General features: G+C 49.2%; 49 protein-coding genes and 3 tRNA genes. 28 read left to right on the top strand and 24 right to left on the bottom strand.

Features of this window, described 5'->3' with window-relative positions:
• Window positions 1-15: 15 nt before the first annotated feature.
• On the bottom strand, window positions 16-711 hold the full coding sequence (locus tag HMPREF9944_RS09675; protein WP_044113634.1) for a tRNA1(Val) (adenine(37)-N6)-methyltransferase: 696 nt from the start codon (window positions 709-711) through the stop codon (window positions 16-18).
• 154 nt (window positions 712-865) lie between these two features.
• Between HMPREF9944_RS09675 and lon the strand changes: the two genes are divergently transcribed.
• Genes lon through HMPREF9944_RS09655 form a run of 4 tightly spaced genes read left to right on the top strand, consistent with a single transcriptional unit; the run spans window position 866 to window position 7,315 of the window.
• A complete protein-coding gene (gene lon, locus HMPREF9944_RS09670) occupies window positions 866-3,328 on the top strand; it encodes an endopeptidase La (protein WP_008566043.1) in 2,463 nt (820 codons plus the stop codon).
• Window positions 3,325-4,452 (top strand): tRNA guanosine(34) transglycosylase Tgt, encoded by a 1,128-nt coding sequence (gene tgt, locus HMPREF9944_RS09665; protein ID WP_008566042.1) that lies wholly within the window; start codon window positions 3,325-3,327, stop codon window positions 4,450-4,452. Before lon ends, tgt begins: the two co-directional genes overlap by 4 nt.
• A 5-nt stretch (window positions 4,453-4,457) precedes the next feature.
• On the top strand, window positions 4,458-5,732 hold the full coding sequence (locus HMPREF9944_RS09660) for an LptF/LptG family permease (protein ID WP_044113620.1): 1,275 nt from the start codon (window positions 4,458-4,460) through the stop codon (window positions 5,730-5,732).
• A gap of 8 nt (window positions 5,733-5,740) precedes the next feature.
• Complete coding sequence (locus HMPREF9944_RS09655) at window positions 5,741-7,315, top strand: DEAD/DEAH box helicase (RefSeq protein WP_008566040.1); 1,575 nt, start codon at window positions 5,741-5,743, stop codon at window positions 7,313-7,315.
• Between the two features lie 530 nt (window positions 7,316-7,845).
• On the opposite strand, the gene HMPREF9944_RS09650 is transcribed toward HMPREF9944_RS09655, so the two are convergent.
• Window positions 7,846-7,920: transfer RNA gene (locus tag HMPREF9944_RS09650), tRNA-Arg, on the bottom strand.
• A 107-nt stretch (window positions 7,921-8,027) separates the two neighbouring features.
• Here HMPREF9944_RS09650 and mtaB point away from each other — a divergent pair.
• Window positions 8,028-9,368, top strand: coding sequence for a tRNA (N(6)-L-threonylcarbamoyladenosine(37)-C(2))-methylthiotransferase MtaB (gene mtaB / locus HMPREF9944_RS09645; RefSeq protein WP_008566039.1), 1,341 nt, complete (start codon window positions 8,028-8,030; stop codon window positions 9,366-9,368).
• An 11-nt stretch (window positions 9,369-9,379) separates the two neighbouring features.
• Window positions 9,380-10,414 (top strand): glycosyltransferase family 2 protein, encoded by a 1,035-nt coding sequence (locus tag HMPREF9944_RS09640; RefSeq protein ID WP_008566038.1) that lies wholly within the window; start codon window positions 9,380-9,382, stop codon window positions 10,412-10,414.
• Here HMPREF9944_RS09640 and HMPREF9944_RS09635 read toward each other — a convergent pair.
• Window positions 10,386-11,630 (bottom strand): DUF4861 domain-containing protein, encoded by a 1,245-nt coding sequence (locus HMPREF9944_RS09635; protein ID WP_008566037.1) that lies wholly within the window; start codon window positions 11,628-11,630, stop codon window positions 10,386-10,388. The genes HMPREF9944_RS09640 and HMPREF9944_RS09635 overlap by 29 nt on opposite strands.
• 190 nt (window positions 11,631-11,820) lie before the next feature.
• Here HMPREF9944_RS09635 and HMPREF9944_RS09630 point away from each other — a divergent pair, with 190 nt between their 5' ends.
• From HMPREF9944_RS09630 to HMPREF9944_RS09600, 7 genes are all read left to right on the top strand, one after another.
• Complete coding sequence (locus tag HMPREF9944_RS09630; RefSeq protein WP_155814666.1) at window positions 11,821-12,594, top strand: gliding motility protein GldB-related protein; 774 nt, start codon at window positions 11,821-11,823, stop codon at window positions 12,592-12,594.
• Between the two features lie 139 nt (window positions 12,595-12,733).
• A complete protein-coding gene (locus HMPREF9944_RS09625; protein ID WP_008566035.1) occupies window positions 12,734-13,657 on the top strand; it encodes a tRNA threonylcarbamoyladenosine dehydratase in 924 nt (307 codons plus the stop codon).
• A gap of 15 nt (window positions 13,658-13,672) precedes the next feature.
• Complete coding sequence (locus HMPREF9944_RS09620) at window positions 13,673-14,761, top strand: hypothetical protein (protein WP_008566034.1); 1,089 nt, start codon at window positions 13,673-13,675, stop codon at window positions 14,759-14,761.
• Window positions 14,762-15,302: 541 nt separating this feature from the next.
• Window positions 15,303-16,226, top strand: a complete 924-nt coding sequence (locus HMPREF9944_RS09615) for a FecR family protein (protein ID WP_155814665.1) — start codon at window positions 15,303-15,305, stop codon at window positions 16,224-16,226.
• A 56-nt stretch (window positions 16,227-16,282) separates the two neighbouring features.
• Window positions 16,283-19,711 carry a TonB-dependent receptor gene (locus HMPREF9944_RS09610; protein WP_081475827.1) on the top strand — a complete coding sequence of 1,143 codons (3,429 nt, stop codon included), beginning with the start codon at window positions 16,283-16,285 and terminating at the stop codon, window positions 19,709-19,711.
• 18 nt (window positions 19,712-19,729) lie between these two features.
• Window positions 19,730-21,502: a RagB/SusD family nutrient uptake outer membrane protein gene (locus HMPREF9944_RS09605; protein ID WP_008566029.1), complete on the top strand. Its 1,773-nt coding sequence runs from the start codon at window positions 19,730-19,732 to the stop codon at window positions 21,500-21,502.
• A gap of 9 nt (window positions 21,503-21,511) precedes the next feature.
• Window positions 21,512-22,942 (top strand): sulfatase, encoded by a 1,431-nt coding sequence (locus HMPREF9944_RS09600; RefSeq protein WP_008566028.1) that lies wholly within the window; start codon window positions 21,512-21,514, stop codon window positions 22,940-22,942.
• A gap of 90 nt (window positions 22,943-23,032) precedes the next feature.
• On the opposite strand, the gene HMPREF9944_RS13000 is transcribed toward HMPREF9944_RS09600, so the two are convergent.
• The 5 genes from HMPREF9944_RS13000 to nth all read right to left on the bottom strand — a co-directional run bounded on the left by HMPREF9944_RS13000 (window position 23,033) and on the right by nth (window position 28,886).
• The gene (locus HMPREF9944_RS13000; protein ID WP_155814664.1) at window positions 23,033-23,170 is read right to left on the bottom strand and encodes a hypothetical protein; all 138 of its coding nucleotides are present in this window, start codon (window positions 23,168-23,170) and stop codon (window positions 23,033-23,035) included.
• Between the two features lie 75 nt (window positions 23,171-23,245).
• A complete protein-coding gene (locus tag HMPREF9944_RS09595) occupies window positions 23,246-23,872 on the bottom strand; it encodes a TetR/AcrR family transcriptional regulator (RefSeq protein ID WP_008566026.1) in 627 nt (208 codons plus the stop codon).
• Window positions 23,873-23,896: 24 nt separating this feature from the next.
• Window positions 23,897-25,150 (bottom strand): hypothetical protein, encoded by a 1,254-nt coding sequence (locus HMPREF9944_RS09590; protein ID WP_008566025.1) that lies wholly within the window; start codon window positions 25,148-25,150, stop codon window positions 23,897-23,899.
• Window positions 25,151-25,180: 30 nt separating this feature from the next.
• Complete coding sequence (locus HMPREF9944_RS09585; protein WP_008566024.1) at window positions 25,181-27,568, bottom strand: TonB-dependent receptor; 2,388 nt, start codon at window positions 27,566-27,568, stop codon at window positions 25,181-25,183.
• 631 nt (window positions 27,569-28,199) lie between these two features.
• On the bottom strand, window positions 28,200-28,886 hold the full coding sequence (nth, locus tag HMPREF9944_RS09580; RefSeq protein WP_044113619.1) for an endonuclease III: 687 nt from the start codon (window positions 28,884-28,886) through the stop codon (window positions 28,200-28,202).
• A 54-nt stretch (window positions 28,887-28,940) separates the two neighbouring features.
• Here nth and HMPREF9944_RS09575 point away from each other — a divergent pair, with 54 nt between their 5' ends.
• A complete protein-coding gene (locus HMPREF9944_RS09575; protein WP_008566022.1) occupies window positions 28,941-29,645 on the top strand; it encodes a DUF2461 domain-containing protein in 705 nt (234 codons plus the stop codon).
• On the opposite strand, the gene kdsB is transcribed toward HMPREF9944_RS09575, so the two are convergent.
• Entirely contained in the window at window positions 29,626-30,369 is a 744-nt protein-coding gene (gene kdsB, locus HMPREF9944_RS09570) for a 3-deoxy-manno-octulosonate cytidylyltransferase (RefSeq protein ID WP_008566021.1), read from the bottom strand. The genes HMPREF9944_RS09575 and kdsB overlap by 20 nt on opposite strands.
• A gap of 367 nt (window positions 30,370-30,736) precedes the next feature.
• Window positions 30,737-31,210, bottom strand: a complete 474-nt coding sequence (locus HMPREF9944_RS09565) for a Dps family protein (protein ID WP_008566020.1) — start codon at window positions 31,208-31,210, stop codon at window positions 30,737-30,739.
• Between the two features lie 340 nt (window positions 31,211-31,550).
• On the opposite strand from HMPREF9944_RS09565, the gene HMPREF9944_RS09560 reads away from it, so the two are divergent.
• The 3 genes from HMPREF9944_RS09560 to HMPREF9944_RS09550 all read left to right on the top strand — a co-directional run bounded on the left by HMPREF9944_RS09560 (window position 31,551) and on the right by HMPREF9944_RS09550 (window position 36,010).
• Window positions 31,551-32,663, top strand: a complete 1,113-nt coding sequence (locus HMPREF9944_RS09560) for an MORN repeat-containing protein (protein ID WP_008566018.1) — start codon at window positions 31,551-31,553, stop codon at window positions 32,661-32,663.
• A 109-nt stretch (window positions 32,664-32,772) separates the two neighbouring features.
• Window positions 32,773-34,842, top strand: coding sequence for an alpha amylase C-terminal domain-containing protein (locus tag HMPREF9944_RS09555; protein ID WP_008566017.1), 2,070 nt, complete (start codon window positions 32,773-32,775; stop codon window positions 34,840-34,842).
• A gap of 10 nt (window positions 34,843-34,852) precedes the next feature.
• Window positions 34,853-36,010 (top strand): DUF6057 family protein, encoded by a 1,158-nt coding sequence (locus HMPREF9944_RS09550; protein ID WP_008566015.1) that lies wholly within the window; start codon window positions 34,853-34,855, stop codon window positions 36,008-36,010.
• A 665-nt stretch (window positions 36,011-36,675) separates the two neighbouring features.
• On the opposite strand, the gene HMPREF9944_RS09545 is transcribed toward HMPREF9944_RS09550, so the two are convergent.
• From HMPREF9944_RS09545 to trmB, 5 genes are all read right to left on the bottom strand, one after another.
• Window positions 36,676-37,524, bottom strand: a complete 849-nt coding sequence (locus HMPREF9944_RS09545) for a hypothetical protein (RefSeq protein WP_008566013.1) — start codon at window positions 37,522-37,524, stop codon at window positions 36,676-36,678.
• An 83-nt stretch (window positions 37,525-37,607) separates the two neighbouring features.
• Window positions 37,608-38,303 carry a hypothetical protein gene (locus HMPREF9944_RS09540; RefSeq protein WP_008566011.1) on the bottom strand — a complete coding sequence of 232 codons (696 nt, stop codon included), beginning with the start codon at window positions 38,301-38,303 and terminating at the stop codon, window positions 37,608-37,610.
• 121 nt (window positions 38,304-38,424) lie between these two features.
• A complete protein-coding gene (locus HMPREF9944_RS09535) occupies window positions 38,425-39,129 on the bottom strand; it encodes a hypothetical protein (protein WP_008566010.1) in 705 nt (234 codons plus the stop codon).
• Between the two features lie 666 nt (window positions 39,130-39,795).
• Complete coding sequence (locus HMPREF9944_RS09525; RefSeq protein WP_008566009.1) at window positions 39,796-40,902, bottom strand: Mrp/NBP35 family ATP-binding protein; 1,107 nt, start codon at window positions 40,900-40,902, stop codon at window positions 39,796-39,798.
• A 19-nt stretch (window positions 40,903-40,921) separates the two neighbouring features.
• A complete protein-coding gene (trmB, locus tag HMPREF9944_RS09520) occupies window positions 40,922-41,692 on the bottom strand; it encodes a tRNA (guanosine(46)-N7)-methyltransferase TrmB (protein WP_044113616.1) in 771 nt (256 codons plus the stop codon).
• Window positions 41,693-41,704: 12 nt separating this feature from the next.
• On the opposite strand from trmB, the gene HMPREF9944_RS09515 reads away from it, so the two are divergent.
• Entirely contained in the window at window positions 41,705-41,902 is a 198-nt protein-coding gene (locus tag HMPREF9944_RS09515) for a hypothetical protein (RefSeq protein ID WP_044113614.1), read from the top strand.
• On the opposite strand, the gene HMPREF9944_RS09510 is transcribed toward HMPREF9944_RS09515, so the two are convergent.
• From HMPREF9944_RS09510 to HMPREF9944_RS09490, 5 genes are all read right to left on the bottom strand, one after another.
• Window positions 41,896-42,519, bottom strand: coding sequence for a DUF975 family protein (locus HMPREF9944_RS09510; protein ID WP_044113613.1), 624 nt, complete (start codon window positions 42,517-42,519; stop codon window positions 41,896-41,898). The genes HMPREF9944_RS09515 and HMPREF9944_RS09510 overlap by 7 nt on opposite strands.
• 62 nt (window positions 42,520-42,581) lie before the next feature.
• On the bottom strand, window positions 42,582-43,598 hold the full coding sequence (locus tag HMPREF9944_RS09505) for a branched-chain amino acid aminotransferase (protein WP_008566006.1): 1,017 nt from the start codon (window positions 43,596-43,598) through the stop codon (window positions 42,582-42,584).
• Between the two features lie 823 nt (window positions 43,599-44,421).
• Window positions 44,422-45,129 carry a UMP kinase gene (gene pyrH, locus HMPREF9944_RS09500; protein ID WP_172633996.1) on the bottom strand — a complete coding sequence of 236 codons (708 nt, stop codon included), beginning with the start codon at window positions 45,127-45,129 and terminating at the stop codon, window positions 44,422-44,424.
• A 16-nt stretch (window positions 45,130-45,145) separates the two neighbouring features.
• A complete protein-coding gene (locus tag HMPREF9944_RS09495) occupies window positions 45,146-45,934 on the bottom strand; it encodes a biotin--[acetyl-CoA-carboxylase] ligase (protein ID WP_008566004.1) in 789 nt (262 codons plus the stop codon).
• A 30-nt stretch (window positions 45,935-45,964) separates the two neighbouring features.
• On the bottom strand, window positions 45,965-46,339 hold the full coding sequence (locus HMPREF9944_RS09490) for a YraN family protein (protein WP_008566002.1): 375 nt from the start codon (window positions 46,337-46,339) through the stop codon (window positions 45,965-45,967).
• Between the two features lie 100 nt (window positions 46,340-46,439).
• On the opposite strand from HMPREF9944_RS09490, the gene HMPREF9944_RS13360 reads away from it, so the two are divergent.
• From HMPREF9944_RS13360 to HMPREF9944_RS09455, 7 genes are read left to right on the top strand one after another with little or no spacing between them, the layout of a single operon-like run.
• Window positions 46,440-46,838 carry a DUF3791 domain-containing protein gene (locus tag HMPREF9944_RS13360; protein WP_008566000.1) on the top strand — a complete coding sequence of 133 codons (399 nt, stop codon included), beginning with the start codon at window positions 46,440-46,442 and terminating at the stop codon, window positions 46,836-46,838.
• On the top strand, window positions 46,835-47,320 hold the full coding sequence (locus tag HMPREF9944_RS09480) for a DUF3990 domain-containing protein (protein WP_008565999.1): 486 nt from the start codon (window positions 46,835-46,837) through the stop codon (window positions 47,318-47,320). Before HMPREF9944_RS13360 ends, HMPREF9944_RS09480 begins: the two co-directional genes overlap by 4 nt.
• The gene (locus HMPREF9944_RS09475; protein ID WP_008565998.1) at window positions 47,317-47,544 is read left to right on the top strand and encodes a hypothetical protein; all 228 of its coding nucleotides are present in this window, start codon (window positions 47,317-47,319) and stop codon (window positions 47,542-47,544) included. The genes HMPREF9944_RS09480 and HMPREF9944_RS09475 overlap by 4 nt, the downstream gene beginning before the upstream one ends.
• 59 nt (window positions 47,545-47,603) lie before the next feature.
• Window positions 47,604-48,305 (top strand): ABC transporter ATP-binding protein, encoded by a 702-nt coding sequence (locus tag HMPREF9944_RS09470; RefSeq protein WP_044113611.1) that lies wholly within the window; start codon window positions 47,604-47,606, stop codon window positions 48,303-48,305.
• The gene (locus HMPREF9944_RS09465; RefSeq protein ID WP_008565996.1) at window positions 48,298-49,065 is read left to right on the top strand and encodes a hypothetical protein; all 768 of its coding nucleotides are present in this window, start codon (window positions 48,298-48,300) and stop codon (window positions 49,063-49,065) included. The genes HMPREF9944_RS09470 and HMPREF9944_RS09465 overlap by 8 nt, the downstream gene beginning before the upstream one ends.
• A gap of 18 nt (window positions 49,066-49,083) precedes the next feature.
• Window positions 49,084-49,926 carry a hypothetical protein gene (locus tag HMPREF9944_RS09460; RefSeq protein ID WP_008565995.1) on the top strand — a complete coding sequence of 281 codons (843 nt, stop codon included), beginning with the start codon at window positions 49,084-49,086 and terminating at the stop codon, window positions 49,924-49,926.
• A gap of 6 nt (window positions 49,927-49,932) precedes the next feature.
• Window positions 49,933-50,379, top strand: coding sequence for a nucleoside deaminase (locus tag HMPREF9944_RS09455; protein WP_008565994.1), 447 nt, complete (start codon window positions 49,933-49,935; stop codon window positions 50,377-50,379).
• A 22-nt stretch (window positions 50,380-50,401) separates the two neighbouring features.
• Here HMPREF9944_RS09455 and HMPREF9944_RS09450 read toward each other — a convergent pair whose 3' ends face one another.
• Together HMPREF9944_RS09450 and HMPREF9944_RS09445 are read right to left on the bottom strand one after the other, a co-directional pair.
• On the bottom strand, window positions 50,402-51,388 hold the full coding sequence (locus HMPREF9944_RS09450) for an esterase-like activity of phytase family protein (protein WP_008565993.1): 987 nt from the start codon (window positions 51,386-51,388) through the stop codon (window positions 50,402-50,404).
• Between the two features lie 546 nt (window positions 51,389-51,934).
• A tRNA-Gln gene (locus tag HMPREF9944_RS09445) sits at window positions 51,935-52,005 on the bottom strand.
• A gap of 209 nt (window positions 52,006-52,214) precedes the next feature.
• On the opposite strand from HMPREF9944_RS09445, the gene rsfS reads away from it, so the two are divergent.
• From rsfS to HMPREF9944_RS09430, 3 genes are read left to right on the top strand one after another with little or no spacing between them, the layout of a single operon-like run.
• On the top strand, window positions 52,215-52,574 hold the full coding sequence (rsfS, locus tag HMPREF9944_RS09440; protein WP_008565992.1) for a ribosome silencing factor: 360 nt from the start codon (window positions 52,215-52,217) through the stop codon (window positions 52,572-52,574).
• Between the two features lie 60 nt (window positions 52,575-52,634).
• The gene (gene ftsH, locus HMPREF9944_RS09435; protein WP_008565990.1) at window positions 52,635-54,680 is read left to right on the top strand and encodes an ATP-dependent zinc metalloprotease FtsH; all 2,046 of its coding nucleotides are present in this window, start codon (window positions 52,635-52,637) and stop codon (window positions 54,678-54,680) included.
• A complete protein-coding gene (locus tag HMPREF9944_RS09430; RefSeq protein ID WP_008565989.1) occupies window positions 54,673-55,542 on the top strand; it encodes a phosphatidate cytidylyltransferase in 870 nt (289 codons plus the stop codon). The genes ftsH and HMPREF9944_RS09430 overlap by 8 nt, the downstream gene beginning before the upstream one ends.
• Before the next feature lie 880 nt (window positions 55,543-56,422).
• On the opposite strand, the gene HMPREF9944_RS09425 is transcribed toward HMPREF9944_RS09430, so the two are convergent.
• Both HMPREF9944_RS09425 and HMPREF9944_RS09420 read right to left on the bottom strand, forming a co-directional pair.
• A tRNA-Leu gene (locus HMPREF9944_RS09425) sits at window positions 56,423-56,504 on the bottom strand.
• Window positions 56,505-56,574: 70 nt separating this feature from the next.
• Window positions 56,575-57,384 (bottom strand): helix-turn-helix domain-containing protein, encoded by an 810-nt coding sequence (locus tag HMPREF9944_RS09420; protein WP_008565988.1) that lies wholly within the window; start codon window positions 57,382-57,384, stop codon window positions 56,575-56,577.
• Between the last annotated feature and the right edge of the window lie 287 nt (window positions 57,385-57,671).

Genomic DNA, 57,671 nt, shown 5'->3' with positions numbered 1-57,671 from the left:
TTTGGCAACCGAACCTCATAAATAAAAATCAGCTGTCAGGCCTTGATACCACGCCGAACGTTCACCATTAGCCATCAAATCCACGGTTTCTGCTTCGGGTTCTGGGCAAAATTCGGGTCGGAACTCCAGCAAATAACGCTTCACGGGCCTGTGTTCTACCGTTCTGATACCGCAGATACGCGACAAAGAAAAGCCGAAGAGCGTTGCTTCAGCCATGAAACGCGACCGGCAATCGGCCGGAATAATGGCCGAAAAGCGACCTTCCGGCGCCAGCAAACGCCCCACTCCGGCAAACAATTCGCGATAGGACAAGGTGGAAGTATGGCGGGCCATGCTACGCAGGGCATCAGGATTGTGCAGCGAATCGACGAAAAAAGGAGGATTACTGACGATACAATCGAAGCCTTCGGGGCCGACATACTGCTGCAATGCAGCCTGAACGACGCGCACTCGACGGGCAAAAACGCTGTTCGCAACATTCTCTTTTGCCTGCAGACAGGCCGCTTCGGCTATGTCTATGGCCTCGATTTCGGCCTTGGGAAAGCGTTGCGCCATCATCAACGCAATCAATCCCGTGCCCGTTCCGATGTCAAGTACGCGGCTTCCACCACGTGCCCACGCCCCCAACAAGACGCCATCGGTACCCACTTTCATGGCACATGCGTCCTGTTTGACAGCAAATTCCTTGAATATGAAAACATTGTTGCCCATCATTCTGTCCTCTTCATTAACGTCGGGAATGGCGGTTTATTTTATACATTTTGCGGATTTACACATCATTTATTGGAAAATGTGCCGCTGCATGCCGGATTTCTGATTTAAAAAGCGTATCTTTGCAGTCCAATAGGTTTCAAATAGCATACAAATGAACAACAAGAATACATCAATACAGATGATTGCCGACTATGACGGTGACATTTCGAGTCTGCTCAACACCGACATCAAGGGCGAGATTCCCATTCTTACGACCCGCAATCTGGTGATTTTTCCGGGCGTGGTTTCCCCTATTCTGATAGGAAGGGAGCCCAGCATAAAGCTGATTTCCTATCTCGAGAAACATCCCGAAGCCATGTTTGGCATCTTCTGTCAGCGAGATTCCAACGTAGACAACCCGTCGTTCAAAGACCTTTACGCCACGGGAGTTTATGCAAGAATGGTGAAAGTCATCGAAATGCCCGGTCCGGGTAATAATATCACTGCCATTGTGCAGGGACTCGGCCGTTGTACGCTGGACAATCTGACCAAAACAAAGCCCTATTTCGCTGGTATTGTCTCGCCAAATGCCGAATCGCTCCCCAAAGAAACGGACAAGGAGTTTACAACCGTATGCGAAACGGTGCTGAAAAGCGCAAAAGAATATATCTCGCTCAATGAAGATATGCCCGACGAGGCCCAATATGCCTTGGCAAGCGTACAGAACAAGGTGGTCACCATCAACTATGTGTGCAGCAATCTGCCTTTCAGTATCAAGGATAAAGTCAACCTGTTGGAGATAGATGACACGAAAAAGCGGGCTTACAGCCTGCTGAAAACACTTGACCGCGAGACCCAACTCCTGAAACTCAAGCAAGATATACGCCAAAAGACGCGTATGGACCTCGACGAACAGCAGCGGGAGTATTTCTTGCAACAGCAAATCAAGAACATCAAAGAAGAGTTGGGCCACGGAGACGGCTCTCCTGAACACCGCGAACTGCAGGAAAAGGCCAAAGGAAAGAAATGGAACGAGGAAGTTGCAGCGACTTTCTATAAAGAACTCGATAAGTTGGAACTCTATAATCCGCAAAGTCCGGAGTATAGTGTGCAGCTTAACTATCTTCAAAACATGGTCAACCTGCCTTGGGGCATCTATACAAAAGACGACCTTAACCTGAAGAAGGCCGAAAAGACGCTTGATCGCGACCATTATGGCATGGAGAAAGTGAAAGAAAGAATCTTGGAATACATCTCAGTATTGAAGCTGCGGGGTGACCTTAAGTCGCCGATTATCTGTCTTTATGGCCCTCCCGGCGTGGGAAAAACCTCGTTGGGCAAAAGTATCGCCGAGGCAATGCACCGCAAATATGTGCGTGTCTCATTGGGAGGTCTGCATGATGAGTCGGAAATTCGCGGGCATCGCAGGACCTATATCGGTGCCATGCCGGGCCGCATCATCAAGAACATTCAGAAAGCAGGCTCAAGTAATCCGGTATTTATCCTTGACGAGATAGATAAGATCACACAGAACACCATCAACGGTGACCCTTCATCAGCATTGCTTGAGGTGTTGGACCCCGAACAGAACAAAGCATTCCACGATAATTACCTTGATGTGGACTACGACTTATCGAAAGTATTGTTCATTGCTACGGCCAATGACCTCAATACCATACCGCGTCCGCTGCTCGACCGTATGGAAATCATCGAAGTGAGCGGCTATATCACCGAAGAAAAGATTGAGATTGCCAAACGACATCTTATTCCGAAGGAACTTGAAAACAATGGATTGAACACGATTGAACCAAAAGTGAAGTTCAATAAGGCTGCTTTAGAGAAGATCATTGAGCAATATACCCGTGAAAGTGGCGTCAGACAGCTGGAGAAACAAATCAACAAAGCCCTGCGAAAGCTGGCCTATCAGAAGGCCGTAAAGGGTGAGATTGAAAGCCCGGACATCACACCTGACAAGATAGAAGGGCTGCTCGGGAAGCCTCCTTTCTATCGTGATATCTATCAAGGTAACGGTTATGCCGGCGTTGTTACAGGTCTGGCGTGGACCAGTGTGGGCGGTGAGATTCTCTTCATCGAGACTTCTCTCAACCAAGCTAAGGGAGGCAAGCTCACATTGACGGGTAATTTGGGCGACGTGATGAAAGAGTCGGCCATGATAGCCCTGCAATATGTCAAGGCCCACGTGAGCGAATTGGGTGTTGATTATCGTATTTTCGACAACTGGAACATTCATATCCACGTGCCAGAAGGGGCCACACCGAAAGACGGTCCATCGGCCGGTATCACGATAGCCACGTCGATTGCCTCGGCTATCACGCAACGAAAAGTGCGCAAGAACACTGCCATGACAGGCGAAATCACACTGCGTGGCAAGGTGCTTCCCGTCGGTGGCATCAAAGAAAAGATATTAGCTGCCAAGCGAGCCGGCATCACCGACATCGTGATGTGCAAGGAAAACATGAAGGATATCGAGGAGATTCCCGAGAAATATCGCACGGGTGTCGAGTTCCACTATGTTGAAAATATCCGTCAGGTATGGGATTTTGCCCTCACTGATGAGCGTGTGGACAACGCCATTACGTTCACTATTCCCGAAGAAAAAGGAGAAGGGAAATGACATTTGAGGTTCAACACACCGACAACGCCAGCGATGCAAGGACCGGACTCATCACAACTGACCACGGAAAAATCAAGACTCCGATCTTCATGCCCGTGGGAACTGCGGGAACGGTAAAGGGAGTTCACTTCAGCGAACTGCGCGAACAAGTGAATGCCCAAATCATTCTTGGCAACACCTATCACCTATATCTGCGTCCCGGACTTGACATCTTGCGACGCGCCGGTGGCCTTCATGGCTTCAATGGTTGGGAACGTCCTATCCTGACGGACAGCGGTGGGTTTCAGGTTTTCTCGCTTACAGGCATCCGAAAGCTGACAGAAGAGGGGTGCACTTTCCAATCCCACATCGACGGAAGCAGACATATCTTCACGCCGGAGAACGTGATGGACACGGAAAGAGTCATCGGTGCAGACATCATGATGGCCCTTGACGAGTGTCCTCCGGGGCAAAGCGACTACCAATATGCCCAGAAAAGCCTCGCCTTGACGCAGCGTTGGCTCGACCGTTGCATCAAACGTTTCAACGAAACCGAACCGCTTTACGGCTATCATCAGAGCCTTTTCCCCATCGTACAAGGCTGCACTTACAAGGATTTACGGCGAGAAGCTGCCAAGTTCGTTGCCGATAAGGAAGCTGACGGGAACGCTATCGGTGGCTTGGCTGTGGGAGAACCGACCGAGGTGATGTATGAAATGATTGAGGTTGTGAATGAGATTCTACCAAAAGACAAGCCCCGCTACCTCATGGGTGTGGGCACCCCACAGAACATTCTGGAAGCCATTGAGCGCGGAGTGGACATGTTCGACTGCGTGATGCCGACCCGAAACGGGCGCAATGCATTGCTCTTCACCTATAATGGTACGATGAATATGCGCAATAAGAAATGGGAGAACGACTTCACGCCCATCGATTCCGAGGGCTGCGATGTGGATAAAGTCTATTCAAAGGCCTATCTTCATCATCTCTTCAAGGCCAAAGAACTGTTGGCCATGCAGATTGGCAGCATCCATAACTTGGCCTTTTACCTGCGTTTGGTGACCGATGCCCGGCAACATATCGAGCAGGGTGACTTCGTGACATGGAAGAAGTCGGTCATCGAAAGGCTCGGTCAACGATTATGACAACAATGACAGCATTCAGTAAGATAAGGAAACATACCAGATGGTATCGCATGCTGCGTTGGTTGAGCACTCATCCGGCGTGGCTGCATCGGCTGTTTCATTGGCTCATGTGCCACACACTGTGGTTGCAACGGGCAGTGAAATGGACGGCAGAGCGAATGAGTTGGCTTCGGATTGTCAATCCTTTCCGCTACATCAAACGGCTGGATTGGTATATCATCAAGAAGTTCATCGGCACCTATATCTATTCCATTGCACTGATCATCAGCATTTCAATCGTTATCGATGTCAATGAGAACTTGGCGAAATTCAGCGAATATCACGCACCATTGAAAGCCATCGTGTTTGACTATTACCTGAACTTCATTCCCTATTTTGCCAATCTTTTCAGTCCGCTCTTCGTCTTCATCGCCGTCATCTTCTTTACTTCAAAGCTTGCCGGAAACAGTGAAATCATCTCCATGTTGGCCGCCGGAGTCTCTTTCAAACGGTTGATGCGTCCCTATATGATCTCATGTATTCTGATATCCGCAACGTCGTTCTATCTCAGCGGCTATGTCATTCCCCACGGTAATGTCATACGTCAGAACTTCGAATCGCTGTATAAAAACAAGAAGAAGAGCACTGCAGCCGACAATGTCATGCTACAAGTGGGCAAAGGAACCATCGCCTATATCCAACACTATGACAATAATGCCAAGAAAGGTTATGGCTTCTCGTTGGACAAGTTCCAAGAGAAGAAGCTCGTCAGCCACATGACGGCCATGGAGATACAATACGACACGGTGAGCGACTCGAAGTATCATTGGACAACGACGAGTTATAAGATCAGAAAGTTCAACGGTTATCGTGAACAAATCGAAAGCGGAGCGAAGAAGGACACACTGATTATGATGGAACCTACCGACCTTGTCTACTCCAGAGGCCAACAAGAGACGTTCACGAATCCCGAACTTAGTGACTATATCTCAAAGCAGATTGACCGTGGTTCAAGCAATGTGGTGCAGTATCAGGTGGAATACCACAAGCGGATATCGGCCAGCTTCGCCTCGTTTATCCTGACTATCATCGGGCTTTCCCTCTCTGCCAAGAAGCGAAAAGGCGGAATGGGCATGTATCTGGGCATCGGTCTGGCCCTGAGCTTCATCTATATCATGCTGCAGACCGTTTCATCAACGTTTGCCATCAATGCCAATCTTCCACCCATCATCGCGGCATGGATTCCAAACCTCATCTTTGCCGTCGTGGCATACTTCTGCTACCGACAGGCACCAAACTAACTATCATTATGTATTTTGACGAATTAGAACTGAACAACAACGTGCTCGACGCACTCTACGACATGCACTTCGACAAGTGCACTCCTGTACAAGAGAACTGTATCCCCGAAATCCTGAAAGGCAACGACGTGCTCGGCGTGGCACAGACCGGAACGGGAAAGACCGCCGCCTACCTGCTGCCCGTATTGAGCAAGCTCGACGACGGAGGCTTCCCCGACAAGGCCATCAACTGCCTCATCATGAGTCCGACCCGCGAACTGGCCCAACAAATCGACCAAGCCATGCAAGGCTTCGGCTATTACCTCAACGGAGTGAGCAGCGTTGCCGTGTATGGCGGCAACGACGGCAACCGCTATGACCAAGAACTCAAAAGCCTGCAGCTCGGTGCCGACGTGGTGATTGCCACGCCGGGGCGCCTCATCTCGCACATCAGTCTGGGCAACGTAGACCTCAGCAAGGTCTCGTTCTTCATCTTAGACGAGGCCGACCGCATGCTCGACATGGGCTTCTCGGACGACATTCTCAAGATAGCCAAGGAACTGCCAAAGACTTGTCAGACCATCATGTTCTCGGCCACGATGCCCGACAAGATTGAAGAACTGGCAAAGACGCTGCTCAAGAACCCGAAAGTCATCAAGCTGGCCGTGAGCAAACCGGCCGAGAAGATACGGCAAAGCGCCTACGTCTGCCACGAGACCCAGAAGATGGGCATTATCAAAGATATCTTCAAGAACGGCGACCTCAAGCGCGTCATCATCTTCTGCGGCAGCAAGATGAAGGTGAAACAAGTGGCCGGAGCCCTGCAACGCAAGCACATCAACTGCGGAGAGATGCACTCCGACCTCGACCAAGCCATGCGCGACGACGTGATGTTCAAGTTCAAGAGCGGCCAACTCGACGTACTCGTGGCCACCGACATCGTGGCCCGCGGCATCGACATCGACGACATTGCCATGGTCATCAACTACGATGTGCCCCACGATGCCGAAGACTACGTGCACCGCATCGGACGTACGGCCCGCGCAGCCCGCACCGGCGCAGCCATCACCTTCGTCTCGGAAGAAGACATCTACTACTTCCAGCAGATAGAGAAGTTCCTCGGCAAGGAAGTAGAGAAGACCCCGCTGCCTGCAGGACTGGGCGAAGCACCCGAATACAAGTCGGCAGGAAAGCCCAAGCGTGGCACCTCGGCCAAGGCTCGCCGCCGCAACGACCGTGACCACACTGCCCACAAGGACAAGAAACAGCAGAACCGCCGCCAACGCAACAATGCCGAGGCTCCGTCTCGCAGCGAAGAAGCGACTAAGGAGCAACGCACCGGCAACCGCCGCAACAATAACAACAGGCCACGCAACGAGAAGCGCGACAGCAACCGACCGGGCGAGAAGAACAACGAGCCACGCACGGCATCTCCTACTCGCAACAAGCGGCGCGGAAACGTGGAAGGCAACTACAAGAAACGCAACCACCCGCAGGGCGAGAAGCGGGCACAGAACCGGCCGTCCAAACCCCTCACGGCACAACCGGCCAAGCAGGAAAGCGGCATCAAGAAGTTCTTCAAGAAGATATTCAGAATGAAATAGGAGGCTCTTACATCACAACCCTATAACAAAGGCCTTACCTTTCATATAAGGAAGCCTCTACCTTTCATATAAGGAAGCCTTGACCTTTCCTTATATAAACCCTCTACCTTTCATATAAGGAAGTCTCGACAGTTCCTTATAGGAAAGGTCGAGGACTACCAATAGTAATCCTCTTGCACTTCCAATAGAAGTCCTATCGTACCTCTATTGGAAGTCCTTTCATACCTCCAATAGGAGTCCTAACCGACCTCCAATAGGAGTCCAATCGTACAGATAGTATCTGTCCTCTCCTACAGATAGTATCTATCCTCTTGTATAGATAGTATCTGTCCAATCCTACACATACTATCTGTCCTAAAGGACACTAAGTATAAGTCCTCAAGGAGTCTAAGTATAAGTCCTCGACACCTTTAAGTATAACTCCTCAAGGAGTCTAAGTATAAGTCCTCGACGACCTTAAGTATAAGTCCTTAAGGACGCATACTTGAAAAAGGGAAGCATGATTGGTTGTGGATTGCTGACAGGAGAAGTGATTCCGTTGGGATTCGAACCCAAGACCCACAGCTTAGAAGGCTGTTGCTCTAATCCAACTGAGCTACGGAACCCCTATGGTGAAGCAGGTGCAAAAATAATCTTTTCTAATGAGATATGCAAACATTATCAAAAGTTTTTTCTAACTTTGCGACTTGATTGGGATAAATGACCGAACAATATGATTGACAGTTCCGCCTTTCAGGGTAAGAAAGCCATATACTATACGCTTGGTTGCAAGCTAAACTTCTCGGAGACGTCTACCTTCGGCAAAATGCTGGCCGACATGGGGGTGGTTACGGCCGAAAAGGGAGAACGGGCCGACATCTGCCTGATTAACACGTGCAGTGTGACCGAAGTTGCCGACCACAAATGCCGCCAAGCCATTCATAAGATGGCGCGCGAACACCCCGGGGCCTTTATCATCGTGACGGGCTGTTATGCACAATTGGAGACGGAGAAGGTGAGCAAGATTGCAGGGGTGGACCTTGTGCTCGGCTCCAATGAGAAAGCCGACCTCATACAATACCTGAACGACGCTTTTATCCATAGGGCCGAAGGAACGACGCTCCATGCGTTCCATGCCGTGAAGACCAAGGACATCAAGCGTTTCCAGCCTTCATGCTCGAAAGGAAACCGGACAAGATATTTCTTGAAGGTGCAAGACGGCTGCAATTACTTCTGCACGTATTGCACGATTCCCTATGCACGGGGCCTCTCCCGCAGTCCTTCCATCGCTTCATTGGTGGCTCAGGCAGAAGAAGCGGCCGCTGAAGGAGGTAAGGAAATCGTGCTGACGGGTGTGAACATCGGAGACTTCGGCACAACCACCCACGAACGCTTCATCGATCTGGTCAAGGCTTTAGACGGGGTCGAGGGCATCAAGCGGTTCCGCATCAGCAGTCTGGAACCCGATTTGATTGACGACGAGCTCATCGAATATTGTGCCGGCAGCAGAGCCTTCATGCCCCACTTCCATATTCCGCTACAAAGCGGGAGCGACATGGTCTTGAAACTGATGCACCGCCGGTATGACAGTGCGTTGTTTGCGCGTAAGATAGCGTTGATAAAAAGGTTGATGCCCGATGCTTTCATCGGTGTAGACGTCATGGTGGGCAGCCGTGGCGAACGACCGGAGTTCTTCGAGGCGTGTTATCGGTTTCTTGACGGGCTTCCCGTCACGCAGTTACACGTCTTCCCTTACAGCGAACGCCCCGGAACGAGTGCTTTGACCATTCCCTATGTGGTCGATGAGAAAGAGAAGAAGCTGCGTTCGAAACGCTTGCTGGCCATGAGCGAAGAGAAGACGCATGCATTCTATGAACAATATATCGGTACCGAGCGCCCCGTTTTGTTTGAGAAAGCACATCGGGGAAAGGCCATGCACGGGTTTACCGATAATTATATCCGCGTTGAACTGCCGCCTTCACTGGCTCGTGATGCTTATGACAACGAGATCATGAGCATCAGACTGGGCGGCTTCAACCATGACGGAACGGCGTTGAAAGCCGAATTGACTTGACATCAAAGCGTATGAAACTTTCAATTGTTATCTTGAATTGGAACGGTAGCGAGATGATGCGGCGCTATCTTCCCACGGTTATACGACATTCTTCGCATCAGGCACGGATCATCGTTGCCGACAATGCGTCGTCGGACGACTCGCTTTCAATGCTGAAAGAGGATTTCCCCGAAGTCGAGACCATACCGTTAAGCAAGAACCACGGCTTTGCCGAAGGGTATAATCGGGCGTTGAAACAGGTAGACAGCGAATATTATCTGCTGTTGAACTCCGATGTGGAAGTGACCGAAGGCTGGTTGACCCCGTTGTTGGCCTATATGGAACACTATCCCGACACGGCGGCATGCCAACCCAAACTATTGTCCGTTGCCAATCGCAATAAGTTTGAGTATGCCGGTGCCGCAGGCGGGTTCATAGACCGGTATGGTTACCCCTTCTGCCGAGGTAGAATATTCGATGTTGTCGAAGAAGATCACGGACAATACGACAGTATTGTCGATGTGATGTGGGCAACAGGGGCCTGCCTGATGATACGTTCGAAAGACTATTGGGACGCAGGTGCCTTGGATGGAAGACTCTTTGCGCACAACGAGGAAATCGATTTGTGCTGGCGACTTCGCCTGATGAACCGAAGAATCGTGTGTATCCCAAGCAGCAAGGTCTATCATGTGGGAGGCGGAACGCTGCCCAAGAGCAATCCGATGAAGACGTTCTTGAACTTCCGCAACAACCTGACGATGCTTTATAAGAACCTGCCCGACGACGAATTGAGGCACACCATGCGCGTGAGATACATGCTCGATTACCTCGCGGCATGGGAAACGCTGCTTATAAATCGTAACCTTGCCGACTTCAAAGCCATCTATAAGGCCCGACGGGCATTCAAAGCGTGGCGTCACGACTTTGAAGACGACCGGAAACGCTTGCAGTCTCGGCGCACCAACAAGCGGGTGGACGAACGCAAGGACTTCTCTTTGCTCTGGCAATTCTACAGACACGGCAGGAAAACATTCACTGCTATTTTGAATGCCTGCGCGAAATCTTGATCCGAGGTTGGGCAAGTAACAGTGCTTTCCACTGCTTTAAATAGGTAAACCAGTCGCATGCTTGATGATAGCCGTAGGTCTCTTTGTCGGCGGAATACGTAAGATAATATTTTAAATGCCCGTTTACGGGGGCCAAGACATAGGCATCGTCCAAACCATCGCAGGCAAGTTCCTTTTGTAAATAGGCTGCCGGAACATAGATTCCCATTCCCAAAGTCTCTTGTATGCACGTGGTTGTGTCCTTCGCCGGCCAATTTGTTCCCCAAAGCCCCCGCAATCCTTTATGGTCGGAAAGCTTGCTTGCACCGGCCATGTGCATGAGTCCCGTTGCAAACCTTAGGCCCTCGGCTACGGGAATGGCCCATGCTTCCACGCAGATATCCCTATGCCCGGCATACAAAGTATATCGTTCCGTGAGGTTGACACGCTGTCCTTGCTTCCAAAGCCAACCGCCGTCGCTCATCTCGACAATCGTGCGTACAGGGCCATGACAGACAATTCGCTGTCCACGATGGGCTACATCGTCGAGCATTTGCGTTTTTCCGTTGCTCCAACCACGGAGTGCACCCAAGCCCATGCTGTTTCCTGTCCACAGAATATCTTCTCCATACCCTTGCAATCTTTGTTCTTGCGTCGTGTAAAACTGCGTGTCGTGTAGCTCCAAGCCCATTCGTTTCTTTCCATATAAGTCGAGCGTTTGCCGCTTATCAAAGTAGATGCGCAATGCAATCAACTCGTTTTCAAAGGCTATCCCGTGATGATGGACCAAGTGATAACTGTCTTCGAGTTCGTTTGTGACAACGAGTTGACGGATATATAAATTCTGTTTGGTCTTATCTTTGACCTTCGGATTCGTCAATAGCAGCTCAGCATAGGTACGTAGTGGGTAATCCTTTTGTGTTTCTGTCTTGCCCAAGACGACCTTGCATGTATAAGTTCCACTGCGTTTCAGGTCAACAAGAAAGCACATCTCGTCGTTTATGCCGTCGCCTTCCAAATCATCAAGCTGCGAAGGCAGCTCTTTTCCCTCAAAATAAACCCTGGAGCTGGTTGTAAAAGGATAGTCCTTCAACGACACTACTACGGGATAGTTCAACCATGGCCTATCATACGAATAGTCAATGTTCACGATAATCGTGTCGGCTTCAGCCTCTCCGAAGGCCTTTAAAGAGAGCACAAAGAAGAGAAAAAAGCATAAAATGGTCTTTGTTTTCATTGGTCATGTCAATGTAAGAGTACGGATTCGCGAAAATAAATATTTTTTTTGATTATAGAATTCTATTTTGTTTTTTTTGAGTTAAAAGGGATATTGCGTCGCATTATTTTTAAGTTTTTTAGTAAAATGTTTGTTTATTAACAGATATTTTAGTACTTTTGCCGAAGTTCTTGATGAATAACCCCGTCGATTGAAGAAGATATACTACATATTTCTCGCAGTGATGGTGCTTTGTGTGGCTTGTGAAATCAAGTTAAGGCCCAACGATGAGGCGCAGAACAAGATAGAAGTTCTGCGCTATGACCGCTTGGAGAGTCGTTATCTGACAACCGGTGACTTCTCTGCGCTTCAAGAAATGAACACGGAATATGCCATTGAGACGCGGACACTGATAGAAAACGTTCTCAAATTAGGCGCCGTTTACGAACCGGATATCAACAGTAAGTTCTTAAACTTCTACCAAGACACCGTCCTGCAGACCATTATTGCCGATGTGGAAACGCAATATGCCGACATGGATGACGTCAACAAGGCGCTTACACAGGCTTTCGGAAGGGCAAAAGAAGCACTCCCGGAGTTTGTTATTCCCAAAGTCTACACCCAAATCGGGGCACTTGACCAAAGCATCATCGTGGGAGAGAACATCATCGGCGTGTCACTCGACAAGTATTTGGGCGAAGACTATCCGCTATATGCGAAATATTACGCCAAAGACCAGCGTGCCACGATGATGCGCGCATACATTGTCCCCGATTGTCTCAATTTTTATTTGTTGAGTTTATACCCACTTCACGATGCCGACCAACGGAGTCAGCAAGAAAAAGACATGCACATGGCACGCATCATGTATGCAGCAAATACATTCGTGGGCTATAAAGCCTTTTCAACTCCATATGTTGCCCAAGTAGAGCAATACATGAAGGCACATAAGGACCTTTCCTTAGCCGATTTACTGAAGCAATAACCACCCTTGATCTGGCCTTGTTTCAGCCGTAACCAACAAATGCGAAGCACGCAATTGCTTCCATAAAGCCCTGCTTTTGTTTTGAAATTACAATGGCAAGTATTACCTTTGCAGGCGAAAAAAGAGACAAATCGTTTTTATGCAAAATCAATTTTCACGCACACAACTGCTGATGGGAAAGCCGGCCATGGACACTTTGACCGGCTCACGCGTAGCCGTCTTCGGCATGGGTGGCGTGGGTAGCTATGTAACAGAGGTATTGGCGCGGAGCGGTGTAGGCGAGTTGGACATCTTTGATGACGACCGTGTCTGCCTGACCAATATCAACCGACAACTCTATGCCCTGCTTTCAACGGTTGGAAAGCACAAGGTTGACGTGGCCGAAGCACGCATTCACGATATCAACCGCCAGTGCATTGTCCACAAATATCAAATGTTTTATTTGCCCGAGAACGCCGATGCGGTCGATTTGTCACTGTTCGATTACGTGGTGGATTGCATCGATACCGTCAGTGCAAAGCTGGAACTCATCAGGCGTTGCCATCATCTTCAGGTCCCAATCATCTCTTCCATGGGTGCAGCCAACAAGCTTGATGCGACCGCTTTCCGCGTGACCGACATCAATAACACCAAGATGGACCCCCTTGCAAAGGTTATCCGAAAGAAGCTCCGCAAGTTGAATATCCCCCGACTCAAGGTGGTTTACAGCGAAGAAGAACCGCTCAAGCAAATCGATGACCCGAACATCAGCTGTCGTTTTCACTGCATTTGCCCCGATAAAGACATGCGGAAATGCACCGACCGCAGGGATATTCCGGCAAGCAATGCGTGGGTTCCGGCCGCAGCCGGGCTGATTATCGGCGGCGAAGTGGTGAAAGACCTCATCAAAAAGGCAAACACCATGCGCATACTTCCCGAAGCATTTGAGAACAACAAGGCTGTCACAATGGCCGAAACCAAGGCCGCACGCCACAAGGAAAGGTATGAGGCCATCGCATCGGCCAAGAAGAACGGCACATGGACAGATGACAAGGTCGTCATCAAGCTGCCCGAAGGTTTCTAAGTCGCAACCGAGAAGATGAAACTACACATATTCAACCCCGGACATGAGATTGCCTTGGCCGAGCACCGCAAGTATGTGACGCTACCACATGCCGCCCGCCAGCTGCAACATGACCTCTCTTTCCTGCCTGCTTTGTGGGCCGACGACGACGATTTCGTGCTCGTGGAAAGCAAAGCGCATCAGGATATCCCTTCCTATCTGAAGAAATATGCAGCCAAGGTTAGTCTTATTGACGACGAAGACTTGCCGTATCTTGACCTCGAGAACACAGAAATCATGCCTTGGGGCTGGAATCTTGCATTGCAAAACCGGCTCTTGGAACGGTCACGTGGCCGACTTTCCCAGCTGCTTCCCTCGCAAACGCAATTAGAAGCCTACAGAACGCTTTGCAGCCGGGGCTGGTGTGCCACGTATCTTTTACCCCATTTGGTTACAAGCCTCGCCGATGCGGTGGGCATTGCCCATGCTTTCAGCTCCGATAGCGCGCTTTTCGCTCATCTGAAAGCCACAGACAACGGCCCATTCCGTCAATATGTGCTGAAAGCACCGTGGAGCAGCAGCGGCAGAGGGCTGCGATACGTCGACATGCAACGTGAAGGCATCACGCCCCACCTGCAAGGTTGGATTACAAACGTGATTGCAAAGCAGGGATATATCATGGCCGAGCCTTATTATAATAAGGTGTTCGACTTCGGAATGGAGTTCCATGCTCACAAAAATGGCTCGGTAGACTATCTGGGACTCTCCGTTTTCCACACCGTCAACGGTGCCTATGCCGGCAATCTCCTTGCCAACGAAGCCGACAAACAAGAGCTTGTGTCGCGATATGCCTCATCTTCCGTTTTGAAAACCCTGTGCGACGCGGTCAAACACTTCATGCCGGCGCAGCTTCAAGGCATATATGCCGGTCCTTTCGGCATCGATATGATGATAGTCGGCGAAGGAAAGATACATCCTTGCGTAGAACTGAACCTGCGCCGCACGATGGGACATGTTGCTTTGAGCCTTTCTGCAAAGCAACATTCACGGCGTTCCATGCAGATAACATACAAGAACGGCCGCTATTCACTACACATCAATCCCCTTTCCCATCAATCTGTTTGAAGCCGTTGGCGTATCGTGCCGTTATATCAACCCTATTCCCATGCAATACGGCCAAGCCGAAGATGTAGGGACTTTGACTTTGAACATTGAATTTTGAACATTGAACTTTATGATTAGCCATATTATAAGATGATTTGTGGGTAAGGGGCATGTAGGAACTCACGGCTCGTGCGTCCGCTCAAGGGGAATAAAATACAAAAGCATGGTTCTTGAACGAATACATATAACTGTTTGAGCGGACGCACGGACCGTGCGTCCCTACATGCATTCATATTGATAATCAAAGGCTTACACCTTACGTTTCAATATCAGCCATTTTACACGCTAACCTCAGCCATTTTACCGCGCAATAGGACTGAGATTAGCGTGCAATAAGACTGCTATTGTTCGAGAACCTTATCGTTATTGAGTTAAAAGTCCACAAAAGGGCTGTTCAACGTCGTGGAAAAGACGGCATAATTGCACGGTATCGAAAAAAAAGTCAGTTAAAGTTGTCGGATTTCTTCTTTCAGATTGTCTTATGAATAAAAGCCACATGAGAATGAAAAACGATAGCATCGACCACAAAGCTGATTTGCTTAAAGCCATTGAATACCAGAGAATGATAGACCGCATCAAGCAGATTGACACGAAATCGGCCTTGGAAGAAACGCTCGACCGCATTCGCAAGCGGGAGCAAAAGACCGCTTTCATGCACGTGTTCCGCAAGGTCGCGGCCGTTTTGCTTGTGCCGTTGCTATGCTCGACCATTGCTCTGGCCTACCTCTCTCTGCGCAACAGCAAGCCCGCTTTTGCAGCTTCGGTCATTGAGACCGTCACTCCGGCCGGCTGTCGCTCTCGGATTGTATTGCCAGACGGTTCGATTGTATGGCTGAACTCCGGTAGCCGTATCAGCTATCCCAACAGGTTTGAAGGCGACAGCCGCGAAGTAGCCTTGGAAGGAGAGGCGTTCTTTAAGGTCAAATCAGACATGAAACATCCTTTTTATGTGAACCTTTCCGACAAAATCAAGGTCATGGCGCATGGAACGCAGTTCAATATCTCGAACTACAAGCATGAGAATACCATCCTGATGACATTGGTTTCGGGGGCCATCGACGTTTATCACGGGGCCAAGATACAGTCGGCTCTGATGCCGAACGAGCAATGTAAATACGACAGGGCAAGCGGAATGTTCACCAATTCGACCGTGAATTCGACAGACTATGCCTCATGGAAAGACGGCAAGCTCGTGTTTCATGATACTCCGCTCAACGTGGTTCTGAGCCAATTGTCACATCGCTTCAACGTTAAGTTCAGGCTTCACGACCGCCGACGCGCAGATTACCATGTCCGTGCCACGTTCGAGAACGAAGATTTACATGATATGCTGCAAAGTTTGCGCAGTATTATCCCGATAAAATGGCAGGACAGCCCCGATATGTCGGGCGACAATCGCAGGATTATCGACCTTTACATTGACTAAAATGAAAGAAAACAACCTTCAATAAACCTATTTTTAATTTACTTAAGTCCTAAGACATGAAAAGAAGAACAAACAAAATGGCATCTCACCCCCAAGGAAATGTGTTCCGAAACCTCGGCCTGAAGCTGCTTGCCGGAATGATGTTGGCCCTGGGTTCGCTGAATGCCATGGGACAAAACCTCAATGCAAGGGTGACCGTGAAGTGCAACACGCTTGAACAAGCCATGAACCAAATCGAGAAACAATCGGACCTTACGTTTCTCCTTGCCACAAATTCGGTGAAGCCCTCTATGGCCATCAGTCTTGATTGCACCAAGCTACCCGTGAAAGATGCGCTACAACAACTGGCAGAAAAGGCCGGAGTAACCTATTCCATAGCCAACCGGCGCGTTGTTTTGAAAGACAAACCAACCGAAATCACAGCTCCTCAACCTAAGCAAATCAAGGAAAATGTGATAAAAGGTCGGGTGGTTGACAACGCAGGAGAGCCCATTATCGGTGCAAACGTGTTGGAGAAAGGCACTCAGAACGGCACCATCACCGACGCAGATGGCAACTACACGCTCCGCATAAGCCCCACCGGAACGCTTGTTGTTTCCTATATCGGCTTCAAGAACAAGGAAGTAGAGGCCTCAAAAGGCAGGCTGATCGCCATGACGGAAGACACAAAGTCGCTGAAAGAAGTGGTCGTCGTGGGCTATGGTGTGCAAAAGAAAGTGAATCTTACAGGGGCCGTGAGCAGCGTAAAGCTGGAAGACGTGCTCGGAAACCGCCCGGTTTCGACCGTCAGCGAGGCTTTGCAAGGCGCGCTCCCAGGCTTGCAAGTGACAAGTACCTCAGGAGCACCGGGCGAAGGAATGTCGTTTAACATCCGTGGTGTGAACAGTATTAACGAAGGAAGCCCGTTAGTGCTGGTGGACAACGTGGAGATGGACATCAATATGCTCGACCCCAATGACATAGAATCGGTGACTGTGCTGAAAGATGCAGCTTCGTCGGCCATCTACGGTGCCCGAGCTGCCTTCGGAGTTGTCCTTGTCACGACAAAGAAAAGCAACAAGTCGGCCTTCCACATCAACTATACCGACAACTTTGCCTTCAGCAATGCAATCAATATTCCCAAGAAAGCAACTCCCTTACAAACCGTTCAGGCTTATAAAGACCAAGGATTCACGGCCTATACGACTGGACAAGACGTCGATACATGGCTGAAATTGCTTCGGGAATACGAGGCAAACCCGGCTTCTTATCCCGACGGTTATGCCGAAGTGGGCGGACTTCGTTACAGTTTAGCCCCGACCAACCTCTTTAAAGACATGATGGAAACGGGCTTCAAACAGTCGCATAACCTGTCAATGAACGGAGGAAGCAAACAGATAGCCTATCGTATCGGCCTCGGTTATGTCAATCAAGACGGCATTCTTTATAGCAACAAAGACGCTTTCAAACGCTATAATGTCTCCTCTTATCTGAGTGCAGAGATGACCACATGGCTTAAAACCGAACTGGATATCAAGTATGCTCGCTCCATTTCAAGCATGCCCTACACGACGGCAGCCTACGGTATTTGGGGAGCGGCGGTCGCTTTCCCTTCTTACTTCCCCACAGGAACACTTGACCTTGGCGGAGAGATCCTTCCCATCAACACGCCGCGTAACTTCATTTCATTGGCTGCACCGCTTCAAAAGAAGAAGAACGATGCAAGAATCTTTGGAAAAGTCACGCTAACGCCAGTCAAAGACTTGCACATCATCGGAGAATTCACATACAACTACAAATCGGTTGAGACGCAGTTGTTCGACAAGAAGTTCGAATATGCACACGGTGCACAGTTCCGCAAGGAGCAATCCGTGTCCGACTCCAAATATCAGCATGTACAAGACAATATCGATTACACCGCATTGAACCTTTATGCCACGTATGCAAAGGCACTCGGGACACACAATCTGAGTGCCACGGCGGGCTTCAATCAGGAGAGCAACGACGATACTTACAACATGGCTTATCGAACAAACATGATTAACGAAGAGCTCCCGTCGCTTTCGCAGGCCACAGGTCCTTATTATGCAACCGACCGCTTCAGTCGATACACCGTCAGAGGACTGTTCTACCGGCTGAACTACAGTTATCGCGACAAATATCTCATCGAGGCTAACGGCCGCTACGACGGGTCTTCCAAGTTCCCCTCAAGGCATCGGTTCGGTTTCTTTCCGTCAGTCTCTGCTGGTTGGAGGCTCGGTGAAGAGCGTTTTATGGCATGGAGCAACGCATTTCTTTCCAATCTCAAACTAAGAGTCTCGTGGGGAAACATCGGTAACCAAAGTATTCAACCCTACGCTTATATTCCCGGCATGCTATCTGAACGAGCAAACTGGATTGTGGGCGAAGAAACAGCCACCACCTTGCGTGCTCCGAAACTCATCAGCACTTCGTTCACATGGGAAAAAGTCTCGACCATAGACTTCGGTGTGGACGTAGGATTGTTCCGAAACCGTTTCAACCTGACATTCGACCTCTACAACCGAAAGACCAAGGGCATGTTGGCTCCCGGAATGGAACTTCCCTCCGTGCTGGGAGCAGAAGCTCCGCTGCAGAACACAGCCGACCTGAGTTCGAATGGCTGGGAACTCAGTGCTTCATGGATGGATAAGATTGGGAATCTGACCTATCATATCGGCTTCAATCTTTATGATTCCCGAACGAAAATTACCAAATACAACAACGAGATAGGGCTTATCGGCGACAAGGTCTATAGAAAAGGCATGTATCTCGGTGAAATATGGGGCTACCTAACCGACCGTTTGTACACGACCGACGACTTCAAACCGGACGGAACACTCAAAGAAGGTATCGCAAGAGTAGAGGGGTATAACCCCAATCCCGGCGATATCCTTTACAAGGACTTGGACGGAAACCATGTTATCAACCACGGAAAGCTGACAACAGACAATCCCGGAGACAGAACCATCATTGGTAATAATACTCGCCGATACCAGTTCGGCATCAATGGAGGCGTGGAATGGAAGAACTGGGCACTGTCTTTCATTCTCCAAGGGGTCGGCAAGCGCGACTTATGGCTCATGAACGAACTTACCTATCCTATCTACGACCGTTGGTCAACGCTTTACAGCAACCAACTCGACTATTGGACACCGACCCGCACAAGCAGTTTCTTCCCAAGAATCTACCAGAACTCCGAGGGAAACACCAAAGCAAACACACTCGTTCAAAGCCGTTTCCTAAAGAACGGAGCTTATCTCTCTATCAGAAACATCACCCTTACGTATGCCTTTCCGAAACAATGGGTCGCAAAGGTGGGACTCTATCGGGCGAGTATCTTCTTTAGCGGCGAGAATCTCTTTACTTTCGACCATCTACCCAATGGTATCGATGCCGAAAGAGTCGTTACCGAAGACATGGGAGCAAGAGGGTTTACCTATCCTTATATGCGTCAATTCTCTTTTGGCGTGAACATAACACTATAACTTATAAACACAAGCACTATGAAAAGAAGTCTGATATATTTTTGCCTTGCCATACTTGTCTGTTCATGTATGAACGATGCCTTCATGGACGTTTATCCAAAAGACCAACAGACGGAGAAGACGGCTTTCAAATCCTATGATAACTTCAAAACCTATTCATGGGGATTGTACAATGTTTTCTTCGGGTATGCGAGTGATACCCGCCAAACCGACTCCATCTTCATCGGAGATTATGAGGCCGACAACATGATCAAAGGACCCTATGGCAATGAAAGCAGGTGGGCTTATGGCAAAGCTAAGGCAGAGGCAGAGTCACCCGACTGGGACTATGTCTATATCCGTAACGTGAACCTCATGCTCGACAACATAGATCAATCGTCAATGTCCGAAGCCGACAAGAAGCATTGGAGGAGTGTAGGCTTGTTCTTCCGTGCTTACAAATACTTCCAAATGCTCTCTAAGTTCGGCGATCTGCCATGGGTAGAACACGTCATGACGGAAGCCTCGCCCGAACTTTATGCTTCCCGAACAACTCGCGATTTGGTTGCAAGCAACCTCCTTTCCGACTTAAAGTGGGCCGAAGAGAGCATCAAGCCTGCAGGCGACGGCAACAACACAATTAACACGAATGTCGTGAGGGCCTTGATTTCCAGATTCTGTCTCTTTGAAGGAACATGGCGGAAGTACCATAACTTGGCCAACGCCGAAACTTATCTGAAGGAATGCGAGCGAGTGGGACCACTCTTGATGAAAGCTTTCCCGACCATCATGCCCCACTACGACGAGGTGTTCAACTCAGAAGACCTCGCGGGCCAGCCCGGAATTATTCTCTTCAAGGCCTACGCTGCTAACCGCCTTTGCCACGGTCTTACACGAATGGTCAGAACAGCCGAGTCGAACATCGAGGCCACAAAGGATGCTGTAGACGCCTACTTGTGTAGCGACGGCCGGCCTTTCAAGGGAAACGACAAGGACGTTCACGAACAATTCCGCAACCGCGACCACAGGCTCTACCTCACCATTTGCCCACCCTACATGGTCAACGTTTCGAACAAAACCAACTGGAGCCACACGGGGAAGCCTGAAGACCGAGAATTCATAGACCTTATGGCCGAGATTTCGGGCGAGACTTTCCATCGCTTGCCAACGACAAACTTCAAAGGCTTTGTCTGCAGTAGGCAGCCTCACTTTAAGAACAACAATAAAGGACAGGCATGGAACGCCACGCAGATGGGCTTTTGGGTGTGGAAATATTATAACACCCATACAAACGCCATCAATGCAACGGGTGTATGCACGACCGACGCACCCCTCTTCCGCATTGAAGAGACCATGCTCGACTATGCCGAAGCAATGTTCGAGCTGGGTAAGTTCGACCAATCAGTTGCCGACAAGACTATCAACATCTTGCGTAAGCGGGCCGGTGTGGCTGCTATGAAACTCACGGAAATCACTCCCGCTTTCGACAGCCACAGAGACGCTTCCGTGGATCCGGTCTTATGGGAGATACGAAGAGAGCGCCGCGTAGAGTTCATGGGCGAAGGCCGCCGTCTTGACGACCTGCGCCGCTGGGCCAAAGGAAGCTATGTGGACAAACAACCTTTGGGTGTTTACGTTGCCGACGCAGCGGCAAACAAGGTTAAAGTTACGGGAGGACACAGCGACAACGAGGGCTACGCTTTCTATTTCAATCAGCCGACAGGTTGGCAACAACACTACTATCTCTATCCTCTGCCGCTGAAGCAGTTGGCCTTGAACAAGAATCTCAAGCAGAATCCCGGTTGGAAATAAGTCACGAAGATGAACCGAATTGTTTGCCTTTCCTTGCTTGGTGCCGTCATCGAGCCTTTCGGTCTCACGACGGCACAAGCCGAGCGGCCCCGTAAGCCGCTGAATATATTGTTTGTCATGGCCGACGACCTTCGACCGGAACTCGGTTGCTACGGTGTAAAAGACATACACACGCCTTATATCGACAAATTTGCGTCTGAGGCAATGGTGTTCAGAAATGCCTATTGCAACGCTCCCGTCAGCGGAGCATCACGGGCGAGTCTGCTCACGGGCATGTACCCTAACTATCCGAAACGCTTCACCAACTACACCTGCAAGGCCTCGGTGGATGCTCCGGAGGCTATCCCACTTTCTGCTTGGTTGAAGCGGCATGACTATTACACGGTGTCGAATGGAAAAATCATGCACCACATCGAAGACCATGCTGCATCGTGGAGCGAGAAGCCTTGGCGCAGTCATCCCGACGGTTACGATGTCTACTGGGCCGAATACAACAAATGGGAACTGTGGTTGAACTCGGAGTCGGGCCGCCACATCAACCCGAAAACTATGCGGGGGCCCTTTTATGAATGGGCTGATGTCCCCGACAGTGCCTACGACGACGGGCGGGTGCTCGGGAAGACCATAGAAGACCTGCGGAGACTGCGCGACAACGGAAAGCCCTTCTTTCTTGCCTGTGGTTTCTGGAAACCTCACCTTCCGTTCTGCGCACCGAAGAAGTATTGGGACCTCTATCCCGCCCTTCCGATGGCCGACAATCCGTTCCGGCCCGACGGCCTACCCGAGGAAGTGCAAAACTCAAAGGAAATCAATGCCTACGCCCTTGCCACCGCCCCCGACGACAAGGCGTTCCTCCGACTGGTAAAAACGGGCTACTACGCCTGCATCAGCTATGTCGATGCCCTTTTCGGCGAACTTATGACAGCTTTGGAAACGCTCGGACTGAAAGACAACACGGCGGTCATCCTGCTGGGCGACCACGGGTGGGACTTAGGCGAACATGGGTTTGTAGGCAAACACAACCTTATGGACATCACAACCAGAGTGCCGTTACTCATTCGGGTGCCGGGCCTACGCGGCGGCTACACAACCTCTATTGCCGAACTGGTAGATGTATACCCGACGATATGCGACATCTGCCGGCTCCCCTGCCCTACCGGACAACTCGACGGGAAAAGTCTCCTCCCCATCTTGAAGAAAGGGGGAAAGACCACAACGAAGCGTCTGGCCTACATACAATGGCAAGGCGGAGACAATATCCTCACCCGGCGTTACAACTATGCCCGTTGGCCCGACTCGGGTCATGAAATGCTGTTCGACCATCTGTCGGATGCACCGGAGAACCACAACCGCGCGAGCGAAGCCTCTTACAGCAGGATTAAAAAAGAACTCGAAACCGAGATGAAACGCATCAGACGTTTCGCTTTCAGGCCACATTGAACCATCGTTCATAAGTTCGACAGATAAAAAGGTTTGGCCATGTTTTTATGGTCCTCCGACGCGTCGGAAGGTAGTTTCTTTTCACATTTTTTATCTTCCGCCATGGCGGACGAACGTTTCCTTTACATTTTTTATCTTCCGCCACGGCGGAAGAACTTTTTCTTCACGTTTTTTATCTTCCGCCACGGCGGAAGAACGTTCTTTTCTTATTTTACTATTTTCCGCCATGGCGGAAGAACATTTTTTTCTGTTTTCTGTTCAGCCGACGCGTCGGAAAGTCGGTTTTTGATTTTCTCACAGGGTTCATTCATCGGCATCGATGCCCAGCAGGTTCTTCCAGCCGCCGATGCCGAAGCGCACGTAGTTGGAGATGATGCGGTCGAGTTCGGCTTCGTTGAGTCCGTCGTTGACGACGATATGCTTGATGAGCCCGGCCCAGAGTTCGCAGAGAATGCGGATGAAGTGCGTCGATACATCGGCTGTGATATGCGGATAGCGCGCTTTCACGTGTTCGATGTAGGTACGACCATCGTCGCAATTCATCTCCGAAAGTCGGTCGAAATAGTTCTCGAGCGAGGTTCCTGCAGTTTCAAAGAGCAGCAGCCGGAACTCCTTGCGGTAGGGAATGATGAGCGAAACCACCTGCCGGCGCATCATCTCGTAGTAGACCTCGTAGCGATAGATGTCGAGCGAGGTGTAGGTAACGTCGAGGTTCTGCGCACGATAGCCCTCAATGGCATTGAAGAGCGGGGCAAGAACAGCCTTGAGAAGCTCGTCCTTGCCTGCATAGTAGTTGTAGATGTTGCCCACGGCCACGCCCACCCGAGTGGCGATGGTCTTCATCGACGTGTGCTTCACGCCCTGCTTGAGGAACTCGTCGCGTGCCACGCGGAGAATCTGCCTGCGTATCTCGTCTTTCTGCGTCTGCATAAGCTTAGGAAAGGCCTCTCGCTTCTACTTTGCGAAACTGTGGAAATAGCAGGGATTGCCGGTAACGCGCATGACAGGGCCTGCCACCTGCTTTGTTGCCGGGTCGTAGGTATAGAAACCATTGGCCTTCTTGTTGGCACTTCCGAAGACGATAAGGCCTTTGTGACGACCGATGGCGATGCCGTGCGGATTGGAAATCTCCATACCTTTGATGACGCTCATCGTCTTTTGCTTCAGGTCGATGACGATGGGAATGTTGGTGATACTGAGGTATGGATTGGTCTTTGCATTGGGATCGAGGCCGTAGGAGTTGGCATAAGCATAGAGCTTGCCGTCGCCGGCATAGCAAACCTCGCCGAGGAATTCGGCATGCTTGGTGGAAAGGCCTGCAATCTCGGTCTTATCGAGTCGGATGCTGTAGTCGGGGTCGATGTCCGTAGCGCCGTTCTTGATGCGAACGACACCTCCGTTCAGTCCCGGAATAAAGCCGAACGAGCCGATACAGTTCAGGTAGATGTCCTTCTGCTCGTCCATGAAGATGGACTGTGGGTCGATGGGACGCGTGGCGAAGCACATACCGAGCGTGGTGTTGACGATATGCTTCTCCACCTTGTCGGTCTTCGTGTCTATCATGGCCAGTTCAATGTTGTTACGTGCCGGCATGTACTGGGCATTCATCTGGTTAAGACCGACGAAGAGCTTGCCGTCGCGCACGATCATTGCTGCCGGCGACACTTTGGTTTCTGTTTGCTTGAGGTCGTTGAGGTCGATGTCGGCCAGCTTCTTCATCGTCGTGGGGTTGAATGCCATGACGATGCCCAAACCTTGCAGGCTGACATAGGCCTTTTCATTGTTCAGTTCGACGATGTTGCAGGCTGCGGCATTGGCCGGAAGCAGCAGTGTTCCTTTCTTTATCCACTTCCCTGCGGCATCCATCTGATAACGGTTGAGCTCGGGTTTGGTGTTTCCCATGTAGTCGGGAAGCACATAAACGTTGCCCGAAGCCGTGGCAATAGGTTTCGTTCCGAAGCCTACGGGAAGGGCATTGCTGTTGTCATAGGTGCCGGGCAGCAGGTCGGTCAATGCCTGCATGTAGGAAGCTCCGCTGTTTCCTTCAGGATTGGTAACACTTGTGGCGAAGATTACGCCCTTGAAAGTCCCCGTACCGGGGTTCGGATTTGGCTGCGGAGCCGGTGTCGGATCGTCGTTACTGCTGCCGCAAGCACAGACAAGAGCCGTCATTGCAACGGCTGTGAGAATTGATTTGAAGTTTTTCATTTGTTTATATGATTGAATGAATGAATAAAATTACTTGAACAAGTAGCGCAGTTTGAAGCCGATATAGCGGCCGGGAAGCGGACGATTGAACTCGGAGACCACATGGCGGTCGGCAAGGTTCTTCACTTTGAGGGTGAGCGTCCAGCGGTCGTCGCCGAAACTGTGCTCGATTGCGGCGTCCATGGTCATTGCCGTGGGGATTTTGCGCTCTTGATACTTGCTCATCTCAAAGTCGTAGAAGTATTGATGCACGTAGGAGGCATCGAAAAGCAGGCGCGTGTTCTGTCCGCTTCCGCCGAAAAGGTTCTCCTTGTGCAGCTCCGCGCCGAAGTTGGCCAGCAGATAAGGCACGTTCGGAATGCGCATGTTGCGCGTAGGGTTCTCCACTTCGGTCCCCGGAACGGTCTTGCGCACGTCGCGAAGGTCTTGATATGTGCCGTTGGCATAGAGGTAAAGCAGCCGACAGACGTCACCTTTCATCTCAAGTTCCACGCCTTTGGTGCGCACACTGCCGAAGTTGCGGTAGCGGGCCATGGTGGGTATCATGTCGGGCGTGAAGCGTATCATGTCTTCCAGTTGATTATAGAAGCCATTCAGCTCCACTTCCAAGAGCCCGCCGTAGTCTTTCACGTGGCGATAGAGCAGACCGAGGTTCGCTCCCGTGGTGCGTTCGGGCTTCAATGCGGGCGAGGCAAGAATGGAATAGCCGTTTCCGATGAGCTCTTCGCTCGTGGGAATGCGCACCTCGGAGTTGAAAGAAGCCTTGAGCATCAGGTCGTTTGTGAACTTATAACGCATGGCATCGCTGAAGCCGATATAAGTTTTGGAGACGTCAACCGGCTCGGGTTCCGAAACGGAATAGGTGTTGATGCTGCGTGAATGCGACGAGAAAAAGAAGTCTTTCAGCGTGAAAGCGTTCTGGAAACGCCCGTCGAAGAGCGTCAGATCATAGGAAAAGCCCACGGTCACGGTGTTCATCTTGCTCGGGAAGTTGGCCTTGAAGCCCAATGCCTTGTCCATCAGGTCGTCTTTCGGGTGAAGCGAAGTGCGGTCGGCATAGATATTCAGGTTGACGGCATGGTGCATGTCGATGGTGTAGCCCATGTTGAGCTTCGATGTTAGTTCGTTTGAACGGTTGTTGCCGTCAGACGGAAAGTTGTTCTGCTCGCCTCCGAACGGCGATACGGGCGGCAATTGCGTCCCGTCCCAGTCATAACGGTGCATAGCCTTGTCGCTCAAGCCGTAAATTCCGATGATATAGCCCGCGTCAAAGTCGAAGTCTAAGCCGTCAAGGAAGAAGTTGTTGCGCTTCAGTTTCAGTGACGTGACGTAGCTTACCGAATGATTATAGGCCTCACGCACGTCAAGGTCGATGCCTTGTATCTCTTGTCGGGTTCGCATTCCGATGAGTTCCCACTTCATTTCATCAAACCACCACTTGGTAGCCTTCAGCGACATGCCGCCCATGAGCTTGCTGAAGCGGTCGTGATCGCGCTCAACAGTGCGACCGTCAAGGTTGTCCAAGGTCATCTTATAGTTGTTCTTCGCAAACGAAAACACGCCTCCGATACCGAATTGCAGGCCACTTTTGCGGTCGGTGTGCTTCAAAACGGTCGAAAGCTGATGGGTATTGAACGACCCTACTTCGTAAGATGCGTCCAAATAAACCGGAGGATACTCTTTCGTCACCACGTTGACGGCCCCACCCAAGGCCGAACCGCCGAACTTATAGGGCACAATACCTTTATAAACCTCGATGCGTTCGATCATATTCGTGGGAATATCGTTCAGTGCCACAAAGTTACTCAACTGCGACATGGGTGCTTCATCAACGTACATGCCCATGCGTTTGCCTTCAAGTCCGCGCACCGAGATGCGCGAAGCACTGCCCATGCCGCCCGTATTGCGCACGGTGACGCCCACGGTTCGCGCCAATACGTCGTTGATATTAGAGGCCGTGCCCTGCAATTGGTGCTCACCTATGACCGAAACTGGCATGGCCGACTCTCTCAACTTGCGGATTTCGCTCCGTGCTATCACTGTAATTCCGTGCAATTCTTTAGCGGTCGACTCCATCAGCACGTCGCATTTCAGACTGTCATGCACCAAGAGTTCGCGCCTTTCAGGCCTATATCCCATGTAATGATAGTCGAGTTGCACGCGCTGCGGCCCCTGAACGACGAGCCGATAGCGGCCATTGGCATCGGCTGTCGTGCCCCCCTGCCCTTTCGATACCGTCACCGTGGCCCCCACAAGTGGCTCACCCGTCCTCCTGTCTGTGACTTTTCCATAGACCACTCTCTCCTGAGCAACAACCGAAAGCACGCAGAACAGCATCGCCAGCATGGCCAAACTGCATCTCAAGCGCGTTCGTGTCTCCCGGCTTTCCACGTGCTTTGGCCGCACGGTTCCGGGCATTCTCCTTATCATATTTGTAATAAACAAATTAAAAAATGAATAATATTCAAAATCGTTCACAAAAGAAAAGTGCGCCACCCTCAACTTGGGTAGCGCACTTTTCAGTTGCGACTGTATCGCTATATGGCCTTTTCTTCTTCGTTTCATAACCGATGGTTCATCTCTTTTCAGATTTTAGCAGATGCAAAGGTAGCTAAAAACGCGAAACTGAACAATACCTAATGGTAGGTAAAATCGGCGCGCAAAAATCAACCTATGAGCCTCTTTATACCCAAACTTTGTCAATATTTCCTCTCGTTTTTTAACACATTGCGACACCACCAAATAGAAACTGAAACCCGAAATCCGGCATTATCCAATCTCGTTTCATGGGACTAAAAACGCAAAACGCCCCATTTTTCCACACAACATGCCCCACTCTATCGTATAATATCAGCCGTGTTGCTATTCATTTTATGCTAAGCTATTCTTTAATATGCTTGATATGCCGCCTACAATTAGGAGACCCAAACTTGCGATAAGGCTCGTATTCACATGTAATCGGCTCCCTTTTCTTTCGTAATCCACATTACAATGCATGGTAAACCACATGATTATGATGTGGAAGCATTGCTGTTTCGGAGCGGGAGAACTATGCTTTTCGCTTGAAAGCCGTTGAGGATTTGGCCGCTCTTTCCTTCAAAATCTTTAGTCCTGCAGGGCAAAACGCATTGAAAGGACAGCTCTCACACTGCGGTTTTTGGCTCTTGCAGACATACCGACCATGCAATAATAGCCAGTGATGAGCATCACTTACGTCGACTTCGGGAATGTATTTCATCAGTTCAAGCTCCACTTTCAGGGGCGTGTTTGCCGTTTCGGGAACGAGTCCCAAGCGATGACTGACACGGAAAACGTGCGTATCAACGGCCAAAGTCGGCTTGCCGAACCACACAGCCTGCACCACATTGGCCGTCTTTCTGCCCACGCCGGGCAGCCGAGTCAGGTCATCCGTGTTGTCAGGGACCTCGCCGTTGAACTGCGCTACCAGCATCTTTGCCATCTCACTCAGGTGATGTGCCTTGGCATTGGGATAGCTCACGCTCTTTATCAGTTGGAATATTTCCTCCCAATCTGCCTTGGCCATGGCCTCGGCCGTAGGGTAATGGCGGAACAATTCGGGCGTGATCATGTTGATGCGCTTGTCGGTACACTGCGCACTGAGCAGGGTGGCGACAATCAATTGGAATGCACTTGCAAAGTCAAGTTCGGTGGTCACGGGTCCTTGTTCCTTGCGGAAGTAATCTAAAATGAACGCAAATCTTTCTTTTCTTGTCATGCGGCAAAAGTATAAAAAAAGCATTATCTTTGCAAACATAACGGATAAAAAGCTATGAATACGAAGAGAATATTAGGCTATTTGCATGAACTCGCGGCCAACAACAACCGGGATTGGTTCCACGAACACAAGAAAGAGTATGACGTATGCAGGAAAGATTTCGAGGAAGGTGTGGCACAAGCCGTGGCAACCATCGCGCGGTTCGATGCCTCCGTGGCGCATATCACGCCCAAGGATGCCTGCTATCGCTTCAATCGCGACACGCGTTTCAGCGAAGACAAAAGCCCCTATAAGAACCATTTCGGGGCATACATCTGCGCACACGGCAAGAATTCGCTGCGCGGCGGCTACTATCTTCACCTGCAACCCGGCCAATGCATACTGGGTATAGGCTGTTATTGGCTGCCCACAAACATTCTTACGGCCTGCCGAAATGAGCTTATGGGCAATATAGAGGCATGGAGAGCATGCGTCGAAAACCAGAAGTTCGTCGAGCTTTTCGGCCGTCCGAACGAAGGAAAATGGGACGAACCGGGCGGCAAGGGCTTCGGATTAGCCTGCTTGAAAACGGCACCGAAAGGCTTTCCGCGTGATTATGAATTCGTGGAATACCTACGCATGAAAGACTATTGCGGCTGGCATGCGGTGCCCGACGACTTCTTTGAGGGAACGACGTGGCTCGAAAAAGCGGCCGATATCTTCAAAACCGCCAAGCCGATGATGGACTTTATGAACAGCGTCATCGACGATTACGAATGAATTCCTCAGCCCGTTGCAAATCATCGGGCGTGTCTATGCCCACGGTTTCAACGTCGGTGAGCCCCACTTTGATACGGTAACCATTCTGAAGCCAGCGCAGTTGTTCGAGACTCTCGGCCAGTTCGAGCGACGATTGCGGTAGTTTTGTGATTTCTTTCAGCACGTTTGTGCGATAAGCATAGATACCCAAATGCTTCAAAAAAGGGTATTTTGAGAGCCAATCCTGCCGCTCCGTGCCTCGCACAAAGGGTATGATGCTTCGGCTAAAGTAGAGGGCATAGCCCCTATTGTCAACGACAATCTTGGGCGAATTGGGGTTTTCTGCGGCCTCAATGCACTCGAATGGCTTCCCCAAAGTGGCTATTTGGGTAGCCTTGTCCACGAAACATTGGCACAGCGTTTCAATCTGACTTTGTGCTATAAAAGGCTCATCGCCTTGGATATTCACCACAACATCGAAGTCTCCCCCTACCTTTTCGAGGGCTTCTTCAATGCGATCCGTGCCGCTATGGTGCTCGGTTGAGGTCATCACGGCCTTGCCTCCGAACGCCAATACCTTATTATATATACGCTCATCGTCGGTAGCTACGTAGACGGCATCCAGCACTTTGGCCGCTTGTTCGTACACATGTTGAATGACAGGCTTGCCATTCAGCAGGGCCAAAGGCTTGCCCGGAAAGCGCGTAGAGGCGTATCGGGCAGGGATTAATCCAATGAATTTCATGCTTCTTTAGTTTTGTTTATATCGCAAAGTTAATAAAAAACAAGATAGGAACAGCAAGGCTGGCGATAAAAAAATGAATGCAAAAAGTCAATAACTTTGACATTGGAAGTTGGCGGCAGTTATTCTGTTTTTCCGTATGCCGCCCGTTGGAGCGGACGTAAGGGCCGTGCATTCCTACATGCATTCATCTTGAAAACCAACGACTTAGACCTTGCTTTTCAATCTCACTCATTTTGCGGCGCAATCTCAGCCATTTCACCGTGCAATCTCAGCCATTTTGCGCGGCAATATAGCTGAGATTGTATGCAAAAAAAGGCTTTTGCATGTTTCACCCATGCAAAAGCCTTTCGTATTTTGGTAGAAATGCTTAGCTCAATGTAGCCACTAACATCCACACATTCTTCTCTTGACCGGTCAAATAGTCATCGATCATGGCCACGGTTACTTCGTCTTCGGCCTCTTGTGCAGCAGCCAGTACACGGCGTTCTTGTGCAATAAGCACTTTCAACGTGTCTAAGACATACTGCAAACCCTCCATCTTCTCGGGCTCATGTCCGGCCTCTTTCAACTGAGTTTGCTTCAGATACTCGCTGTAACGGTTCTCCGGACGGGCGTCCAATTGCAATAAACGCTCTGCAATTTCATCAACCTTGGTAGCAGCATCGTTGTATTGGCTCTCGTAGAACTCGTGGAGTTGATAGAACTTATCGCCCTTTACGTTCCAATGGAAGCCACGAAGGTTAGCATAATACACTTGGAAGTCTGCTAACAACTGTGCTAATTCTTTTACTACATGTGCTACTTTCTTGGCATCTAAGCCGGTGTAATCTAACTTTTTCATTTTCTTTGGTTTTAAAAATTAACGATTTATTTGTTTATCCTGTTCTGTCTTATTTGTTGAAAGCAAAGATAAACAATAAAAAAATACCGTCCAATAGATATTTTCTATACACATATTGGCACATGTTATCATATTGAATGTAAATCATTGAATAGTAGTTTATTGACCATAGTCTGGCAAATCATACATAAGTGGCTTCCAGTTTGAGGTGAAATACCGTGGAAAGCCGTTACACAAATGATGGCGGACAACAGTCAGAAGATATGATAAAAAACGCTAACTTATTTTGCCGTATTCCATTATTTTGTTATCTTTGGGCTGAACTATCATTCAAAATACAGTGAAAAAACTTACACTATTCATCATATCCTTGGCGTTGTGGTTGCCGGTTCATGCGCAGAAAATCGTCTTAGGCTCGTGTGTGACGCACGACGGTGGGCAGTATAAGGGGCAGATGATGAACGGTAAGCCCAACGGAAAGGGCAACACGGTCTTCAAGAATGGCGACACCTACGAAGGAGAATACATCAAGGGGTGGCGCGAGGGCTATGGCATTTATTCGTTCTCTGACGGCGAACGCTACGAGGGGCAGTGGTTTCAGGACCAACAACACGGGCACGGAACCTATTATTTTGCCAATAACAACAAGTATGTGGGCCTCTGGTTCCGCGATTATCAGCAGGGACAGGGAACGATGTTCTACTATAACGGCGACAAATACGTAGGCTCGTGGGTGCGAGACAAGCGTGAAGGCAAAGGTCGTTACACCTATTCGAGCGGTGCATATTACGACGGTCAGTGGAAAGATGACCGGAAAAGCGGTCGCGGTTTCTTTGATTGGGGCGACGGAACCACCTACGATGGCATGTGGGCCAACAATCAACGGTCGGGCAAAGGCACCAATAAATATGCTGATGGTGACGTATATATCGGCAATTGGGCTGATGATATACAGAACGGAAGAGGCATTTATAAGTTCCAAAACGGCGATGTTTACGAAGGAGACTACGTGCAGGGAGAACGCACGGGCGAAGGAATTTTCAAATATGCCAACGGAGATCGCTACACAGGACACTTTGAAGAAGGAGCCAAAAGCGGGCAGGGAACGTTCGAATGGCGGTCGGGCGACGTCTATATAGGGCAGTGGAAGAACGACTTACAGAACGGTCGTGGCAAACTGATCAAGAAGTCTGGCGATACCTTTGAGGGCGATTTCAAGAACGGAAAGTTTGACGGAGAGTTGATTATCCGCTATGCCAACGGTAGCCGTTTCAAGGGAACATACCGCAAAGGAAAGCGCAATGGCGCGGCAATTGAGGAGGACAAGAACGGCAACCGCTTTGAAGGCAGCTACGTGGACGACCGCCGTGACGGCCGTTTCGTGGAGAAAGACCGCAACGGAAACATCACCCGAACAGGGAGATATGAGCTTGGCAGGCGGTTTGAAGATTGATGCGGACCTCCCAATTCGTTTGGAAATGACAGGCTATAAGATAGACATTCTTGGGCAAGATGAGGCCTTTCGACCGCTTCCCAAGGTCAGAACATAAAATATTGATGATATGACAACAAAGAAAAACACCGTGAAAAAGGTAACGACAAAAGCCGTTAAGCCACAGTGCCCCAAGCATATCGGTCTTGTAAAGAACGACCCCTACTTGGAACCCTACGAAGATGCCATTCGCGGGCGCCACGAACACGCGCTGTGGAAGCTGTCGCAGTTGACCGACGGCGGCAAGAAAACCTTGTCGGATTTTGCAAACGGGCACGCTTACTACGGGCTTCACAAGCTCTCGCGCGGTTGGGTTTTCCGCGAATGGGCCCCGAATGCAACGGCCATTTACCTCGTAGGCGACTTCAACAACTGGTCGGAAGACGAGGCATATCGGGCAAAACGTGTGGAAGGAACAGGGAATTGGGAACTCCGACTGCCCGAAAAAGCCATGCATCATGGCGATTTGTTCAAGATGCATGTCAAGTGGAATGGAGGCGAAGGTGAGCGTATTCCGGCTTGGGCCACACGCGTTGTACAGGACGAAGTGACCAAGATTTTCTCGGCACAAGTGTGGAATCCCAAGGAAACCTACCAATGGAAGAAAAACAGTTTCAAGCCCCATACTTCACCGTTGCTGATTTATGAGTGCCACATCGGCATGGGACAAGATGCCGAAAAGGTGGGCACTTACACCGAATTCAAGGACAATGTGCTGCCGCGCGTGGTCAAGGCAGGCTACAACTGCATTCAGATTATGGCCATACAAGAGCACCCTTACTACGGCTCCTTCGGCTACCACGTGAGTTCTTTCTTTGCCCCTTCGAGCCGTTTCGGCACACCCGAGGAGCTGAAGGCCCTCATCGATGCGGCCCATTCCCAAGGCGTTGCTGTCATCATGGACATCGTTCATTCGCATGCCGTGAAGAACGAAGTCGAGGGTTTGGGCAATCTTGCCGGCGACCCCAACCAATATTTCTATCCCGGCGACCGTCATGAGCATCCCGCATGGGACAGTCTTTGCTTTGATTATGGCAAGGACGACGTTGTTCATTTCCTACTTTCGAACTGCAAGTATTGGCTCGAAGAGTTTCATTTCGACGGCTTCCGTTTCGACGGTGTCACCTCTATGCTCTACTACAGCCATGGATTGGGTGAGGCATTCTGCAACTATGGCGACTATTTCAACGGGCACGAAGACGACAATGCCATCTGTTATCTGACCTTGGCCAACCTGCTTATCCATGAAGTGAATCCGAAAGCGATCACCATTGCCGAGGAGGTGAGCGGCATGCCCGGCCTTGCTGCCAAGTTTGAAGACGGCGGATTCGGCTTCGATTACCGCATGGCAATGAACATACCCGACTTCTGGATCAAAATCATCAAGGAGCAAAAAGACGAGAATTGGAAGCCGAGTTCTATCTTTTGGGAGGTAAAGAACCGGCGAACTGACGAGAAAACGATTTCCTATTGCGAGAGCCATGACCAAGCACTCGTGGGAGATAAGACGATTATCTTCAGGTTGATAGACGCCGATATGTACTGGCATTTCAAGAAAGGCGACGAGAACGATATGGCCTTCCGCGGCATTGCGCTCCACAAGATGATACGCCTCGTGACGGCATCGACCATCAATGGTGGCTATCTGAACTTCATGGGCAATGAATTCGGGCACCCTGAATGGATAGATTTCCCACGCGAAGGCAACGGCTGGAGCTATAAATATGCACGACGGCAGTGGAATCTTGTCGATAACAAGGAACTTGATTACCATTATCTGGCCGACTTCGACCGCGAAATGCTGAAGGTCATCAAGAGCGAGCGCAACTTCAACCGCACACCGGTGCAGGAGATATGGCACAACGACGGCGACCAAGTGCTGGCATACATGCGAGGCGAGCTGCTCTTCGTGTTCAACTTCTCGCCCGTGAGGTCGTTCTCCGACTACGGTTTCCTTGTGCCTGTGGGCAGCTACGACGTGGTGCTCGACAGCGACAACAAGGCTTTCGGAGGAAATGGACTGAATGACGACACCATGACGCATCTCACGAACCACGATCCGCTCTATGCCGATGCGCACAAAGCGTGGCTGAAGCTTTATTTGCCGGCACGCACGGCTTTGGTGTTAAAGAAAAAATGATTTCAAACCAATGTCTGAGGATACTTTAAAAAGGCACGGCACACGCCCTTATCAAGTGGCATGTGCCGTGTTGTTTCTTGTTTTCACGTTCTGTTATCTTTATTTCTATCAGGACAATCTGTTGGCCATGGGCCAATACGTGCTTTCAAAGGGGCGGACACACTACGATCACATGGTCGGTGCAACGCTCCTCACACTTGTCTTGTGGCTATTGCAAATCGGTTGCTACCTTTTATTCCGGTTGAAAGGTCGTTCCCATGCGCTAACCTACGTGCCTTCGGTCGTCTGTCTGACAGCGATCACCTCCATCGGCAGCGACATTGTGCAGGGTGTGACACTCGGTTGGTGGTGGATAGTCGCTCCGCTTCTGATAACCATTGCCCTTGTCGCGATGTGCTATGCCCGCCGGTCACAGGCCTACGAACCGCTTGAACACAACTGGCAAGGGCTTTTGGGCCGTTGGGCATGGGTCAACTACGGTGGTCTTTTGGTGCAGTTCTTCTTCGTTGCGCTTTGTTCCAATCACAACCAAGTGCTCCACACGCGATTGGAAATCGAACAGCATGTCATGGATGGCACATATCGACAAACGCTAAAGGTGGGAGCGCATTCCCTGCACACAGATTCCACACTGACTTGCCTGCGCATATACTCCCTGTCATTGGCCGGGCTGCTCCCCGAACGGCTGTTTGAATATCCGTTGGTAGGCAATTCGGCGGCCATGTTGCCCGATAATCCGGGCGTAAACTTCCTGATGTGTGGAAAGGATAAGTTTTATCAGCATTTAGGTGCATGGTTCCACCAACCGATGTACAGGATGCACTATCTTCGTTTCATTCATCGGCACGGCTTGGCCACGCCCGCCGCCCACGACTATCTACTCTGTGCCTATTTGTTAGACGGCAACTTGGAGGCCTTCGTCCGCACCATCGGCAAGTATTATGACCTGAAGCGACCACTTCCCAAGCACTATCGCGAAGCTCTCGTGCTTTATAATCACCTGCGGTCAAACCCCTACGTCGTCTATCACGACAGCGTGATGGATGCCGATTTCACCGATTTTCAGTCGCTTGCCCGGCAATATGGGCGCCCTCGCCAACGTCTCTCGGCCCTGCGCGACACATATGGGAACACCTATTGGACGTATTATTATCGGTTGAAACATTGAGATAGTCCCTTTTTTTGTTCTTCCTCCATGGAGGAAGAACGTTCCTTTTTTGTTTTATTATTATCCGACGCGTCGGACGACCATTTTTACGTCAGTTCGGGATAAGAATATTTAGACTAAAACCTCGAAGAGGTAGCAGAACAAAGGCGGAGCGAGTGATGTGCGTAGCCCCCGCTGTCGTGACGGGAGCGGCAGGAACCTTGAAGAGGTGATGGAACGAAGCTGGAGTTGTTCTCGTTGGTCCGTCACCTCTTGCGGAGTTTCCGCCGACACATTTTTTAACGTTTAACTCATAGCGGAACTTCCGCTAACACATTTCTTAACGTTTAACCCTCGGAGGAACTTCCGCCGATACATCTTTTAACTTTTAACTTCTCGCGGAGTTTCCGCTGATATGTATTTTACCCCTTGGCTTCCGGCGGAGGTCCCGCTACGTATTTTTTATTTCTCAAAGTCTCGGCGGAGGCACCGAGGCTCTTTTTGGGGTTCTTCCCCGATTGGGATTTATTCCGAACTCGCGTATTTTTGGTTTTCTTCCTAACTTACATCGGATTCACGTTAAATCAAAACATATAAAAAAGGAAATCGCGGGAATATGGACTTATCCCGGATTTCCTTTATTTTCTCAGAAGGCGGAAGCTTCTCTCTAAGAATGGCAGGCAGACTTACTGCTGGACGACCTTCTTCGTTGTCCCGTCGCTCATCTTGACGATATTCAGTCCGCGCTGCATCTTTTGCAGTTGACGGCCGTCGGGCGTGTAAATAGCCTTGACGGTGGCGTCGCCCGATGTTACGACTTCCGATATGCCGGTAGTATTGTCGGGAACAATGGTTACTTCGCCGGGATAGACCTGGTCATTGTCGTCGATGAGTTCATAATAAGTAAGATAGGGTCTCATACCGAACTTCACACCGGGTGTTGCGATGTGGCAGTTCTTCAACTGATAGGCTTTGAGATTGGCTATACCCGACATCGCAGAACCGCCATTCGTGAAACCTTTCGCTTTTACCGTGGCATTGTCGATGACGAGTGTCAGACATTTATTTCCCCCTTTTTCAGCACCGAGGAGACTCCGCTTCTCGCCCTGTACATCGAACTTGCAATCCTTGATGGTCAATGTGTGGGGAGCTGAGAGGTTCTGCTGCATGGCAGTTTCAAGTTTGCTACGTACCGTGAGCGAGCCGCTACCCGAAAACTCAACATCGCAGTCTTTCATGTAAAGTGCTTGCCATCGACAGTTCACAAGGTTATTTCCCACAAGGACGATCTTTACCAATGGCATATCTTCGAAACGGAGAAAAGTACTGTTTGTGTTTGGCAGATTAACGTTGTCGAGCGTGAGCGTAGCGGTGGCCTTGTTCCACGTTACTGTGCCCGTACCCCCGTGGGGCGTGAAGGAGCCGTCTTCAGTAATTTCGTCACCTTTCACTATCACTTTTTGTGCCTGCACACTGGTTGTCCACATCATGCCTGTAAGGGCAAGAAGGACTGTAAAAAGCGTATTCTTTTTCATAATGTACTATTTTTAGGATGAATAATACCGGGAGTCTACCCCGCCTTTCCGACGGGAGAAGACTCGTGAAGCCCCTGCTATCGTCAGGGAACGATGGTCACTTCTCCGGGATAGCTTTTATTGTTGGTGTCGATGAGTTCGACGTAGGTGAGATAAGGCCTCTTGCCAAACTTCACACCTGCTGTGCTGACATGGCAGTTCATCAACTTACAGTCTTTGAGATTGGCTATGCCTGACATCGTTGCGCCGTTTTCAGCAGTGTAGCCTTTCACCTTCACTGTGGCATTATCAATGACGAGCGTCAGCCTCTCTGTTCCCTGTCCTTTACTGTAGCCGAGGATACTCCGCTGCTTGCCCTGCACGTCGAGCTTGCAATCCTTGATGGTCAGCGTATGAGGAGCCGACAAATCCTGCTGTATGGCATCATTTACTTCGCTGCGTGCCGTGAGCGAGCCTGCACCCGTAATTTCGACATTGCTGTCTTTTATATAAAGTGTGTGCCACTTGGAGTTCACGAGATTCTCGCCCACAAGGACAATCTTCAACAGCGGAATGTTTTCGCAACGAATGAAAGTACTGTTTGCTTCTTCCACCTTAACATAATCGAGGGTGAGCGTAGCCTCTTCCTTGTTCCACGTCGCCGTACCACCACCGAGATGAATGCTAGTGTCATCGGTGTAGTCCGTTCCGAAGAGCGATAAGGTCTGCGCCTGAATACCGGTTGTCCACATTACGCCTGCAAGGGCGAGAAAAGTTGTAAGAATTGTTTTTTTGTTCATGATTTTTTTATTTTTAAGGATGAATAAATAAAAGGTTTCGTCTTATATTATGGAAGCCACACCACTTTCCTGATGGGAGGAAAATACGCGAAGCACGCCCGTGCGGCATTCCCAATGTCGGTTAGTCGCCGGGAACAATAGTTACTTCGCCGGGATAGCTGTTGTTTTCTTCGTCGATAAGTTCATAATAGGTAAGGTCGGGTTTCTTTCCGAATTTCACTCCCGAAGTGTTGATGTGACAGTTCTTCAACTCACAGCTTTTGAGACGGCTGATGCCCGCCCGCTTCTCACCCTTACGGGTGGCAGACCCCTTCACCTTGACCTTGGCATTGTCTATCACGAGGTTCAGCATCTCCGCGCCCGCTCCTTTGCTGAAGCCGATGATGCTCCGCTCTTTTCCTTGCACGTCGAACTTACAATTCTTGATGGTCAGCGTATGGGGTTTCGACAGGTTTTGTTGTATGGCCTCGGCAACCTCACTACTACGTCCCTTGAACGATCCTCCGCCCGAAATCTCCACGTTGCAGTCCTTGATATAGAGTATCTGCCACTCGGTTTCCACGGAATTCTCGCCCACAAGAACAATCTTCAGCAGCGGAAAGTTCTCACAACTGATGAAGGTGCTGTACATGTTGTATGCTTCAACCTCGTCGAGGGTGAGTGTCGCACTGGCCTTGTCCCATGTTATCGTTCCTCCGCCGATATCGACAGAGGTGTCAGCGGTGTACTCTTTATCGAATACCCGTAATTTCTGCGCCTGTGCGTCGGTTGTCCACATCACGCCTGCAAGGGCGAGGAGAGTTAAAAGAAATGTTTTTCTGTTCATGATGTTTTTTATTTTTAAGGATAAATATAAAAGGTTTCGTCTTACGTGTGGAATTCTTCCCACCTTTCCTATGAAGAAAGACATGCAAAGACGTCTATACAGGCATTTTCAAAAATGGCACGGGCGTGCTTCATGTGGTATTTCTCCGATGGTTTTATCATAGTCAGGGGGGTCAAAGGTTTCCTTTGCTTTGATTATATGCGGGCAAATATAAATCTTTTTTTCGGAATATGCAAGAACTGGAGCAAAAAATTTGTTTACAAGTTTACCCCGGACTGGTCTTCGAGACTTCTCCGTGCTGTTGAAAAAGGACGGACAGCCCGGAATTTCGGAGGCAAGACTTGTGTCCGTTCGGAATAAGAATAGCCTCGAAGAGACGGTAAAACACTGGCGGAGAGGGAGCGCAACAGAACCCCTTCCTGTGGTCCATCTCCCCTTCGAAGCTTAGTGTGCCGCACTCCTATACTTTTCTTAACGTTTAACCGCCAGAGTGCGGCACTCTTATACTTTCCTTAACGTTTAGCTATCAGAGTGCCACACTCCTATACTTCTTTTAACTTTTAATTCCCAGAGTGCCGCACTCCTGACGTTTTTTATTGGTTTGCTTGTCGGAATCCCAGCCGGAAGCGCTGTGCGACTTCATCGAAGTGGCGGAGCGGGGGCGGATTATCCGTTATCCATTTCAACAATCTTCGTTGGTGCCTGTTCCCTATTGCGGCGGTTGACCACCGTTACCACAGCCTGTGCGAGCGCGAGGAATGCTTGCCCCGTGATAGTGTCGGCCTTCGTGGCCGCCGGTTCGCCATTGTCTCCGCTTTCACAGATGCTCTGCACAATGGGAAGTTGGGCCAGCAAGGGGACGTTCATCTCGCGGGCGAGGTTCTTTGCTCCGTCTTTTCCGAAGATATAATACTTGTTATCGGGCAGTTCGGCCGGCGTAAAGTAGGCCATGTTTTCTATCAGACCGAGAATCGGCACGTTCACCTTGTCGTTTCTATACATGTCGATGCCTTTTCGCGCATCGGCCAAGGCCACCTTTTGCGGCGTACTCACGATGACGGCTCCCGTGATGGACAGTGTTTGAAGCAGCGTCAGGTGGATGTCACTTGTTCCGGGCGGCGTGTCGAGGATGAAATAGTCGAGTTCTCCCCAGTCGGCATCGGCGATGAGTTGCTTTAAGGCCGACGTCGCCATACCTCCGCGCCACAGGGTAGCCGTTTCGGGGTCGACAAAGAAACCGATACTCAGCAGTTTCACACCATATTTCTCCACGGGCGCGATGAGCCGGCGGCCGTCTTTATCGACGGCATAGGGTCTTTCGTCTTCCACACCGAACATCTTGGGCATCGACGGACCGAAGATGTCGGTGTCGAGCAGGCCCACTTTGTAGCCCAGACGGGCCAAAGCGATGGCTAAGTTGGCCGAGACGGTGCTCTTGCCCACTCCACCTTTGCCCGAACTGACGGCGATAATGTTCTTCACTTGCGGCAGAAGCTTGTCCGGTTCGGGGCGTGGTGCCGACTTGAATTCGGTCTCTATCGTCACTTCGATGTCCTTGCCGACGTGGTAATGTATCGCAGCCTCGGCCGCCTTGAGCGTCGATTTGAGGAAAGGATCGGTCTCGCGAGGGAATATCAACGTAACGGTCACGTGCATTCCTTTGATATGCACGTCGTCCATCGCAACCATTTCGCTCTCCACAAGGTTCTTTTTCGTCCCGGGATAGACGACGGTTGCCAATGCGTCAGTAATCAGTTTCGGATATAATGTCATTTCTTTTCGATTTATAGATTTATCTTCCAGTTTCCCGATTGCTTCTTTTTGGGCGGTGATAGCTGCGATACTCGTCCAAGGGAATGTCTACTTCGGGTTCAACGAGCATGCTTTCATGCGGCAGACGGAACTTGATGTAACGGATGTTCAGTCCTCTTTCTATCCACATGCTTTCATAATAGGTGCGAATGGAGAGGATTTTCCGCGTTGCTTCGTCCAATCCTTCGGTGTGATAAAGGTCGTCTGTGGCGAAAAGCACAGGAAGTCGGTTTTCCTTTGTCATGTATGTGGTGTAGGTGTAAAGGAAGTTCGAATCGGTTTTCAGGTGGACGATGCCTCCATCAACGAGGAATGTCCGATAACGATTCAAGAAGAATGTACTCGTGAGTCGCTTGCGGGCGTTCTTCATCTGCGGGTCGCTGAAAGTCAGCCAAAGTTCCTGCACCTCGTTTTTCGCGAAGAAACGATCGATGATTTCAATATTCGTGCGCAGGAAGGCTACGTTCTTCAGACCATCTTCAAGGGCCTGTTTCGCTCCCGTCCACATGCGGGCTCCCTTGATGTCCACGCCAACGAAGTTCACATCGGGGAACAATCGGGCCAGCTCTACCGTGTATTCTCCCTTGCCGCAGCCCAACTCCAGCACAATGGGGTTGCCGTTGTCGAAGTAACGGTCGCGCCAATGTCCTTTCATGGCGAAGGGTACATTGTCGATGACGGAATACGGATACTGGAAGACATTACTGAACGTCTCCATCTCTGCGAACTTTGCCAATTTCCCTTTTCCCATAACACTGCAATCTTGGCTGCAAAGGTACAAGGAAAGTACGATATACGCAACTTTCAGAGCGAAATATCCGGCGTTATCCGGAAAGAACAAGACCGGAAAGACCGTCACTTTCGAGGGCAGCATGAAAAACAGGCATTACAACCGGGCTTCTCTCCGGGGTCGCAATGCCTGAACATAGGAACGAAGTCGCTCCAGCAAGGTCTTTATTGACGCTCGCCAGCTTCCTTCTTCAAGTCTTCATAGAAGTAAGCAAAAGCTGTCTGCATGTAGGGAATGAGCCACAAAAAGCCTATACCGAGCGTCAACAGCGAAAGCAAAGCCCAGCCGATGAAGCTCAAACTGAGCAAGAAGAGTTCTGCCTTGTGGCCCGACATGAGCCGCATGCTCTCTTCGATGGCCTCATTGCTCTTCATATTGGGATTGTCTTTCAGCACATAGGGCGTCATGGCATAGGAAAGAGCCTTGATGATGCCGGGAATGATGAGCAGAAGTGTCCAAAGAAGGGTGTAAACATACATCAACAGAAGGGTGAGCAGGCTCTTTGAGAACCATTCCTTCGAATAACCTTGGAAAAGATTCCCCAATCCGACTTTCTCGCCACGGATATGGTCGAGATACATCGTATAAAACCCCCAAATAAGAGGCAGCAGCAAGATGGTCATCACCAGACTGAGACCAGCCAATGAAGCCGATTCTTCGTCGATTCGTGTGAACGATTGACAAATAGAGGAAATCACAAGGTAAACAAGCGTAGCGCAAACGAATGTTCCCCAACCATGTTCCAAAGAGGCCAAAGCTCTTTTTCTGTAATTTGATAGTGTATCCATAAAAATTAAAAATTAATGAAGTATGTATATAATAATGTATAGTCCGTGTCGCTTTCTTGGCGTCAGTCAATCACGACCGTGGTCCAACCGTGCTTGTCTTCCACCGTTCCGTACTGTATTCCACGCAACGTTTCGTAGAGTTTCGTGGACCAAGGCCCCGGTTTCTCGCCGAAGTTGTAGACCTTTCCCGTGTCCATATCGTCGAGATGTGAGATAGGCGAGATGACAGCAGCAGTGCCACAGGCTCCAGCTTCCTCGAAGGTTGCAAGCTCTTCTTCGGGAACCGGACGGCGTTCCACCTTCATTCCGAGGTCTTCGGCAATCTGCATCAGGCTCTTGTTTGTGATGGATGGCAGTATAGAAGTGCTCTTCGGGGTGACATAAGTGTTGTTCTTGATGCCGAAAAAGTTGGCAGCTCCGCACTCATCTACATATTTCTTCTCCTTCGAATCGAGGTAGAACTCGCTGGCATATCCCTTTTCATGCGCAATGGAATTGGCCTTCAAGCTGGCCGCATAGTTGCCTCCTACCTTGTAGACACCCGTACCCAGCGGTGCCGAACGGTCGTAATCGCGAATAATGACATAGGGATTTGCCGAGAAACCGCCCTTGAAATAAGGGCCGACAGGCGTGACAAAGATCATGAACAAATATTCTTTCGACGGGTGAACACCCACTTGTGCGCCCGTTCCGATAAGCAAAGGACGCACGTAAAGCGTTGCCCCACTCTCGTAGGTTGGGATATATTCCTGATTGAGACGAACCACCTTCTTCACCATTTCCGTGAACATTTCGGTCGGAACTTCGGGCATCAAGATGCCCCGACACGTACTTTGCAGGCGCGCAGCATTCTCTTCTACGCGGAAAACGCGCACCTTTCCGTCAGGACAACGATAGGCTTTCAGTCCTTCGAACGCCTCTTGTCCGTAGTGAAGGCACGTCGCTGCCATGTGAAGCTTGATGTATTCATTGGAGCAAACCTCTATTTCTCCCCACTTCCCGTTGCGATAATAGCAGCGAACATTATAGTCTGTCGGTAAATAACCGAATGACAATTTTGCCCAATCCTGTTCTTTCATAACATCGTTCGTTTATATATTCTACGTTATAATTAGCACAAAAGTACGAATAAAAACAAACATTTGCAACAATCCGGCCCATAATTTCTGATTGTTTCAACCATTTTATCGCACAATATGGCCAAGTCGGAGATGTAGGGACGCATGGCTCGTGCGTCCGATTCATTAGAATAGATGGATAGACACGTCGTTGTTTGAACGGACGCACGAGCTGTACGTCCCTACATGCAGTCGAGTAGATTATAGCTTCAGCCCGTTGATTATCAAATGCTTATACCTTACGTTTCAATATCAGTCCTATTACCGCGCAATCTCAACTATATTGCACGCTAAAATGGCTGAGATTAGCGTACAATATAGCTGGTATTAAAACCCAAAGGGGCTCCTATTGCCTGCTTGGCCAAATCAAGTAACAAAAAAGGAAAGCCGCAACGTGCTTTCCCCGACACAAAGATACAACATATTTCAGCCGATTGTAAATCGCCATTGAAATGGTTTTACAAAAGCAATCGGCATTTTTCTCTTATTCTTCTCTTGGAAATTCCGAGCCTGTAACGGGCCTGTAGGGACGCACGGCTCGTGCGTCCGCTCAAACAAAAGGCCGGAATGCCCTGACGTTTCCTGCTGGTTTTCGCCGCGATTTGCGCGGACGCACGAACCGTGCGTCCCTACATCCGTGCTCACATTCAACTTGTTTACCCGTCCACTTGCCAACTGTCAACTACAACATGAATGGACGCACGAGCCGTGCGTCCCTACATTGAACTGCAATGCAAGCTCGTTCTCCCCTCCCTTTGGAAGGGGTTGGGGGTGGGCTCCCCCTCTAATTATGCACCAGCGTACCGATTTCTTCTCCGTCTATCACCCGTTTCAGATTGCCATACACGTCCATGTTGAACACATAGATGGGCAGATCGTTTTCCTTGCACATGGTGGTTGCCGTGAGATCCATCACTTTCAACCCGCGTGTATAGATTTCATCGTAGGTGATGTCGGTGAACTTCGTGGCCTTAGGGTCCTTTTCCGGGTCGGCAGTATAGATGCCATCGACGCGCGTTCCCTTTAACATAACGTCGGCTTCTATCTCTATTCCGCGCAGCGAACTGCCCGTATCAGTGGTGAAATATGGGCTGCCTGTGCCCGCAGAAAAGATGCAAACGTGGCCCGATTCCATGGCTTCAATGGCCTTCCATTTGCTGTAGAACTCGCCAATCGGCTCCATACGAATGGCCGTGAGCACTTTTGTTTTGACACCAATTGCACCTAATGCGCTGCTAAGGGCTAAGGAATTGATGACCGTAGCGCACATTCCCATCTGGTCACCTTTTACACGGTCGAAGCCTTTTTGGCTGCCACTCAACCCGCGAAAGATGTTTCCTCCGCCGATAACAATACCGATTTGGACGCCCATCTCATGGACTTCCTTGATTTGCTGTGCATAATCTGACAGCCGCTGTGGGTCGATTCCAAAGCCTTGTTCGCCCATTAAGCTCTCGCCACTCAGTTTAAGTAAAATTCTTTTGAACCTCATCGTCATATAAATAAATCTATTCGTCCTCCAACCTGAAGCCTCCTTGATGCTCCACTTCCTTGAACCTATATTCCCTGAACACGCCTTTTCGGTCTCTAAGCACCAGCGTTCCGTCGTCTTCAACCTCAACGATGGCGGCTTCGAACACCTCATTCTTGGCCACATCCCGATAGGGGTAGAAGCCGTGACGATGGTAAAGTGCCTCGTGATAGAGGGCGGAAATGTCGCCATAACGGCCGTTTTCAATCCACGAATAGTACTTGTCGAAGGCCTCCAAAACCTCATTGAGCAACTTCTTTCGGTCTGTTTCATGGTCTAAAATCTGTGCCAACGACACGGGATTCGGGGCATCACTCGTGAATACTTGCTGATTTATATTGAGTCCGATACCAAAGATACAGTCCTTGATACGGCCTGCCGACAGGGTTATTTCAATCAAAGTGCCGCAGATTTTGCGGTCGTTCCAATAGACATCATTGGGCCATTTCAGCGTAATGCCGGCCGTATAAGCATCGAGTGCGTCTTTTATTGCCAGTCCACCGGCCATGGATAACAGGAATTGACAGCGCACCGGAACCATCACGGGACGTATCTTGATGCTGAAAAGCAAGTTTTTTCCACGCTCACTTTCCCATGTATTCGTGCCTTGTCCGCGGCCCTTGCATTGGAAATCCGCCACGACGACGCTGATGCGCTGCCCGTTTTCGGTCGGCAGTCTGCGCATTTCATCATTGGTGGACTCTACTTCTTCGAGCCACACCACCGCAGGTTGTTCTTTCTTCTTCGTTTTTTTGAAAAACCACATACTTGCTTTTGCTTGCAACATCGGCCACTTTCACACCAACAACGGGTTGAAAGCATCGATGATATGTTCGAGTCTGAAGTTCTCAGGAGCGGTTCCGACGATGTTAATCAGGTCGAAGCGTAGTTCATTCCAGATGGCCCGCTCTTTCACATAGGCATCGGCAGCACGACCAAGGTTGCGTATCTTGCGTGCATCAACAGCGTCTTCGGGACGGACAATGGCGTCTGAACTTCGCGTTTTCACTTCAACAAAGACCACAGTTGTGCCGTCTTCGGTGCGTGCAACGATGTCTATATCGCGACTGCCCTGCCGCCAATCGCGCTCAATAATGCCGTAGCCCGCATGCTCCAAATAGGAAGCAGCGAAGTCTTCTCCTGCCTTTCCGAGTTCGTTATGCCTTGCCATAGCCGATGATTTCGGTTACAAAAATACGATTTTTATTCTGTTTCATCAAGTCTTTCAGCCTATATTTTGACACAAGAACACTCTTCAGGCCTCTCACCTTATGCGTAAATATGCTCCTATCTTCGAAAGCCGACAATCTCTTGAAGGCAAAAAAGGAACTAAAAACAGCATTATCCTTGCATTATTCAATGGAAAACACTATATTTGCGCAGAGTTCAACGTTTTCGAAAGCGTGGAGGAACGACTAAAATATACAGATGACAGCTATCAGGCCATGGATAAAGAGAAACAGAACAGAGGATACTTTGTTTCATTCTGTATTGAGCAATACAAAAAGAAGAACCATTTAACCGGTGCAGAAGCCATGCAACAGTTAGACCAGTACAAAGTGCTTGACTACTTGGATAAACACTTTGAAGTCTTGCACACGCAAAGTTCACAGTGGGTTTTAGAAGACATTGAGGAGTTTATCAGACTGAGAAAGGAAGAGATGAAATGAGAGTGTATCACGGAAGTATTGAAAAAGTCAAACTGCCGGAGTTAAGACTATCCAACCATACCCTTGATTATGGGCAAGGTTTCTATACGACTTCATCATTCCAACAGGCTGAGAAATGGGTGCAACGTAGAATGAATGAGCACAAAGTTTCCCTTGGATTTGTCAACGTTTTCGAGGTAGCTGACGATGCACTTAGCAAATTAAAGACGCTAAACTTCCCTACTCCGACAGAAGAATGGGTAGACTTCGTGATGCAAAATAGAATGAGAAAAGACTTCAATCACAGTTATGATGTAGTCTATGGGCCTGTAGCCAATGACCGAGTATATGCTGCATTTGCCCTTTATGAGGGTGGAGTGCTGGACAAACAAAACTTGATTGCAACCCTTAAAACCTATAAATTAGTAGACCAATATCTATTCCATACAGAGGTTGCATTGCAAGCATTGTCTTTTATTGAAGCAAAGGAGATAAGAAAATGAATTTGGATATAAATCAAGAAAACCTGTATCTTATTTTGCCATCAAAGGTGGCATGGATGACGGATATGCTGACAGAAGACAAGCATATCAGTGTTGTTGAAGCCATCAAGAAGATTTATGCTTCAGATACTTACCGAAGATTAGAAAACGAAACCACGAAACTATGGCATTGGGGACCTGTTGCGCTCTATCAGGAACTGACGGAAAGCGAGTCGTCCGAATAGCATTCTTGTGCTGTAACAAGGAAAACCAAAAACAGATTGTATTAGAAAGAACTTTAAATATGGAAATAAAGAACCTCAGTTTCTGCTATCCACGGCACAAGCAGCCTGTGTTCAGCAACTTTAGCCTGCAGCTAACTCCCGGCCGCATCTATGGTCTTTTGGGGCCGAACGGGGCAGGTAAGTCTACCTTATTATATATTATGTCTGGCTTGTTGACGCCCGATAAGGGACAAGTGAGCCTCAATGGTACCAATGTTCGCAAGCGCCGGCCTTCCACGATGCGTGAGATTTTCCTCGTACCCGACGAATTTGAACTGCCTAAAGTGACGCTGCAACAATATATCAAGACCAACTCGGTGTTCTATCCTCGCTTCTCTCAAGACGATATGAACACCTATTTGCAGACTTTCGGCATGACAACCGATGTGCAATTGGGCGACCTTTCGCTTGGCCAACGCAAGAAGATTTTCATGAGTTTTGCCATGGCTACACACACAAAAATACTGCTTATGGACGAGCCAACCAATGGGCTTGACATTCCGGGGAAGCGACAATTCCGCACGTTTGTGACGCAAGGTATCGGCGAAGACAGCATTTTCGTCATTTCAACCCATCAGGTGAAGGACATAGAAAGCGTGCTCAACCATGTGCTGCTCATTGACCGTAGCGAAGTGATCCGCAATGAAGAACTGAAAGCAGAGACCGACCTTGAAGCCTATTTCGAGGAGGCTATGCAAGGAAAGGAGGTACACCATGATTGATTTCTTTGACTGTAAGCGCTTCATGCGCTATTTAGGCAAGCTATGGACCGAACAACGCCGCACAATGTTTCTTTCGGCAGCCATTCTCTTGGGTATTATGTTCATCATAGAAGTGTGGATTTGCCTCACAGCCTACAACAATCTCTATGGTTATGGAGATTGTGTAAGGATATCAGACCCTGCACGAACCAGCATATCCTTCAGCTGTTCGCTGCTCTTTGTGGCAGGCAGCTGTATTGCGGCAAGCCGACTTTTCACCGACGGACAACAGAAAGCAGGGCGCATTCATGTGCTGACAATGCCCGTGAGCATGTTTGAGAACTGGCTTGCCCGCATCGTTCTCTTCGTTGGCGGCTACGTTCTTGTATTCCATATCGTCTTTTATGCATTGGAAGTCTGCCGGGTCGTGCTACTCACCTCCATTTATCCAAACGTAGACTTGGCCGTACAAAGCTTGTCTTCGATAACATCTTTTCAACACGACCCCCTGATGAATGCCCTCTATACCCTCGTATGGTATGTCTATCCCATATCGCTTTTCGTGCTTGGAAGCATGGTTTTCCCACGCAAACCACTGCTGGGAACGACTATCAGTGTATTCATCTTGGGGTTGATTGCCATGTTCATTTTGGCGTTCTTCAACTCTTTCAGCGAAATATTGATAGACACCTTGACCCTTTGGGCAGCCTTCCTAAGCATGGCAAACCTATGGCTTTCGTATCGTAGAATGTGTGAATTGGAAGTGATTGACCGCATGTAAACACGAGGAGGAACGACAATGAAGACAACAACGAAAATCATCATAGGGCTCATTGCAGTCACTTATCTGCTTCCTTTTACAGGCTTTGAGATTGAAAGAACAACCGAAAAAGTATTCTTACATACGTCAGTCAGGGCATCATTCAAGGCAAAAGAGGCGACGGCGATGGCGTCGTATGCCGTTTATAGCGACCAATTGAACACCGACCAATACCGCATCATGCTTATTCCCGACGACAAAGTAGGGGGCATTGTGGTAGACTATCCGGCAGAACTCGTTGAGGTGAGCCTGTCCAAAGGCGTGCTCCAAATTAACAAGACCAAAAGGATTGCACAACTGGATAGGAACTCTATTTCTTACTATATCACTAAGATAGATCCCCAAAAAGACCCGAATGAAGAGGATTCCACAGAAGATGCTCCGGCAAATGTCATCGTCTATATCAAAGCACCGACAAAAACCATCAAAACATTATTAGCCAACCAAAAGGCCTTCTACATGGCCTTCGGCACTTTAGACTTGCAGGATTTGGACTTAGAAACCCTCGATATTCAGAAGAACATCAGCCTTTCTCTGAGGCGATGCACGATTAAAAACGCCACTATCAACATCGGCCCTCAACTCTTGACGACTTATAAGACGCGGATAAACAACCTTACACTCTACACGAAAGCTTACAGCAGCATTTCGACCTCGATAGACGAGCAAGAGGGAACCTATGTGAACCATCTCGTACTGAAAGCTGCTAGCGACATCATACTCAACCACACCGCATACGGCCATATCAAAGTGGAAAAGATAAATACAATGCCTTTGAGCATCACGCTGAACAATATCCAAGAAAACGCAATCTTGAAATAAACCGACATGGAACAGGCCGAGAACAAGGACGAACTTTACATGCGAAAGGCCCTCTATGAGGCAGAAAAGGCAGCCGAAGCGGGCGAAGTTCCCATTGGGGCTGTCATCGTATGTAAGGACAGAATCATCAGCAGAGCACATAATTTGACCGAGAAACTGCATGACGTGACGGCGCATGCCGAGATGCAAGCTATTACTGCCGCAGCCGATTTACTGGGCGGAAAATACCTGAATGACTGCACACTTTACGTGACTGTAGAACCTTGCACCATGTGCGCCGGGGCCATAGGTTGGGCTCAAATCGGGCGCATTGTCTATGGGGCAGCCGACGAAAAGCGCGGCTATCACCTCTATGCCCCACGCGCCTTGCATGCCAAGGCAACGGTGACTCAAGGCGTATTGGAACCGGAATGCAGAAAACTCATGCAGGAGTTTTTCAAAGAAAAAAGGTAGGATGCTTGTTGTTTACAAAAGATTAAAAGACAATCGTGCGGAAATAATCTTTTAATACTCCTTTGTAACGGTCTTGGCTGTCGGCACAGAGCACGACAACATGGCGCCCATCGCTCAACCTCGGCCCTTCGCACATACCTTCGTAGTTGGCAAAGTCGTTGTCCACAAGGCGGAGCCACGTGCGCCAGCCCGTCACGAACTGCTTTTTCGGGCTGCCCGGCCTGACACGGAACACCTTATTCATCACCCAACTGTTGAGTCTCAGCGGACGAATATACAGCTCACGCTCCAAAACGAGGAGTGTTCCATCTTCGAGTGCCAGCAACTCAGCGACGCCATATGCGTGTCGGTTGTCGGGCTTATCGGTCGGCTCAAGTGGTTCGTCTGCCCGATAAGCATATTCTTTTTCCGTTTTCAAATCGGTCGTAAACTGTTTCAGGCGCAGCGAAAGGCCAGTGTCGCCGATGAGGGGCGACTCATTGACGGTGAACAAGCAGTCACGTTGCCGGTCATACGTAAGACTTTCAATGCTGCGGTTTGCTTGGCCCAGTCGGCGATAGTCATCAATGACCGTCGTACGGACAACCTTTCCGGCCCGCATGTCATAGTCGATAATCTCAGAAGATGCCTCGTTTCCGATGTAAAGATGACGCGTTCGAGGGTCGTAGGCAACAGCCTCTTCGTCGCAATTTGCGCCCGGAATCACCGTGAACCCCTTGTTTTCAACCTGTCGAATCTCGCCATTCGACGTCAGTGAAATATGGAAAACGTAAAAGCCCGCCTGGCTTCCTTTGTCGGAAACCACGGCATAATCATCGTTTCCCAAATAGGAAATGCCACTGTAGTTGCCCGGAGGAAGTGCCTTGAATGCATGTTGCGGCAGCAATTCAGCATGCAACGAGTCGCCGATTTCAACGTCTTCGGCAGAGTGCGGGAAGCCTCCTTCCTCGGTGAGAAAGGAAACCTGAAGCAATAGCATGGTGAATAAAACCGCGTGTCTGAAGTTCATAAGCAAAGCATTTTAGGTTGACCGTAATCCCGCCGGTTGCCATCCGAGAAGGTCATTCGAAGTGAATGCCACTGCAAAGGTAATAAAAAAGAGGCTGACGTGTGCCCAAAACGAGCGCGATAAGCATTAATTAACACGGGAGAAGAAAGCGAAAGCGAAATGATTACCGCGTCTTTACCCCTCAAAAAGAGGGGTGTAACATTAATCCACTTGATGTTGTGCTCTCTTTTCTTATACCTTCCATCGCTCCACCAGCGTTCCTAATCAGCGTTTCAAGCAATGAAACTGTGAGTTCCAAGCTATGAAACTGTGAGTTTCAGGCTATGGAACTGTAATTCCTTGCGTATAGAAAAAGAGTGATTCCAATGGCATTTAACACCTTGAGAGCTTCTATCTTATGGGAACATCTTGGAGAACCATTCCATTTCCGTGCACAGGTTTTGCCGTTTGCTGGTCTCAGAATAATCCAACGCACAACCTTTGAAGTCTAAAGTTCAAAAAACAAAAAAAGCTGAATGGTGAAAATCATTCAGCTTTTGCTTTTTGTTGGGATACCCGGACTCGAACCAGGAATGACAGGACCAGAATCTGTAGTGTTACCATTACACCATATCCCAAGATAGTGGCTCATTTCATTGGGAGCTTTGCCCTTTTGCGTCTGCAAAGATAGCACATTTTCGGGGACTGCCAAAACTTTTCTGTCCTTTTTTTCAAAAAATATAAAAATCAAGAAAATAGAAATAGAATTATAGAAGACATAACCATAAATTATGTATCTTTGCTCTTCGAGATCAAAACCGTATGTTCACAAAAAGAAAAACTATTCATGGGAGTAACTGAAAAGCTGGTTGAGACAATCACAAAAGGTATTCAAGAAAAGAAAGGACAGGACATCACCGTCATCAATCTGGAGCATATCGACGGGGCAATTGCCAAATATTTCATCATCTGTCAAGGCAATTCACCGATGCAGGTCGAGGCTATTGCAGGTTCGATCGGTGACACCGTGCGCGAGGAAATGAAAGAAAAACCCGTCAATGTGGCTGGATTGGGCAACAATCAGTGGGTGGCCATCGACTATTCTGATGTGCTCGTGCATGTTTTCCTGCCCGAAATGCGTGCCTATTACAATATAGAAATGCTATGGGAAGATGCCGAATTAACAAATATTCCGAACCTTGATTAGGCATTTGGCATGTTATTTGATACCACACCCTCCATATAAACCAGAAACTTTCATCGCAATATGGACAATAACAACTTTTTAAATAGGAATGGTGGCCACGAACCGAAGATGCCACGCTTCAATATGAACTGGATTTACCTGTTGGTGGCCATCGTTGCAGGCATTCTGCTCTTTTCGGGAGGCGGAAATATGCTCGCCGGAGAAGGAACGAGCCGCGAAGTCTCCTATCCCAAGTTCAAACAATACGTGGCCAAGGGCTATGCAACCAGTGTTGTCGTGAACAAGGAAAAGAGTACGCTGAAGATGTTCGTCCATCCGAAGCACATTCAAGACGTGTTCCACATGAACAGTCGGCAGGTGGGGAAGCAACCCTACGTGAACGTGGTCTTCGGTTCTGTAGATGAACTCGAAAAGTTCCTGACTTATGAACAAAAGAGCGGAAAAATCATTGACTTCAGCTATGACAACGACTCTGGAAACGGCATTCTCAACAACCTACTCTTCTCGTTCGGGCCGCTGGTTCTCCTTGTCATCTTTTGGATTTGGATTACAAGGCGCATGGCTGGAGGAGGAGGTGCCGCCGGTGGCGGTGGAATTTTCAGTGTAGGCAAGAGTAAAGCCAAGCTATACGAGAAGGCGAACGATCTCGGGATAACGTTTAAGGACGTAGCCGGACAGGAAGGAGCCAAGCAGGAAGTGCAAGAAATCGTTGAATTCCTGAAGAATCCACAGAAATATACCGAACTTGGCGGTAAAATTCCCAAGGGTGCACTGCTCGTGGGGCCTCCGGGAACGGGCAAGACCCTGCTGGCCAAAGCAGTTGCAGGCGAAGCCGGGGTCCCGTTTTTCTCGATGAGTGGTTCTGACTTCGTTGAAATGTTCGTCGGTGTTGGTGCGAGTCGTGTGCGTGATGTCTTCGCCCAAGCCAAACAGAAGTCTCCTTGCATTATCTTTATCGATGAAATCGATGCCGTGGGCCGTGCCCGCAGCAAAAACCCCTCCATGGGTGGCAACGACGAGCGCGAGAATACGCTGAACGCACTGCTGACCGAGATGGATGGTTTCGGGACCAACAGTGGAGTCATCGTACTTGCGGCCACGAACCGTGCTGATATGCTTGATAAAGCACTGTTGCGTGCCGGTCGCTTCGACCGCCAAATCAATGTTGACCTGCCTGACTTGGCCGAGCGCAAGGCCATATTCCAAGTGCACCTGCGGCCATTGAAGATTGACAACAGCCTCGACATTGATTTTCTGGCACGACAGACACCGGGCTTTTCGGGTGCCGACATCGCCAATGTTTGCAATGAAGCGGCATTGATTGCGGCACGACACAACAGTAAAACGGTCAGCAAGCAAGACTTCCTTGATGCAGTTGACCGCATTATCGGGGGATTGGAAAAGAAAACGAAGGTAATGACAGCTGCCGAAAAGCGCTCTATTGCCTTGCATGAAGCTGGTCACGCCACCATCAGTTGGTTCTGCGAGCATGCCGATCCGCTCGTCAAAGTGAGCATCGTGCCCCGCGGACAGGCCCTCGGAGCGGCTTGGTATCTGCCCGAGGAACGCCAGATTACGACCAAAGAACAGATGCTCGACGAGATGTGTGCCCTGCTCGGAGGGCGTGCGGCAGAGGAGTTGTTCACCGGACACATCTCCACCGGCGCGATGAACGACCTCGAACGGGCCACAAAGAGTGCCTATGGCATGATTGCCTACGCCGGCATGAGCGACCGTCTGCCCAACATCTGTTACTACAACAATCAGGAATATCAGTTCCAACGCCCCTATTCTGAGACCACGGCCAAGGTGATTGACGACGAGGTGCTGAAGATGATCAACGAGCAATATGCGCGCGCCAAGCAGATTTTGAAAGAACAGCAACGAGGCCACAATGAATTGGCCGAATTGCTCATTGCCCGTGAGGTCATTTATGCCGAAGACGTGGAAAAGATATTCGGCAAACGGCCGTGGGTGAGCCGTGCACAAGAAATCATCAATGAGAACGAAGCCAACGTGCCTACGTTGGATGACATGCCCGACGCCGTGAAACAGGCCGAGGCAGAGCATCAAGCATCATTAGAAAACAAAGAGAATAATGAGTGACAAACAGAAAAACCTGATTGTAAGAGCCATCGTCGGTGCGCTCTTTGTCGTTGTCATGGTAGCCGGCTTCCTCAGTCCGCATGCCATGGTAGCCTTGTTTGCCTTGATCACGGGGCTTACGATATGGGAATTCACGGGGCTTGTGAACCAGAGGGGGAGAGTTGCCGTCAACCGATTTATCACTACGGTGGCAGGTGTCTACTTTTTCCTGACTGTTGCAGCCATCCGAATGGGCATAACGTCAAATTTCGTCATCTTTGTCCCTTATCTGCTGACCATCGTCTATCTATTCATCAGCGAACTCTATTTGAAACAGGAAGACCCCATCAACGATTGGGCGTATACGATGCTCTCGCAGTTGTATATTGCAGTCCCGTTCTCGATGCTCAATGTGCTGGCTTTCGACCGTCCGTCAACAGGTGCGGTCGTCCATTACGACATGTTGTTGCCGCTGTGCGTGTTCGTATTTCTTTGGATTAACGACACGGGTGCTTATTGCAGCGGCTCTTTGTTCGGAAAACACAAGCTGTTTCCTCGCATCAGTCCCGGAAAGAGTTGGGAAGGATGCATCGGTGGCGGCATACTTGTGGTAATCGTGGCTGGCGTCATCGGCTATCATGCCAATGCTGGGCTGCAGCCTTCGCAACTGTCTGTAGCCGGTTGGGCCGGTTTGGGCCTTGTCGTTGTGGTCTTCGGAACGTGGGGCGACCTTGTCGAAAGCCTTTTCAAACGCACTTTGGGCATCAAGGACAGTGGAAAAATCCTACCGGGACATGGCGGAATGCTCGACCGCTTCGATTCTTCGCTCATGGCCATTCCCGCTGCAGTCGTGTATCTCTACACCCTGCAATTGCTTGCCTGACAGTCCGTCGGTATATCATGGGCATAGCGAATGGAGAGAATCCTCGCGCTGCATTTTTGCTTTCAAGAGAAGACTGTCCACGTCTCACGCCGCCATGCAAACGACCTCATGCCGCCATGCAAACGGACCTGCTCGTTGTCTCAATGATTTTGCAGTCCAATCTCAACCGTTTTGCAACGTAATCTCAGCCGTTTTAGCCCCCAACATGGCTGAAATCGTTCGGCAATATGGTTGAAGTAAGTTTTCGTATGTGTTTTTCCTGTTCCGCCTGATGCAAATATACAAAATTATGCAAGCGAATGCAAGACTTTTTCGGATTTATTTTTGCAAATCTTTTCGGGGCAGCCAAGAGGCCTGAAACAGAGAACAAACCGGCGACGACGACGTGAACGGGAAATACCCGAAAGAAAACAATGGCGACGGTGACGAAATTGAATAACCTCCCAAACAAAATAATCGGCGACGGCGGCGACTTTATCTCTTTCTTTCTTCCGTCGTCTTTCTTTTTCTCTTGTTCTTGTTCTTGTTCTTAGGAAAATTAACTAATTGATTATCAAGCCTTTCATTTGTTAATTTATTTAAACTTCTGTTTGACTTTTCTTTTTTCACGGGAAAATTAAAAGATTTTAACAGCTTATATGAAATGCAAAAGTTGCCAGATAAAGAAACTTTATTTACCTTTGTAATATGAGATTGATAAGGACATACGGTGGCTACTTTCAGAGACTCATGTAGACATTAGACCTATTCCGCTTTATCTGTTCGCTCAGATTACGTATCGACATATTCAAGTCATAGGAAATATAGAAAGGAGAAAAATAAGAAATGAACTAAAAGATTGTAAGTCAACCTAATAGTTCATTAATGTTATTTTTAAGCGTGCGCCTGATAGGACTCGAACCTACACGGCCTAAACCACCAGATCCTAAGTCTGGCGCGTCTACCAATTTCGCCACAAGCGCATTGTGGTTGCAAAGGTACAATAATATTCTGAAATAACGAAGGGCTGCTCATGTTTTTTACCGTTTCCCATCAATGTTCACGGATGGCTGTGGGGGTCTTGCCAAATTGTGACAAGACATAACGTGTGAAATGGGCCGGCGATGAGAAATGAAACATCTCGCTGATTTCAAGCACTGTCATTCGCTGGCTACGAAGCTGCAACCGGATATCAACCTTTGCAAAATGATTGATCCAATAGTTGGCAGGGTGTCCCGTTACGACTCGACAAACATCTGAAAGATACTTTGCCGTAATGAAGAGCTTATCGGCATAGTAGGTCACATCTCGGTGTGCTTTATAATCTCCGTTGCGAAGTAATTCAATGAAATCCCTGATGAGTCGCGATGAATGCCGGGAGACATGAGATGGCCCATAGATGCGATGTTCGAAGTTGAATATATCCAAAAAGAACTGTAGGCAACTGAAGCCTATCGCTTGTGAACGGAAAGCATGACGCTTGTCTTCCACTCGTCCGACAATGGCATTCATATCGTCCAAACTGCAAGCGACTTCTTTTTTTGTGAGCCGAAGAATAGGATTTTCCAAAAGGAGAAGCGTGCTTCGAATGCCAAAGTTAATGTCGGGAGTAATATTCTCTATAAAAGGAAGATGGATATACAGCACCATCACTTCGAAATCATGGCGTGGCATAATATATCGCATTAACTGATGTTCACGGATAATCAGCAAGTTGTCTTTCCGGAAATCATATTTCCTGTCATTATAAACGAAACTGCACGCCCCCCGCGTACAGAGTGCATGCACAACATAATCCTTTGTCTCAGCAACTCCTGTTTTTGTGAAATCGTTACCTATGATAATTACATCGGTGTTATCCATAAGCGATATTATTAAAATTAACAAGGACCTTAATATAACAGACCTATGGACAAAGATAGTAATTATCTTTCGAAACTATTGTCAAGTTTTAAGAAAATGTTTTCTTTTTCTTAAAAACCTTAATTCCGCAGCATAAATTCTTGTGAGAACTCCAAGTGCCTGGGAAACAAAGTTCTCAAAACACTCGGATATGTCAGAAATTTCACCTATCTTGGTGCTGCAAACATAACAAGTAAGCAAAAATCTGACATGACAAAGGTAGCAATTAAAAACGAGAATATCACTTC

The organism is Segatella maculosa OT 289 (genome assembly GCF_000243015.1).
Taxonomy (GTDB): Bacteria; Bacteroidota; Bacteroidia; order Bacteroidales; family Bacteroidaceae; genus Prevotella; species Prevotella maculosa.
This window is presented reverse-complemented; position numbering and strand designations above follow the sequence as displayed.

Bases quoted from the DNA above. Each gene is read 5' to 3' on its own strand.
- nth (WP_044113619.1), bottom strand. From the start codon at position 28,886: ATGACAAGAAAAGAAAGATTTGCGTTCATTTTAGATTACTTCCGCAAG.
- HMPREF9944_RS09615 (WP_155814665.1), top strand. From the start codon at position 15,303: ATGAAAAACGATAGCATCGACCACAAAGCTGATTTGCTTAAAGCCATT.
- HMPREF9944_RS13360 (WP_008566000.1), top strand. From the start codon at position 46,440: ATGCGTAAATATGCTCCTATCTTCGAAAGCCGACAATCTCTTGAAGGC.
- HMPREF9944_RS09575 (WP_008566022.1), top strand. From the start codon at position 28,941: ATGAATACGAAGAGAATATTAGGCTATTTGCATGAACTCGCGGCCAAC.
- HMPREF9944_RS09660 (WP_044113620.1), top strand. From the start codon at position 4,458: ATGACAGCATTCAGTAAGATAAGGAAACATACCAGATGGTATCGCATG.
- HMPREF9944_RS09460 (WP_008565995.1), top strand. From the start codon at position 49,084: ATGAAGACAACAACGAAAATCATCATAGGGCTCATTGCAGTCACTTAT.
- HMPREF9944_RS09465 (WP_008565996.1), top strand. From the start codon at position 48,298: ATGATTGATTTCTTTGACTGTAAGCGCTTCATGCGCTATTTAGGCAAG.
- HMPREF9944_RS09590 (WP_008566025.1), bottom strand. From the start codon at position 25,150: ATGAAAAACTTCAAATCAATTCTCACAGCCGTTGCAATGACGGCTCTT.
- mtaB (WP_008566039.1), top strand. From the start codon at position 8,028: ATGATTGACAGTTCCGCCTTTCAGGGTAAGAAAGCCATATACTATACG.
- HMPREF9944_RS09610 (WP_081475827.1), top strand. From the start codon at position 16,283: ATGAAAAGAAGAACAAACAAAATGGCATCTCACCCCCAAGGAAATGTG.
- HMPREF9944_RS09640 (WP_008566038.1), top strand. From the start codon at position 9,380: ATGAAACTTTCAATTGTTATCTTGAATTGGAACGGTAGCGAGATGATG.
- HMPREF9944_RS09550 (WP_008566015.1), top strand. From the start codon at position 34,853: ATGTCTGAGGATACTTTAAAAAGGCACGGCACACGCCCTTATCAAGTG.
- HMPREF9944_RS09455 (WP_008565994.1), top strand. From the start codon at position 49,933: ATGGAACAGGCCGAGAACAAGGACGAACTTTACATGCGAAAGGCCCTC.
- HMPREF9944_RS09595 (WP_008566026.1), bottom strand. From the start codon at position 23,872: ATGCAGACGCAGAAAGACGAGATACGCAGGCAGATTCTCCGCGTGGCA.
- HMPREF9944_RS09620 (WP_008566034.1), top strand. From the start codon at position 13,673: ATGAAACTACACATATTCAACCCCGGACATGAGATTGCCTTGGCCGAG.
- HMPREF9944_RS09675 (WP_044113634.1), bottom strand. From the start codon at position 711: ATGGGCAACAATGTTTTCATATTCAAGGAATTTGCTGTCAAACAGGAC.
- HMPREF9944_RS09470 (WP_044113611.1), top strand. From the start codon at position 47,604: ATGGAAATAAAGAACCTCAGTTTCTGCTATCCACGGCACAAGCAGCCT.
- HMPREF9944_RS09525 (WP_008566009.1), bottom strand. From the start codon at position 40,902: ATGACATTATATCCGAAACTGATTACTGACGCATTGGCAACCGTCGTC.
- rsfS (WP_008565992.1), top strand. From the start codon at position 52,215: ATGGGAGTAACTGAAAAGCTGGTTGAGACAATCACAAAAGGTATTCAA.
- HMPREF9944_RS09510 (WP_044113613.1), bottom strand. From the start codon at position 42,519: ATGGATACACTATCAAATTACAGAAAAAGAGCTTTGGCCTCTTTGGAA.
- HMPREF9944_RS09655 (WP_008566040.1), top strand. From the start codon at position 5,741: ATGTATTTTGACGAATTAGAACTGAACAACAACGTGCTCGACGCACTC.
- HMPREF9944_RS09600 (WP_008566028.1), top strand. From the start codon at position 21,512: ATGAACCGAATTGTTTGCCTTTCCTTGCTTGGTGCCGTCATCGAGCCT.
- HMPREF9944_RS09540 (WP_008566011.1), bottom strand. From the start codon at position 38,303: ATGAACAAAAAAACAATTCTTACAACTTTTCTCGCCCTTGCAGGCGTA.
- HMPREF9944_RS09480 (WP_008565999.1), top strand. From the start codon at position 46,835: ATGAGAGTGTATCACGGAAGTATTGAAAAAGTCAAACTGCCGGAGTTA.
- HMPREF9944_RS09490 (WP_008566002.1), bottom strand. From the start codon at position 46,339: ATGGCAAGGCATAACGAACTCGGAAAGGCAGGAGAAGACTTCGCTGCT.
- HMPREF9944_RS09535 (WP_008566010.1), bottom strand. From the start codon at position 39,129: ATGAACAGAAAAACATTTCTTTTAACTCTCCTCGCCCTTGCAGGCGTG.
- kdsB (WP_008566021.1), bottom strand. From the start codon at position 30,369: ATGAAATTCATTGGATTAATCCCTGCCCGATACGCCTCTACGCGCTTT.
- HMPREF9944_RS09585 (WP_008566024.1), bottom strand. From the start codon at position 27,568: ATGCCCGGAACCGTGCGGCCAAAGCACGTGGAAAGCCGGGAGACACGA.
- lon (WP_008566043.1), top strand. From the start codon at position 866: ATGAACAACAAGAATACATCAATACAGATGATTGCCGACTATGACGGT.
- HMPREF9944_RS09475 (WP_008565998.1), top strand. From the start codon at position 47,317: ATGAATTTGGATATAAATCAAGAAAACCTGTATCTTATTTTGCCATCA.
- HMPREF9944_RS13000 (WP_155814664.1), bottom strand. From the start codon at position 23,170: ATGGCGGAAAATAGTAAAATAAGAAAAGAACGTTCTTCCGCCGTGGCG.
- HMPREF9944_RS09505 (WP_008566006.1), bottom strand. From the start codon at position 43,598: ATGAAAGAACAGGATTGGGCAAAATTGTCATTCGGTTATTTACCGACA.
- HMPREF9944_RS09605 (WP_008566029.1), top strand. From the start codon at position 19,730: ATGAAAAGAAGTCTGATATATTTTTGCCTTGCCATACTTGTCTGTTCA.
- HMPREF9944_RS09430 (WP_008565989.1), top strand. From the start codon at position 54,673: ATGAGTGACAAACAGAAAAACCTGATTGTAAGAGCCATCGTCGGTGCG.
- ftsH (WP_008565990.1), top strand. From the start codon at position 52,635: ATGGACAATAACAACTTTTTAAATAGGAATGGTGGCCACGAACCGAAG.
- HMPREF9944_RS09495 (WP_008566004.1), bottom strand. From the start codon at position 45,934: ATGTGGTTTTTCAAAAAAACGAAGAAGAAAGAACAACCTGCGGTGGTG.
- HMPREF9944_RS09545 (WP_008566013.1), bottom strand. From the start codon at position 37,524: ATGAAAAAGAATACGCTTTTTACAGTCCTTCTTGCCCTTACAGGCATG.
- HMPREF9944_RS09450 (WP_008565993.1), bottom strand. From the start codon at position 51,388: ATGAACTTCAGACACGCGGTTTTATTCACCATGCTATTGCTTCAGGTT.
- HMPREF9944_RS09555 (WP_008566017.1), top strand. From the start codon at position 32,773: ATGACAACAAAGAAAAACACCGTGAAAAAGGTAACGACAAAAGCCGTT.
- HMPREF9944_RS09625 (WP_008566035.1), top strand. From the start codon at position 12,734: ATGCAAAATCAATTTTCACGCACACAACTGCTGATGGGAAAGCCGGCC.
- tgt (WP_008566042.1), top strand. From the start codon at position 3,325: ATGACATTTGAGGTTCAACACACCGACAACGCCAGCGATGCAAGGACC.
- HMPREF9944_RS09565 (WP_008566020.1), bottom strand. From the start codon at position 31,210: ATGAAAAAGTTAGATTACACCGGCTTAGATGCCAAGAAAGTAGCACAT.
- HMPREF9944_RS09635 (WP_008566037.1), bottom strand. From the start codon at position 11,630: ATGAAAACAAAGACCATTTTATGCTTTTTTCTCTTCTTTGTGCTCTCT.
- HMPREF9944_RS09420 (WP_008565988.1), bottom strand. From the start codon at position 57,384: ATGGATAACACCGATGTAATTATCATAGGTAACGATTTCACAAAAACA.
- pyrH (WP_172633996.1), bottom strand. From the start codon at position 45,129: ATGAGGTTCAAAAGAATTTTACTTAAACTGAGTGGCGAGAGCTTAATG.
- trmB (WP_044113616.1), bottom strand. From the start codon at position 41,692: ATGGGAAAAGGGAAATTGGCAAAGTTCGCAGAGATGGAGACGTTCAGT.